This window comes from uncultured Devosia sp. (genome assembly GCF_964244875.1).
In the GTDB taxonomy this organism is placed as follows: domain Bacteria; phylum Pseudomonadota; class Alphaproteobacteria; order Rhizobiales; family Devosiaceae; genus Devosia.
On sequence record NZ_CAXTKA010000004.1, the window covers coordinates 54,821 to 111,033 of the forward strand.

A 56,213-nucleotide genomic window follows, 5' to 3' on the forward strand; every position below is an offset into this window, starting at 1 on the left:
AGCACCATGGCGAGGTCTTCCACGATCAGCCAGCCGACGGCGATGCGCCCACGCTCGGTTTCGATCAGCCGCTTGTCCTGCAGCGCCTTGAGCAAAACCACGGTGGACGCCACCGACAGCGCCAGCCCGAACAGGATGCCCGCGCCTAGGCTCCAGCCCAGGATGCTGGCCAGCCCCATGCCCAGCAGCGTCGCAAACGCGATCTGCACCAGCGCGCCGGGTATCGCCAACGCCCGTACGCTCATCAGGTCCTTGAGCGAAAAATGCAGGCCCACGCCGAACATCAGGAGGATCACCCCCAGTTCAGCCAGCTCGGCGCCCAGCGCCTGGTCCGCCACATAACCCGGCGTATAGGGTCCCACCAAAATGCCGGCAAACAGATAGCCCACCAGCGGCGGCATCCGGAACCGGTTGGCGATCATCCCGAAAATAAATGCCAGCACGAGACCCGCGACGATCGTGGAGATCAGGGGTGTGCCGTGCTGCATCGGGCGCCTCCGGAGCGGTGTGGACCTGCGAAAATCAAAACTCTAGCGCCAAGATGGGGTATTGATCTGCTTCACGCAAGCGCGAGCCGGCGGAAAAGCCAAGCCTGTACGCGTGTTGTCATCCGGCCTTCACATTGCAGGATACATCGGGCTAAGTTCGCCTTTGTTTTGGCGCAGCCGCGCCGGAGGATTCCGCGCCTTGGCAACCGACAGCATTCCAGCCATCCTTCTTGCCCTGCGTGACGCCGTCAATGCGGGCGACACCGACGCTTTCCTGGCGTTTTTTCCGTCGACCGGCAGCGTCGAGGATTGGGGCCGGCGGTTTTCCGGCCACCCCGCCATTCGCGGCTGGAGCGATAAGGAGCTGATCGGCGCCCAAGGCACCATGACCTTCGGGCCCGTCATCGAAAGGTCGCCCGAGCGCATTAGCCTGCAGGTCGATTGGATCAGTACCTTCTTTACCGGGCCCGGCATTTTCACCTTCGTGCTCGCCGACGGCAAGATCGCCGAGATGAAGATTTCGGGCGCCTGAACCGTTCGCGGAACTTGCGCGCCTCTGTCGGATTGTTGCACTGCACGGGCCAGCCTGCCCGCAGGAAAAAGCGTCGTGAAATTCAATCTTGGCTGCGAGATCGGCTACGAAATCGCCGACAGCGCAACGTTGATCTTCAACATTGAGGCGATGCGCGGCGGCTGGCAGACCATCCTGCATGAGCAGTTGACCATCACCCCCCAGTTCGACGCCGACGAGAACACCGCCGCCGATACCGGCAATCGCTATTTGCGCCTCACCGCCCACCAGGGCGTCGTGCAATTGCGCTACGAAGCCCAGGTCGAGCTCGACCCGGTGCACCAGCATCCAGCCCATATCGGGGAAGTGCCGGTCGCCAAGCTGCCGCTCGACACCATGGCCTTCATCAACCCCTCGCGCCATTGCCCCTCGGACCAGCTCGCCCGTTTCGCCAGCCGCCAGTTCGGTAACATCGAGCCCGGCTTCCAGCGCGTTACCGAAATCTGCAACTGGATCAATGGCGAGGTCGACTATATGTTCGGCGCCAGCGACACCAGCACCACGGCCGCCGACACCTTCTCCACCCGCGCCGGCGTGTGCCGCGACTTCGCCCATCTCGGCATCACCTTCTGCCGCGCCCTGGGCATCCCCGCCCGCTTCGTCTCCTGCTACGCCTGGCAACTCGAACCCCAGGACTTCCATGCCGTGTTCGAAGCCTATCTCGGCGACCGCTGGTACCTGTTCGACGCCACCCGCATGGCGGCGCTGGACGGCATGGTGCGCATCGGCTGCGGTCGCGACGCTGCCGACACCGCCTTTGCCACCATCTACGGCGCCGTCATGCCCATGCCCATCCGGGTCTGGAGCGACGCCGTCGACGGCGACAGGTCCGAGCAATGGACCACCGACGCGGTGAGCGTGGCACGGGTCTAGCTTAATGCCTCGGCGTTGCGCCCCAGCATCTGTTCAGAAACGGGTTATGGCGAGTCAGATAGTGCGAGTTTTCGAGCACCGGCGCGGAGCGTACTTCGGTACGTGAGCACCGGAGCACAGAAAACTTGCGCTAGATGACCGCCAGAACACGTTTATGAATAGATGCTTACCCCATCCCATCCTGCGGCGATGTCACTCGCTCCACCCTGACTTCCACATCCATGCCGACATAATCCCCCTTGCTGCCGATAAACGTGCCCGCAATCGGGATTGCCTGCCTTGGCTCCCGCGCCACGCCGACGCGGATCAGATCGCGCGTGCCGATAATGCCATTGGTCGGATCGAACTCTACCCAGCCTGCGCCTGGCAGGTACACCTGGCACCAGGCATGGGTGGCCCCGCCGCCGCGATAATTGCCGTCGCGCGCCGGCGAATAGAGATACCCCGTCACGAACCGCGCCGAAAAGCCCAGCGAGCGGCACGCTTCCATCATCAACCAGGCAAAGTCGCGGCACGTCCCTTGCCGGCTCGACAATGTCACTGCCGGCGTCTGCGTCCCCGGATCGGGCCGGCGCAGATATTTGAAGCCCTCCTTGATGGCGTAGGTCATGGTCATCAACAGGTTTCCGGTATTGGTCTTGCCGCCCCCGCCCAAAAACCGCCGCGCCCAGGCATCGACCTCGGTCTGCTCGGGAAATTGCCGCCGCGCCGTGGGCCCCAGGTCGATCGCATCGGCCGCGGCATATTCAAACGGATAGAACCGAGCCCGCGCGTCGATCTCGAAATTAGGGGTGAATTCGGGCGCATGGTCCAGCACCATCTGCGCCTCGATCCGCAATTCGCACGCTTCCCCTTCGAACGCCGCGATGGCGATGCCATTGCCGAACACGTCGTGAATCCAGCGCACGCTTTCCGGCTCCGGCGAAATCCTGAGGCTGAAGGATTCCAGCGTTTGCTCCATGCTGTCGCGCGGCCGCACCAGCATACGATGCTCGCCGAACCGCACCGGCGTGGCGTAGCTATAGATCGTCTTGTGGCTGACCTGCAGCAGGGTCACGAAACGACCGTGATTTTCTCGGCAGCCCGCGTAATGCCGGTATAAAGCCAGCGCGCCCGCTCCTCGCGGAAGACGAAGCTTTCGTCGAACAGATAGACATTGTCCCACTGGCTACCCTGCGCCTTGTGCACGGTCAGGCAATAGCCGAAGGTGAATTCGTCGAACTGCCGCCGCTCGGGCCAAGCCATGGCGTCCTCCTCGCCCGCAAAGAACGCTTTGTGCGTCATCACCTTGGCCTCGCCCTTGCCCTCGTCGGCCCCCAGCAGCAGTGAATACTTGCCATTGGCTTTGCGCGACACTTCGGTCACGATCCAGATTTGCCCGTTCAACAGGCGCTTGCGCGGATTGTTCCGCAAACACACCATGCGGTCGCCCGCGACGGGCTCATGGAACGGCAACCCGCGCAATTCGCGCAGCCGATCGTTATATTGCAGCCGCGTCTTGTTGCGCCCCACCAGCACCTGGTCGGCCAGGAGCACCGCGTCGCGATCCACATCCTCGCGCGCCACGACCAGGCTTTCGCCGTAGCGGCCGCGCTCCAGGTAGCCGCCCTCGCGCACATCCATCGATAGCCGGATGATCGGATTGTCCGCCGCCTGCCGGTGGATTTCGGTCAGCATGATGTCGGGCTCGTCGGCGGTGAAAAATCCCGCCCCCTGCACCGGCGGCAATTGAAACGGATCGCCCAATACCAAAACCTTGACCCCGAAACTCAAGAGGTCCCGCCCGAGCTGCTCGTCCACCATCGAGACTTCGTCGATGACGATAAGGTCCGCGTCCGCCGCCGCCGATTCCGGATCCAGCACGAAGCGCGGCTCGCCCTCCTTTTCCGAGACCAGCGAATAGATCAGCGAATGGATCGTCTGCGCGCCCTTGCAGCCGCGCTTGCGCATCACCAGCGCCGCCTTGCCGGTGAACGCGGCATATTTGACCGTCTTGACGTCCTGCCCCAGGTGGACGGCCAGCGTCGACTTGCCGGTTCCGGCCCAGCCGAACAGGCGGAACACCTGCGGCCCCGCCTTGTCCTTGATCCATTTGGAGACGGCGACCAGCGCCGCATCCTGTTGGGGCGACCAGTCCACCATCAGACGATACGCGTCCTGACCGTGCCGACGCCCGCGATCGTCCCCTCCAGCACATCCCCGCGCACCACGGCGCCAACGCCCGCCGGCGTGCCGGTCATGATCAGGTCGCCCGCCTTCAGCGCCACGAACCGAGACAATTCGGCAATCGTGGCTGCCACATCCCAGATCTGCTCGGCCAGATCGCCGCGCTGCCGCTCCTGCCCGTTGACATGCAGCGTAATCGCCCCCTGTACGGGATGCCCGATAGCGCTCGCCGGCTCGATCGACCCGATCGGTGCCGAATGGTCGAACCCCTTGGCCATGTCCCAGGGCCGTCCGGCCTTCTTGGCCACTGCCTGCAAGTCGCGCCGCGTCATGTCCAGCCCCGCCGCATAGCCATAGACATGGCTTAGCGCGTCAGCCCCGGCGATATCACGCCCATCCGCCCCGATCGCCACCACCAGTTCCACTTCGTGGTGCAGATCGCTTGTCTGGCTCGGATAAGCCATGTCCGCCCCCCCGATCAGCAGCGCATCGGCCGGCTTGGTGAAAAAGAACGGCGGCTCGCGCGCGTCATTGCCCATCTCGCGGATATGCTCGGCATAATTACGTCCCACGCAATAGATGCGACGGACGGCGAACAGCCCGCCCCGCGCGATCGGAACGCTTGCCGGTGCCTGCGGCTCGAACAGGAAATCAGCCACGCTGGTCTTCTTCCGCATAGGGGGCCAGCAGGTTGAGATCGATCGTGCCAGCGCGATCGACGGCAGTGAAGTTCTGGTGCCAATAGGGATAGAGCAGCGGTGGCTGGCTGACCGCGTCGAGCCTGGCGCGTTCGTCGTCCGTCAGCTTGAGTTCGGCGGCGGCCAGATTGTCCTGGAACTGCGCCTCGCTGCGGCCCCCGATGATAACCGAAGTGACGCCCGGCCGGCCCAAGGTCCAGGCCAGTGCCACCTGTGCGCCCGAAACGCCGCGCGCGTCGGCGATCGCCACGATCACATCGACGATGTCGTAGAGATGGTCCCAATCGTAAACCGGCGGCTCCTTGGATCCACCCACATGGCGTCCCGAATCCGGCCCGCCATCGCGCCGGTACTTGCCCGACAGCAGCCCGCCCGCCAGCGGCGACCACACCAATATGCCCAAGCCCTGGTCCAGCGTGATCGGCACCAGCTCATATTCGGCCTCGCGCGAATGCAGCGTATAATGAATCTGCTGGCTGACGAACCGCTCGCCATGCCGCGCGCCCGCCGCCGCCAGCGCCTTCATGATGTGCCAGCCCGAATAGTTCGAGCAGCCGATATAGCGCACATGGCCATGGCGCACGAGCGTATCCAGCGCCTCCATGGTTTCCTCGATCGGCGTGAGCCCGTCCCATTCGTGGACCTGGTAAAGATCGATATGGTCGGTCTGCAACCGCTTCAGGCTGGCCTTGCATTCCGCGATGATGTGGTGCCGGCTCAGCCCGATCTCATTGGGACCCTGGCCCATCTTGAACCGCACTTTGGTTGCCACCAATGCCTTTTGCCGGCGGCCCGCCTCGCGCAGCGCCACCCCGATCATCTCCTCGGAAACGCCGGCGTTATAAACGTTCGCCGTATCGAGCAGGTTGATCCCGTGGTCCAGGCACAGATCGATCTGCCGATTGGCATTGGCCTGGTCGGTATGGCCCACCTTTTCCGAGCCGCCAAACGTCATGGTGCCCATCGTCAGCACCGAAACCTTGAGACCCGAACGGCCCAGCAAGCGATATTCCATTGTCTTCCCTCTTTGCGTTGGAGACTCACCCTCGTCCGGCACTCTACATAAAGCACGCGAGCAGCCTCGCGAAGGCGCAAATCCCCCTGCCGAACCCCTATCGATCAAAACAGCTGCAACCGCCGCCGGCTTTGGGCATAATCGCTGACCTGACCGCATCAGAGGGACATCCCATGCACTACGCCATCCTTTGCTATAACGACGAGAACGCCGTTGCCGCCTGGACCCGCGAGGAGGACGACGCCTGCATGGCGCGGCTGGCCGAAGTCGAAGCCCGCATGGCCGCCAAAGGCCGGCTCGGCCCGGTCGCGCGCCTCCAGCCGACCACCGCCGCCGCCACCTTGCGCAAGACCCCCACCGGCGCGATGATCGTCGATGGCCCCTTCGCCGAAACCAAGGAACAGTTCCTGGGCTTTTTCGTCGCCGATTGCGACACGCTGGACGATGCCATCGCGTTCGCCAAGGACCTGGCGATCGCCCATCCCGCCGTCGGCGCCTACGAAATCCGTCCGCTCGCCATCTTCAAGCCCAATACCATAACTGCGGGGGCCACATCGCCCAGATTGGCTGCGGTGGGCGCTGCCGAATAAATTGCGCGCGCCGTGTCTGAACGGCCTGCCGCCGCTCGTTGTGGTGGCATGGACCCAACAATGGAGGAACCCACCATGACCGACGCCCCAGTCACCAGCGGCCTGACCCCCTATCTCAGCATCGATGGCGTCACTGCCGCGATTGCCTTTTACGAACGTGCCTTTGCCGCCACTGCCATTGATGTGCGTCAGACCGATTCGGGCGACGGGCGTGTCATCCATGCGCACCTGCAGATTAACGGCGCACCCTTGTTCATGTCCGATTTCTTCCCCGACTATGGCTATCCGGCGGTCGCACCCGCCGCCTTCATGCTGCATCTGCAGGTCGCCGATGCCCAGGCCTGGTGGGATCGCGCCGTCGCCGCCGGCTGCACCGTCAAATCGCCCATCAAGGTCGAGTTCTGGGGCGATATCTATGGCCAGCTGTCCGATCCTCATGGCGTGACCTGGGCCATCGGCCAGACCGTCGCGAAGTAACCCGGGCGCAGGAGAACCATCATGACCACCATCGACACGTCGGCTGCGCTGTCCCCGCCCCGTAACTGGACTGTCCGGCTCGGCTGGGGGCTTTCGGGCCTTTTTATCCTCTTCATGATCTTTGACGGCGGCATCAAGCTGGTGCCGATCGATCCGGTGATCCAGACCATGACCGAGCTGGGCTACCCCGTGCAATATGCCCGCCTGCTCGGCGTACTGAGCCTGGTCGCCACCCTGCTTTATGCCATCCCGCGTACCTCGGTGCTGGGCGCGGTCCTGCTCACCGCCTATCTCGGCGGTGCCGTCTCGACCCATTTGCGGATCGGCTCCCCCCTGTTCAGCCATACCCTGTTCGGTGTCTATATGGGCCTGTTCGCCTGGGGTGGGCTGTGGCTGCGCAATCCGCGCCTGCGCGCCATCTTCCCCGTTCTACGCTGATCCTTACCCGGGAACCCGCCATGTGCCGCAGCATCAAGACCCTGTTCAATTTCGAGCCGCCCGCCACTGGCGACGAAATCCATGCGTCCGCCCTGCAATATGTGCGCAAGCTGTCGGGCTCCACCCATCCTTCGCAAAAGAACCAGGCCGCCTTCGAACATGCCGTGGAGGAAATCGCCGCAACCACCCGCCGCCTGCTCGCCGCGCTGCAAACCGATGCGCCCCCGCATGACCGCGCAGTGGAGGCCGCCAAGGCCCGCGAACGCGCCAGACAACGTTTTGGCTGAACCCGCGACGTATGCCGCACCCTGCTCAATCGCCGCGACCTCTCATCGCTTTTTCCATCCATCCTGGACAGGAAGTCTTAATCGCCGCCGCGCTAGTGTTCACACATTATGCACCACGCCAGCCGCGCCATCCTGCCAGCCGCTTTTTCGATGGTCCCGGCTCCCGCCGCGGACGTCGGCCTTTTCCCTGATTTCAGGGCCGTTCTCGAGCGCCTGCGCCGAAAGCTCGACGTGGATTTTGCCTCGCTCCGGCTGATCGAGGGCGACACGCTCTGCCTGGCTGGCGCCACCGGCGAAGCGTTTCCCCTGCTGGCGGGCGAAACCGCCTTTGCCAGCCGCGCCCTGCGGGCTCTCCATCCCTTCGTCGTGCCCGACGCCGCCAACGACCAGCGGTTCAGCGCTGACTCCAGCGTCACCGGCCCGTCCGGCATGCGTTTTTTTGCCGGCATTCAGCTGATTCTTGCCTCTGGGCAAACCATTGGCCTGCTGAGCCTGTTCGCCGCCAATCCGCGCAGCCCCGCAGCGGCGGCACGCCTAGCTGAACTTGCCGCCGACTTGATGGTCCCCCGATCTGCCTTCGCTACGATTGCCGGCCTCAACGCGCGTCTCGCGGCCCAGGCCGGCGTGATCGAGGCGCAGGCCGCAGCCCTGGCCAACGCGCAAAAAACCTTCGAACGCGCCGCCGCCACAGCACGGATCGGCGTCTGGGAATGTGACCTGCGCACCGAAGCGCTGAGCTGGACCGATGGCGTCTATGACATCTTCGAGTTTCCCCGCGGCGCCTCCATCGATCGCCCGCGCACCTTGCGCTGCTATGCGCCGCAATCGCGTGCCCTGCTGGAAACGCTGCGCCGGCGCGCCGTCGAGCATGGTACCGGCTTCACGCTTGATGCCGAGATCACCACGGTCAAGGGCAACCGGCGCTGGATGCGTCTGACCACCAGCGTCGAGCTCGAAAACGGCGTTGCCGTGCGCATCTTCGGCATGAAGCAGGATATCACCGAGGAAAAAATCCTCGCCGATCGCACCCGTTATCTGGCCGAGTTCGACGTCATGACCGGCCTGGCCAATCGCAGCCAGTTCCAGTCCCGGCTCGCTGCCTTCGAAAGCGGCGGCACGGCTGGCGCCCTGCTGCTGGTCGATCTGGACGGCTTCAAGCAGATCAACGACACTTTCGGGCACGCTCTGGGCGACGAGTGCCTCAAGCAAACTGCCTTGCGCCTCACCGATGTCTGCGACAGCGCCCAACTGGTCGCCCGCATCGGCGGCGACGAGTTCGCCGTACTGCTTGGTCCCCACATCGCTCGCGACGCTATCGAAGCCACCGCCGCAGCCATCGTTGCCGTCCTGTCCCAGCCGGTCACCTGCGGCGATGCCGAACTGCGGTTCGGCGCCTCGGTCGGCATCGCCTTCGGCAATGGCACCCCCGAATTGTTCAAGCAAGCCGACGCCGCCCTCTATGCCGCCAAAGCCGGCGGCCGCAACACCTTCCGCGTCTTTGGCAACCCATAGACCATACGCAAAACCGACGGATAATCACCAGACCTAAGTCCGGCTATTGGTGCTGTCGCGGATGACCAGATCCGGATCGATCATCGTCACCCTTGGCTCCGGCAAGCCATCGCCCGCCGCGATCAGCCCGATCAGCCGGTCTACCGCCAGTTCGGCCACCGTGTGCACAGCGTAATTGACGCTCGACAGCGGCGTTGCCGCGTGCTCGGCAAATTCGATATTGTCAAAGCCGATCAGCGCTACATCCTTGGGCACGCGCAAGCCGTTCTTCTGCGTCCAGCGCAGCGCCCCGATCGCCAGTGAATCATTGGCTGCGAACACCGCCGTGATCCCACTGGCTGCGGTCATCAGCCGGTCCATTGCCCAATAGCCGCGCACCACCGAATGTCCCTGTGGGTCTGCCGATAGCGCCGGCTCGAACGCCAGCCCCGCTTCGCGCAGCGCCTGCCGGTAGCCGTCGCGTTTTTCAGCATTGCCCGAAGGATCGTCACTGTCGATGATGCCGATGCGCCTATGCCCGATATCGATCAGGTGCCGCACCGCCCGATAGGCGCCGCGTCGCTCGTCGATGCACACTGCGTCGATCCCCGCATCGGGATCCGCCACCAGCAGCACCACCGGATACCGGGCTGCCCGCAAGCGCCTGATATGCTCGAGGTTCCGATGGCTGCGCGGATAGATAAGCATCCCGTCCACCTGCCGCGAGCGGAACATCTCGATCACCTTCTTTTCCTCGGCTAGCTCGTTATTGGAGGTGGCGAACAGCGTCGAATAGCCCCGTTCCGCCAAGGCCAGTTCGATCCGCTGCGCCACCTGCGTCAGCATCGGATTGGTGATGTCGGTCAGCACCAGCCCGATCGTCTTGGTTTCGCGGCTGACCAGCGATTTGGCCACCTGATTGGGCGCATAGTTCAGCGCCCCTGCCGCCGCGCGAATGGTAACCTGCGTTTCCTCGGGAATACGCGCGCTCCCGCGCAGCGCCAGCGATACGGTATTGACCGAAAAGCCGGTCCGCTCCGCGATATCCTTGAGCCGGGTGATCGATCTGCCCATGGCCTGCTTCAGAGCCCCTCGGTCAGTCCCAGTCCGGCCCCCAGCTCGGATCGATTTCGCGCTGTCCGCGATCCACTCCCTCGATCATTGCGATCTCGTCGGCAGTCAGTTGCACCTTGAGCGCCGCGAAATTGGAGCGGATCCGTTCCGCCTTGCTCGATGTGGGAATGGCGCAATAGCCCTTGGCCAGCTCGAACGCCAATGCCACCTGCTCCGGGGTTGCCCCATGCTTGTCGGCAATGGCACGGATCACTGGTTCGCCGCCCAATGCCCCCCGTGCGATCGGCAGGTAGCACGTCACCGATATTCCGTTTTGCACGCAATAGTTTGCCAGCGTCTGGTTTTGCATCCACGGGTTCAGCTCGAACTGGTTGTTGGCGATCGGCAAGTCGCCCAACACGGCTTTGGCCTGTTCGAGCAGCGCGATGGTGAAGTTGGAAACCCCCACCAGCCGCGTCAGCCCCAGCGCCTGCGCCTCGGCCAACTGCTCGATATAGACCGGCAGCGCCACCTCCTCGTTCGGGGATGGCCAATGGATCAGCGTCAGGTCCACCCGGTCCAGTTTCATCTCGTCCAGGCTGCGCTGGAGCGATGGCACCAGCGCGCCCTTGCCGAAATTGCCGGGCCTGATCTTGGTGGTGACGAAAACCGTGTCCCGCGCCAATCCCGAGCGCCGCACCGCCTCGCCCACTTCGGCCTCGGTGCCGTAATCCTGCGCCGTGTCCAAATGTCGATAACCAGCCTCCAGCGCCACCAGCATGGCGGCGATTCCCTCCGCCCCCCGGCGGCCATAGGTGCCAAATCCCAAGGGGGGAATACCGTATTGATTTACCATGATTTTTCTCCTCGCATCTGTGCTTGGCCGGGGGTCGGATTGTCCACAGCCGGGACATGTCGCCGCCGGGGTGTCAATTTTTTTATTGACGGATCGTTCCGGATGACCTTAGTTTAACGATAATACAGCTTGCAAGAGCTGTTCTGATCAAGAGCAGAGCAATCTGCCCGCTGGTGTGAACAAGGGAGAGGACTATGGCCTTTCGGTGGAGCCGATGGTCGCCGCAACTGGCTTTGGTGCCGGCGGTGGCCGTGACCGCAGTCGCCTTTGTCGGCGCGATCTGCTGGACCGTCTACCTGTCGCTGACGCGCAGCCGTCGCCTGCCCGAATACGAGATCGACTGGTCCGAGCCGCTGCGGCAATACACCCGCCTGTTCGCCGACGATGCCTGGGGCATCTCGCTACGCAACCTGATCATCCTGGGCCTCGGCAGCGCCCTCTCCATCGTCTTCGGCTTTATCCTCGCCGCCCTGATCGACAAGGAAAAACGCGGCGAATCCCTGTTCCGCACGGTGTTTCTCTACCCTCTTGCCGTGTCCTTGATCGTTACCGGCACTGCGTGGCGCTGGCTGTTCAATCCCGAATATGGCGTGCAGAACGCCCTGCATTCCATCGGGCTGACCTGGGTTAACGCCTCCTGGCTCGCCTCGGGCGAAACCGCCATGTACGGCATCATCCTGGCTTCGGTCTGGCAAAGCTCGGGCTTCTACATGGCCTTGATGCTGGCCGGACTTAAATCCATCAATTCCGAAATCTGGAGTGCGGCGCGCCTTGATGGCGTCAACATGTTCCGCCTCTACACCGAAATCATCATTCCCATGATGAAGTTCACCTTCGTCACCTGCGCCATCCTGCTCTCGCTGGGCGTGATCAAGGCCTATGACGTCATTGTCGCCATGACCAATGGCGGCCCCGGCCAGTCCACCTACGTGCCGGCTTATTTCACCATCCAGGCGCTCTCGGCCAAGGGCAATCTCGGCTTTGCTTCCGCCGCCGCCGTGATGATGCTGGTCATCACGGCCATTATTTTCCTGCCCTTGGTGCTGCTTACCGCTTGGCAGCAACGCCGCACCGGAAGGACCGCCACATGAGCGATCTCACCATTGCCCAACGCACCCTTGGTGCCGAAGTCGCCGTGCGCAGCGCGCCCTATTATCCGCGCAAGGCCAAGACCATCACGCCGCGCTCGATTGCGGTGCTCGTCTTCCTCTCCATCTGCGCCATCTTCTTTTGCGTGCCGCTCTACGTGGTGATCGTCACCTCGTTCAAGTCCATGGACCAGATCCGCGAAGGCGCGATTTTCGCCCTGCCCACTATCTGGACGCTGGAAGCCTGGGACCACGCCTGGAACAGCGCCTGCTCGGGCACCAGTTGCAACGGCCTCAAGGTCGGCTTCTGGAACTCCGTCCAGATTCTCTTTCCCTCGCTGCTGCTGTCGATCGCCATTTCCATGGTCACCGGCTATGCCCTGGCGCTGTGGAACGTGCGCTGGGCCGGTGCCTTCCTCTTCATCTTGTTCATCTGTGCCTTCGTGCCCTTCCAGATCATCATGTTCCCGCTGATCTCGATGACCGCCCAGCTCAAGGTCTATGGCAGCATCTGGGGCGTCGCGATCATTCATGCGGTCCTCGCCATGCCGGTGCTGACTCTGATCTTTCGCAATTACTACAAGGACATTCCCCAGGAGATCATGAGCGCCGCCGTGATGGATTCGGGCTCCTTCTGGAAGATTTTCGTCGAGATCATCCTGCCTATGAGCGGCAATATCCTGATCGTGGTGCTGATCCTGCAGATTACCTCGATCTGGAACGACTATCTGATCGGGGTGACCTTCGGCGGCCTGGGCGGCCAGCCCATGACGGTCAACCTAGCCAATCTCATCACCATCTCGACCGGCACCACCCGCTACAACGACAACATGGCGGCCGCCCTGCAGACCGCCATTCCGCCCCTCGTCATCTATTTCTTCGTCGGCAAGCTCTTTGTTCAGGGCATCACCGCCGGCGCCATCAAGGGTTGATCCATGCCACGCGTAAGCTTCGAGCACATCACCAAGACCTACGGCCAGGTGCCCGTCCTCAAGGATCTCAACCTTGCCATTGATGACGGCGACTTCCTGGTGCTGCTCGGTCCGTCCGGCTGCGGCAAGACCACTCTGCTCAATCTTCTGGCCGGCCTTCTCGATGTCACCGACGGCCGCATCATGATCGGCGAGCGCGACGTCACCGATATCGATCCTAAGGATCGCGGCCTGGCCATGGTGTTCCAGTCCTATGCGCTCTATCCCACCAAGACCGTCTATGGAAACCTCAAGTTCGGCCTTTCGGCCAGCAAGCTGCCCAAGGACGAAGTCGAGCGCCGCATCGCCTGGGCCGCCAAGCTCCTCCAGATCGAGCCGCTGCTCGACCGCAAGCCAGCCCATCTGTCGGGCGGCCAGCGCCAGCGCGTCGCCATCGGCCGCGCCTTGGTGAAAAACGTCGGCGTCTTCCTCTTTGACGAGCCGCTTTCCAACCTCGATGCCAAGCTGCGCACCGAAATGCGGCTCGAGATCAAGAAGCTGCACGATACGCTGAGCACCACCATCGTCTATGTCACCCATGACCAGATCGAAGCCATGACCATGGCCACCAAGATCGCCGTCATGAACGGCGGCGTGATCCAGCAGTTCGGCACCCCCGATGAGATTTACGAACAGCCCGCCAACCTCTTCGTTGCCGGCTTCATCGGCTCCCCGGCCATGAACCTGCGCCAGGCCAGGCTGGCGATCGCCGGCGGCAAGAGCGAAGTGGTCTTTGCCTCAGGCGTGCGGTTCGATGTGTCCGATTACCACTTCATGAGCCCTCCCGCCGATAGCGCTGCGGTCATCCTGGGCCTGCGCCCGGAACATTTCGCCGTCGGTGCCGGCACGCCCGCCGACAGCGCCGGAATGTTCGAGGTGCCGGTGCAATATGCCGAGCGCACCGGCCCCGATGCCAGCGCCTATTTCAAGTTCGAAGACGCTTTTCTTGCCCTCCGGGTCGATCCGGACATCGCGGCCGCTTTAAAGCCCGGCCAGCAGGTGCCCATTCGATACCTTAAGGGCAAGGCCCACCTATTCGACGCCCAGACCGGGCAGCGAATGTAACAATGACATCAACGGGAGAGAGAACGATGTTGCGAAAAACCCTGGCCGGCCTGGTCGCTGGCCTCATGCTGACAACCGCCGGCGGCGCCATGGCGGCCGATCTGGTGATCTACCACACCTGGTCTGCGGGACCCGAAGTGGCCGCGCTCAATGTGCTCAAGGCCGGCCTTGAAGCCAAGGGCGACACCTGGACCGATATCGCCATTCCTCACGATACCGGCTCCAACGTGAACCTGATGAGCATGGTCACCGGCGGCACCCCGCCCAACGTGTTCATGGAAGCCAATCCCGGCGTTTACCGCGATCTGGCCGGCATGGGCGTCGGCTTCCCGCTGACCCAGTGGTACGCCGACAACAATATCCTGCCCAACCTGCCGGCCTCCGTGGCGGCCTCCATCACCGTGGACGGCGAGGTCCTCAAGGTGCCGACCGCGCTCCATATCGACGGCATGGTCTATTACAATATGGAAGTGGCCAAGGCCGCCGGTGTCGATCCGGCCAGCTGGACCTCGCTCGAAGCCATGTTTGCCGACTTCCCCAAGATCCGCGACGCCGGCTATACCCCGCTCGCCGTTGGCAGCCAGCCCTTCCAGGTTGGCTACCTGACCCATGCCCTGGTCGCGGCCGTGGCCGGCACCGATATCTATAACCGCATCTATGGCACCGAGGTCGACCCAACGGCGCTGGACGATCCGGCTTTTGCCAAGGTGCTCGAGGATTTGCGTCTGTTTGCCAATGAAGCCGGTCCCGAGGCGCAGAACCGCCCCTGGAACGAGACCACCAACCAGGTGATCACCGGCAAGGCGCTTATGCAGATTCACGGCGACTGGATGAAGGGCGAATGGCTGGCGGCCGGCAAGGTTGCCGGCACCGATTTCGGCTGCATCGAGATCCCCGGCGCCCAGGCTGTCGTCGCCACCGTCGACGCGTGGGGCCTGCTGGGCGGCGTCTCCGACGAGGTCAAGACTGCCGAGCTCGACTTCGCTTCGGTGGTGCTCGACCCGGCCACCCAGGCCAAGTTCGCCGCCGCCAAGGGCTCGACCCCGGTTCGTCTCGACGCGCCGGCCGAAAGCCTCGATGCCTGCTCCAAGAACGTGCTGACTATCCTCTCGGACCCGGCGCGCCAGGTGCAAAACCCGCATAACACCGCGGACGCGGATTGGGAAAACTCGATCTGGGAAGTGGTGTTCAACTTCTGGAGCGATCCGTCCATGACCGTCGAGGACGCCATCGCCCAGCTGCATGAAAACTACGAAACCATTCTCGGCTAGGTTTCCTCCCCAGGAAGGCGGCCCGGAGTGCATTGCTTCGGGCCGCTCTATTGTCAAACAACTCATGGACGACTGATATGGACAAGCGCTTGCTTGATGAAGACGCGGTGATGCAGATCTGCTTCGTCACCGACGATGTGGTCAAATCCGCCCAATGGTTTTCCGACCTGACCGGCAAGCCGGTTCCCAAGGAAGGCAAGGCCGCCGAACCCGATGAAGCCCAGGCCATCTACATGGGCAAGCCCGCCGAAGTGGGCTGCCGCATCATGATGTTCAAGTTCGGCAATATCGACGTCGAATTCCTCCAGCCCGGCCTCGAAAAAAGCGCCTGGCGCGACCTGCTGGAACAAAAGGGCCCCGGCTGCCACCACATCGCCTTCAAGACCCGCAACCTGACCCAGCGCGACGCCTATCTCGAGGGCAAGGGCCACAAGCTGCTGCAACGCGGCGAATTCGACGGCTCCCACGGCCGCTACGCCTATTACGACACCGTCAAGGACCTCGGCGTCATGATCGAACTCCTCGAGTTCGAAAGCGATAAAGAGCCGCAGAACTAGACACCTTCACTGCTCTCTCGGGTCGGAGACCTTAACCAGCCACCCAGCCAGGCAGGACCCCTCACCAGTCTCGCGCTACGCGCGATCAACCCTCTCCCTCAAGGGGCGAGGGTTGGCTTTCAATTCGATCCAACCACAGAGCCCCCCTTCTCCCCTTGAGGGAGAAGGTGCCCGAAGGGCGGATGAGGGGTCTCTTACCTTTTGAGGCCCAGCCATGACCTACCCCATTGCCTACCAGCTCTATTCCTCCCGCAACTTCCCCCCGCTGGCCGACCAGTTGCCCATACTCAAATCCATGGGCTACGACGCCATCGAGCCCTGGCTGCCCGCCTACGAAGCCGACCCGGCGCTGTTCCGCCGCCAGCTCGATGACGCGGGCCTTCTCTGCTACGGCTTCCACATGCCCCTGGCCGGCCTCGTCGCCGATCCCGACCGCTATATCGACATCGCGCTGACGCTTGGCGCCACCGTCCTGATCCCCCCTTATGTCACCGCCGAAGAGCGCGAAGATACGCCCGCCTATTGGCAGGGTCTTGGCCATAAGCTCGCCAATGGCGCCGCCGCCGCCAAACCGCACGGCCTCAAGGTCGCCTGGCACAACCACGATTTCGAATATCGCCCGCTCCCTGACGGCTCGCGCCCCATTGATCACATTTTCGCAGAAAGCGGCGACGCCTGGTTCGAGATCGACTGCGGCTGGATCGCGCGCGCCGGTGCCGATCCCGCCGCCGAACTCAAGCGCTATGCCGACCGCATCATCGCCATCCAGCTCAAGGACACCGCCCCCCTGGGCACCAGGCAGGATGACGGCTGGACCGCCACCGGCGACGGCATCATTCCCTGGGCCCACCTCGTTCCCCTGTTCCGCGCCACCACCGCCGACCACCTGGTCGCCGAACACGACAATCCCAGCGACTGGCAGGATTTTGCCCGCCGCTCCATCGATCACATGAAGAAAATCGGGCTGTAACAGCGAGCATCGTCGCCGTTGCGCTACGCTATCCCCACCCACGACGTCATTCCCGCATGCGCGGGAATGACGTCGCTATGAAGTAATGGGTTCGCGAACCTGGCAGTCTGACCAGCATGAATTGCTGCCTACTCCGCCGCCACCAATACCTGCCGCCTTGCATCCACCGGCGATATCCCGAACCGCCGCTTGAAGCACGTCGCGAAATACTGGCTCGAGGAAAACCCGCATTCATAAGCCACCGCCGTCACCGCCACATTGCGCTGCTCCACCAGCATCCGGCGCGCCGCATCCAACCGCATCATCTGCAAATAACGCACCGGCGTGATATTGGTCAGCGCCAGGCAATGCTGGGTAAATTGCGTGCGCGACAGATTGCATTCAGCCGCCATGTTCTCCAGCGTCCACCCTTCGTCCAAGGCATGTGCCAGGCGGTTGAGAAAAATTTGCACCGTCCGCTTGGAATGGGCCAAGGCCTGGTCCAGCACCGGCGCCTGCGCCTCGATCTGTTCCATGAAATGCATGAGCATCATCGAAATGGTCAGCCGCAGCCGGATTTCCCCACTCTCGATATCGCCCGTCGCCACGACGTCGGCGATCTGCTCGAAATCGCGCGTGACCTCGCGGGATGCCTGGTAGAACGGCTGCTCGTTGCGCGACAGAAATTCGGTGAGCCGCTGCTGGTCACGCTCCGGCCAGGCCAGCCAGTCCGGCCATAGCCACGGGTCGTGCGGCCGGCGCGTCCCCATGTCGAACAGCACCCAGACGATCTGGCTCGCCACGACATTGGGATCGCCAAAGGCATGCAATTGCCAGGGCCGCACCACGAACATCTGCCCTTCCTGGATTTCGTGCCGTTGCCCGTCCAGCGTCAATGCCAGGCTGCCACGTGCCAGATAGGCGATCTTGACGCCCTCGTTGCAATGCAGCTTGAGCCCCCAGTCCTGCGGCGCCGCGGCATCCCATCCGCCGACCGAGCACACTTGCGGCAAGGCATCGCCGAGCGGCTGTCCCGGATAGCCCCGGCGCGTCCAGGCGCTCAGCGTCACCTTGCCGGCCAGGGATGCGTCGAGCAGGTCCTGGCAATTGCCCGCATAAAGCAGTGCTCCGGGTTCCCGGAACACCGCTGGCCGATCCGGTGCCGCAGCGGTGACTTGCATTGTGCCCTCGTGTTCAAAATTTACCGGTGCGCCATTTCGAACGCCAGCGCCATGCATCTGAATAATGATTGTTCCGGGCAAGACGCTTCACGATCCTAGGGAGGGGACACCGGAAAAGTCAACGCTGCAGGCGGGTTCACCCCCTGTCGCCGACAGCGGGCCAGGTGCCGAACCTTCATCAAAGGTCAGCATCCCTGACGTTCAAAATTGCTGCCAACACTTGCAAGGTTCCATGCCTTGCTCGCAACTATCGGACTTTGGGTCAAACGTGTGCATTGCACGGCATCCCGGGTTCTAAAATACTGAACGCCTAACAAAAGCCCGCAAAAGGGCTTGTGAGGAGAAGCATGCAGGTCGGCATCAATTTGCTGTGCCTTAGCGGGTTTATCGAGGCGCAACACCTGGTCCGGATCAGGCGCTTGAAAGCGCTTGGCTATGACGGCGTCGAGATTCCGGTCCTGCGCGGCGATGTGGAGCATTACACCTGGCTCGGTCGGCAACTTGACGAGATCGGACTGCGTCGCTGTTGCACCGCCGTTATTCCCTCGCCCGACGCCAGCCCCGTCAGCAGCGATCCACAAATCCGGCAGGCTGGTGAAAAACACCTCGATTGGGCCCTCGATTGCGCCATTGCACTCGGCGCCGAAAGCTTGGGCGGACCGCTTCACGCCCCCATCGGCCATTTCACCGGGTCGGGCCCCACCGAGAGCGAACTGAGCTATGGGGCCGAGGCGCATAACCGCCTCGCCACCCGCGCCGAGGCGAACGGAATTTACATCAGCCTGGAACACCTTAACCGCTTCGAGACCTATTTCCTCAACACCATGGACCAGGCCCGCGCCTATGTGGATCGCGTCGATCACCCGGCGCTGCGCATCATGTACGACACCTTCCACGCCAATATCGAAGAGCAGAGCCAGCCCCGCGCCATCGCCACCCTCGGCAAATCCATGGGTGTGCTGCATATTTCGGAAAACGACCGCGGCATTCCCGGCCGCGGCCACATTGATTTCTCCCAGGTCTTCGACGCTGTTCGAACAACCGGCTTCGACGGCTGGGTAACCCTTGAAGCCTTCGGCGCGGGCCTGCCCGAACTCGCTGCCGCCACTCGCGTCTGGCGCCCGCTTTTCCCCGATTTTGAAACCCTGTTCGCCGAGTCCCTCGGCTTCATCCGCGCCGGCTGGCAGGCTGCGGCATGACCGATACGCCCGTCATCGAAATGGCCCATATTTCCAAGGCATTCCCCGGCGTCCGCGCCCTGGGCGATGTGAGCTTTGCCTGCCATGCCGGGCAGGTGCATGCCTTGGTTGGCGAAAATGGCGCCGGCAAATCCACTCTCATCAAGATTCTGTCCGGCGTTTATCGCCCTGATGCAGGCGATATCCTGCTCAACGGGCACAAGGCCAATTTCCGGCATCCCGTTGAGTCCCTGCGTGCCGGCATTTCGGTGATCTACCAGGAGTTCTCGCTCCTGCCCGAACGCACCGTGGCGCAGAACATTTTTCTCGGCCGCGAACCGCGCCAGGGCCTTGTCCTCGATACCGCCGCCATGCGCACCGAAACGCGCCGCGTGCTCGACCTGTTTGGCGCCGGCGCCCGCGTCTCGCCCGATGCCCTGGTCGCCGATCTCGATGTCGCCACCCAGCAGATGGTCGAGATTGCCAAGGCCATCTCGCTCGATGCCCGCGTCGTGGTCATGGACGAGCCCACCGCCGCACTCAACGAAGCCGAGTGCGATGCCCTGTTCACCACCATCGACAAGCTGCGCGAACGCGGTACCGCCATCATCTACATCACCCACCGCATGCGCGAGGTGACGCGCCTGGCCGATCGGGTTACCGTGCTCAAGGATGGCGAAGTGGCAGCCCGCTTCGACACGCCGCCCGCTCCCGACGCCATCGTGCGCGCCATGGTCGGCCGCGATATCGCCGATTATTACGCACCGCCAGCCACGCCAGGGGAGATCGGCCCACCCGTGCTGAGCGTCAGCAATGGCGCTAACGCGGTCCTTCACGACATCAATTTCGAGCTGCGGGCCGGCGAGATCGTCGGCTTCGCCGGCATTCAGGGCGCCGGCCGCGTTGCCCTGGCCATGGCCCTGTTCGGGCAGGTGCCCTTCACCACCGGCACGGTGACCCTCGATGGCGCCAATGGCGCCTTCCGCAGCCCCCGCGATGCCATCCGGGGCGGCCTTGGGCTGTTGCCCGGCGATCGCAAGGCCGAGGGGCTGGTGCTGATGCAATCGGTGCGCGACAACGCCATGCTCACCGCCCGCGCTTTTGCCAATCTGGGCGCCACCCACGCCGCCAATGCCAATGCGACCCTGGCCAGCATGGATGGCCTGCTCGACCAGATGGACGTGCGCGCCGCCTCCTATGATCAGGACATCAAGTTCCTGTCCGGCGGCAACCAGCAAAAGGCCATCGTCGCGCGCTGGCTGGCGCTCAAGCCCAAGGTCTTGATTTTCATCGAGCCCACCCGCGGCATCGACGTCAACGCCAAGGCCGGCATCTACCGCCTGATGCGTGACCTGGCGCGCGCCGGCACCGCCATCGTGATGATTTCATCCGACCTGCCCGAGATCATCGGCGCTGCCGACCGCATCCTGGTCATGCGCGCCGGCACCATCGTTGCCGAATTCGCCCATGCTCCAACCGAAACCGAGATCATGCTGGCCGCGACCGGCGAAACCGAGGTGGCCGCATGAGCGATGTCGCCACCGCCCCGCCCCGCTTCACCTTCCGCTTCGACCGCTGGGCGCCGGCGCTGCTCCTGGCCATTGCCCTCCTGGCCTATGGACTGATCGCTCTTGCCACCGGACAAACCCAATATCTGACTGCCGACAATCTCGTCTCCATCCTGGGCCGTTCCATCGCCTTGGGCATCACCGCCGTCGGGCAGACCTTCGCCATCCTGGTCGCCTCGATCGACTTGTCGGTCGCCAGCCTCATCTCGGCCACCTCCGTTCTGACCTCGGTGATCATGAACGGCGATCCGGGCATGGTCGTCCCCGCCGTAGCCGCCGCCCTGGCCTTGGGTCTCCTCGTCGGCCTGGTCAACGGCCTCATCATCACCCGGCTGGAGGTGAACCCCCTGATCGCCACCCTGGGCATGAGCCTGATCATCCAGGGGTGCCTGTCGGCTTTCGTCTCCAATTTCGCCGGTTCCGTCCCGGCCGAATTCCAGATCTTCGCCTATGGCGGCGTCGGCAACCTGCCCTATAGCCTGCTGTTTTTGCTGGCTCTGGCGATCGCCGCCTGGTTCATCCTGCGCTTTACGCGCTTCGGCTCCGATATCTATGCCGTGGGGGGCAACAAGGATGCCGCCCGGGTCGCCGGCATCAAGACCAGCCGCGTCATCATCGGCGCCCATGTGGCGTGCAGCCTCTGCGCCGCCATGGCCGGGCTTTACCTGGCCAGTCGCCTCCGCTCGGGCGCGCCGTGGATCGGCAGCGACGGCGTCTATGACCTGGAATCCATCGCCGTCGTCGTCATCGGCGGCACCATTCTCGCCGGCGGCCGTGGCGGCATCTGGGGCAGTATGGCCGGCGTCATGATCTTTTCGCTGATCGACTCCATCTTCAACCTGGCCGGCGTCGATGCCTTCGCCAAGCAGGTCCTGCGCGGCATCATCATCGTGGCCGCCGTCGCCTTCTATGCCGCCCGCTCCAAGAGGCTGGTGGCATGAGCGAACAAACCTTGCCCCGCGCCGAAAAACGCCGGCGCCTGCCGCAGATCAACCCGGTCTATGTCGTCCTGGCCGCGCTGATCGTCGCCATCATCGTGCAGAATCCCGCCTTCATCGAGCCCACCGGCTACATGAACTTCCTCAAGCGCGCCGCCCCGCTGGCCATCCTCGCCGCCGGCCAGCTCTACGTCATCGTCTCGGGCGGTTTCGATCTATCGGTGGGTTCGGTCATTACCCTGGTCGTCGTCGGCTCCTCCATGCTGCTCAACAACGACCCCGACGCCACCTGGTGGGTGATCGCCACCATGTTCGCCATTGGCGCTGGTGTCGGAATGATCAATGGGTTGGTGGTTTGCTACCTCAAGGTTCCCTCGTTGATAGCAACCTTGGGCATGATGATAACGCTGAACGGCGTTGCTTTCATGTGGTCCGGCGGCTCGCCGCGCGGCTATCTCACCGACCAGTTCCGCTTTTTCGGGCGCTTCAATATCCCCGACCTGCCCCTGATCCGCATCCTGCCCGTCGCTCTTTTGGTGCTGATTGTGCTCGGTTTCGCCCTTTACTGGCTGATGCACCGCACCAATCTGGGCCGCATGATCCATGCGATTGGCGATAATCCGCGCGCCGCCAATCTCGCCGGCGTGCCGGTCAATCGCGTCCGCATCCTGGCCTTCATGGTCTCCTCGCTCTCGGCCGTGGCGGCCGGCATCATGCTGGGCGGCTTTGCCGGCGTCTCCACCGATGTCGGCCTTGGCTATGAACTGCAGGCGATCACCGCCGCCGTGCTCGGGGGCGCCCAATTGCTGGGCGGCCGCGGCTCGGTGCCGGCCGCCATTGCCGGCGCCTTGACGCTCAACGCCATTTTTACCCTGCTCAATTTCCTCGGACTGCCCCAGCCGGTTCGGCAGGTGGTCCAGGGCCTCATCCTGATCGCCGCCGTGGCTCTGGCCATGTATCGGCGCAAACATACCGGGCGCTAAGCCCAAAGCCTATTCACGCGGACGTGGAACACCCCGCCGCGCGAACGACGACCGCAGCAACCCCAAGGGAGGAACGACTATGAAGAAGATTTTGGCTTTGGCGCTCGCCGCCGGGCTGGCATTGAGCGGGGCCGCTTCTGCGCAAGCCCCCAATTTCGATGATCCGGCCGAATTGGCGCGCCAGAAAGAACTGCTGACCACGACCCCGATGGGCCCCGAGGGCAAGCCCTGGGAACAGTATCTGGTCGATACCATGAAGGACACCACCGCCCTTAAGAAAGAGGGCCCCTATACGGTGTGCTTCTCCAATGCCGGCGTCAACAATCCCTGGCGCGTGGTCGGTTTTACCGACCTGCAGCAGGAAGTGCTCGCCCATCCTGAAATCGGCGAACTCGTCCATGTCGACGCCGAAGGCTCTGACGACAAGCAGATCGCCGATATCGACGACCTGCTCGCCGGCGGCAGATGCTCCATCCTGATCGTGTCGCCCAACACCACCGCCGCCCTGACCCCGGCCGTCGAGAAGGCCTGCGCCGTGCTGCCGGTCATCATCTTCGATCGCGGCGTCAACACCGATTGCCCGGTCACCTTCGTGCATCCGGTGGGCGGCTACGGCTTTGGCGTCCAGGGCGCCGAGTTCATCGCCGCCAATGTGGAAAAGGGCGCCAACGTTTTGATGCTGCGCATCCTGCCCGGCGTCGACGTGCTTGAAACCCGCTATTCGGGCGGCAAGCACGTGCTCGAGGACGCTGGCCTCAACATCGTCGGTGCCGAATTCACTGACGGCGACAATGCCAAGACCAAGTCCATCGTCGAGGACTATCTGCAGCGCGGCACCATCGACGCGGTGTGGATGGATGCCGGCGCCACGGCCGTCGCCGCCATCGAGGCCTTCGAGGACGGCGGCTATGAAGTCCCCGTCTTCGTGGGCGAAGACCAGCAGGATTATCTGCAGAAGTGGAAGGAACTGGGCCTGACCGCCATTGCACCGTCCTACCCCGCCTACCAGTGGCGCACGGCGATCATCGCCGCCGTCAAGGTGCTCAAGGGTGAGCCCGTTCCGAGCCCGGAATGGATCCTGCCCCAGCCCTCCATCACCCAGGACGCGCTGGACAGCTACATCAATACCGCCATGCCCCCGCTGCACTATGCCCTGTGCGGCTGCGAAGACATGGCCAACTACCCCGCCGCCTGGGGCGGCAAGTAGGCTGTACCAGCCCGACGACCAACTTGGGCGCTCCTTGGAGCGCCCTTTTTTTGTTGAAAAAATCGAGACTTGTGAGGGAGCCTCGCTGCCAAAAATATTGACAATCGGGTTGCCGCCTGTCCTTTCCCCGATGTAACCTTTTGCGGTGCAGCCACGTTGCATCCAGTCATCCGGCCCTCGCCAGCCATCTCGTTTTTCGCCGGTCCACCTCGTTTCGCAGGCTTAGTCGCGAGCGCCCGACGCACAGCAAGGAAAATATCCATGAAATACGTTCGGCTCGGCCGCACCGGCCTTGAAGTCAGCCGCATCTGCTTTGGCTGCATGTCATTCGGCAAGATCACCGAGGAGCGCCCTTGGGTGCTGGGGCTGGACGACGCCCGCTCGCTCTATCAGCGCGCCTGGGACCAAGGCATCAATTTCTTTGATACCGCCAATGTCTATGCCCAGGGCAGCAGCGAGGAAATCACCGGCGCCCTGATCAAGGAACTGGCGCCTCGCCAGGAAATCGTGCTGGCCACCAAGGTGTTCGGCCGCATGCGCCCCGGCCCCAACGGGCAGGGCCTGTCGCGTGGCGCGATCATGGCCGAAATCGACAATAGCCTGCGCCGGCTCGGCACCGACTATGTCGATCTCTACCAGATCCATCGCTTCGATCCGGTCACCCCGGTTGAGGAAACCATGGAAGCGCTCAATGATATCGTCCGGGCCGGCAAGGCGCGCTATATCGGCGCCTCGTCCATGTATGCCTGGCAATTTGCCAAGCTGCAGAACGCCGCCGAGCGTCATGGCTGGACCCCGTTTGTGTCCATGCAGGACCAGCTCAGCCTGGTCTATCGCGAGGAAGAGCGCGAAATGCTCCCCTTGTGCCGCGACCAGGGCATTGCCGTCCTGCCATGGAGCCCGCTCGGCGGCGGCAAGCTTGCCCGTTCCTGGGGCACCGCCACCAAGCGCGCGACCACCGACCGCTACAACAAATCGATGTATGAAAAGGACGATACCAAAGCCATCGTCGATGCGGTGGAGGTCGTGGCCAAGGCGCGCAATGTGTCGATGGCGCAGGTCGCCATGGCCTGGGTGCTGGCGCAGCCTGGCGTCACCTCACCCATCGTCGGGGTCAGCAAGATGGGCCATCTCGAAGACGCCGTGGCATCGACCGATCTGGTGCTGAGCCCTGAGGAAATCGCCCAGCTCCAGGCGCCATATCAGCCCTTGGTCGTCACCGGCTTCTAGGCTTTACTGGCCGGATGCGTCCGGCCCACACTCCCATCACGAGGCAGTCTTTCATGTCCACCCTGACCATCCCCGATCTGGCCGGCAAGGCCGTGCTCATCACCGGCGCCTCGACCGGCATCGGCGCTGCCCTGGCGCGCGGTTTCGCCGCCCAGGGTGCGCTCGTTGGCCTGCACTACAATTCCAGCGTGGATGCCGCTTCGGCGCTTGCCGGCGATATCGAGAAGAAAGGCGGCAAGGTCGTGCTGATCAAGGCCGATGCCAACCAGTCCAGCGAAATGGCCGGTGCGGTCGACCAAACTGCCCAGCATTTCGGGCGCTTGGACGGACTGATCAACAATGCCGGCGGCATGGTCGCCCGCGTCAAATACGAGGACATGACCGATGCCCATTACGACGCGGTGATGGACCTCAACGCCAGCTCGGTCCTGGCCGCCTGTACGGCCGCCATTCCCCACCTCAAGCGCCAAACCGACAGCTTTATCATCAACACCACCTCCATCGCCGCCCGCAATGGCGCCGGCGGCGGCGCGGGCATCTACGGCTCGTCCAAGTCATTCGTCGCCAATGTCACCCGGGGCATGGCCAAGGAACTCATCGCTTTCGGCATTCGCGTCAATGCCGTCGCCCCTGGCGTCATCGACACCCCGTTCCACGAGCGCTATTCCACCGCGGCCCAGATGCAGGCCATGCTCGCCAGCATTCCGCAGGGTCGCGTCGGCACACCCGACGACTGCCTGGGCGCCTTTTTGTTCCTCGCCTCCCAAACGCTGTCCGGCTATATCATCGGCCAGACCATTGAGGTCAATGGCGGCCAGTTGATGCCCTGATGCAGCCCGTAGGGTGCAGGGCCGGCCCGCCCTGCTGAACCGATTTGCTGAACCGATCCGCCCCAGGCTTCGTATCGCTGCCAAAGACACGGAGCGTGAAATGGCTGGCAAGAAGATCGCCTGGGTCACTGGGGCCGGAACCGGCATCGGCCGCGAAGTTGCCCTTCGTTTGGCCCAGGATGGCTGGCAGGTCGCCGTCAGTGCCCGCACTGCCGATGATCTGGCAAGCCTTGCGGCCGAGCTCCCCGGCGCCATTCTCGCCTATCCCCTGGACGTGACCGACCGCGCTGCGGTCGCCACCACCGCCAACAGCATTCGCGATGCGCTGGGGCCGTTCGATCTGGTCGTGCTCAGTGCCGGAACCTACGTGCCGATGTCGGCCAAGGATTTCGACATCGATGGCTTCGCAAAAACCATCGATGTCAATCTGATGGGCACCGTCAATTGCCTTGATGCCGTCATGGCGCCGATGATCGCGCGGCGCAATGGCCGCATCGCGGTACTGGCTTCGGTATCGGGGTTTGTCGGCCTGCCCGCCGCCGGCGCCTATGGCGCCAGCAAGGCCGCGCTCATCAACCTGTGCGAAGCGCTCCGGCCCGACCTGGACCGCCATGGCGTGGCCATTTCGATCATCAATCCCGGCTTCGTCGACACGCCCCTGACCAAAAAGAACGACTTCCCCATGCCGTTCCTGATCCCGGTTTCCGAGGCCGGCGACGCCATCATGGCCGGCCTCAAATCGGATCGCTTCGAGATCGTCTTTCCCTGGCAGATGTCCATCGCCATGAAAACCCTAGCGCTGCTGCCCCACCGGCTGCTCTTCGCAATCACCAGGCGCATGCTGCGCTAGGACGTTCCGAAGGTCTCGCCAAGATCGTCCAGTCGACACCTCCCCCTGCCAGGAGGAGGATCAAGGTGGGGGTTGACTGCCGCCGTATCGAAGCTTCCGCGATCTATTTGACGCTAGCTATCCGGTTTCTCGCGCACCACGCTGCTGGCAAACCGGGTGGCCGCGGCCTTGTGCCGGAACAAGGGCACGCCCTTGCGCCAGAGCTTAAGCGCTTCCCAATGGATGGCGCCCATGATCTTGAGCGTCATGAGCGGATAGGCCAGCAGCGCGCGTCCCAGCGCGGCCCCGCTCAATGGCTGCCTCTCTCCGGCAAACGCCGCCCGCAGCAGCAGGCCTTCGCCATCGGTCTCGTCGATCCGGACCAGCACCCGTTCGCCGGGCGGCTCGATGTGAAAATGATAATCGCAATCCATCGGCACGAACGGGGACACATACATCGCCTTGGCGCAGGAGTGTTCCACCGCCCCGCCATCCTGTCCCGCCCGGATGACATAGGTATGGCGTTCACCGAACGTGTTGCAAACCTCGTAGAGGATCGCCCGTAGCCGGCCCTCGGCGTCGCTGCAGAAATAGACCGTCAGCGGGTTGAACACATAGCCGAACATACGCGGATAGCACAGCATGCTGATGCCTGGCCGCCCCATGGCGATGCCGGCGGCCGCCAATTGCGCCTCGACCCAGGCGCGCAAGCCGCCCGCACGGCCATCGCCATGATCCGTCTCCCAAAAGCTGAAAATGCCATGTCGGTTGACGCCGAACAATCGGGACAGCCGTCCCAGCGCAGGCAATTCGTCCAGGTCGAGCAACAGTGAAAACACGCGATAATGCAGGCTGTGTCGGCGCGGCCGCAGCCGCGTATGCACCACATGGCCTGCATAGATCGCCGAGCGCAGCCTCATTCGGCTGCCTCGAGCAGTGGCGCAAGGCTGATCCGGTCCGACTCGCCCTGGACCGACCACGGCCGGCGCACGCCGCCCAGCGCCTCGGCGACCGACAGACCCGATTGCAGGGCGTCCTCGTGAAAGCCATAGCCGAAATAGCTGCCGCAAAACCAGGTATTGCGCTGCCCCTGCAACCGCCAGAACTGTTGCTGCGCCGCAAGCGCCGCCGCGTCGAACAGCGGATGGGAATAGCCGAACCGGCCGATGACCTTGTCGGGCGCGATGTCCCGTGTCGGATTGAGCGTGACCAACAGCGGATGCTTGGTCTCCAACTGCTGCAGACGGTTCATCCAATAGGTGACGCAGAGCGGCCGATCGCCCACTCCGCAGCTTTCCCCGATATAGTTCCAGCTCGACCACACGCGCCGCCGCCGCGGCATCAGGCTGATGTCGCTATGCAGCACCGCCGCGTTGTCGCTGTAGCGCATTGCGCCCAGCAGGCTGCGCTCCGGCCCATCCGCATCCGCCAGCAATTTCAGCGTCTGATCGGCATGGCTGGCAATCACCACGTCGCTGAATTGATCGGTGCGTCCGAACATGTCGGTGATCTGCACCATCCCCGCCTCGCGCCTGATCCCCGTGACCGCGCATCCCAGCCGCGTCTCGCCTTTGAACTGCGCCATCAATCGGCTGACATATTCGCGGCTGCCCCCCGTCACGGTGCGCCACTTTGGCCGCATCGTCAGGTTCAATAGGCTATGGCTGTTGAAGAATCGGATAAACGCCTTGAGCGGATAAAGCCGCATGTCACGCGCCGAGATCGACCAGATGGCCGCGCCCATGGGCAGCAGGTGATCCTCGATGAAGGCGGTGCAGTAATTGTTTGCGTCCAGGTACTCCCCCAGGGTAACCGCATCCAGTTCGCTCCGCTCCAAAAGCCCCGGGGCCTCGCGATAGAACCTGACGATGTCAAGCATCATCAGCCAGAACCGGCCGCGCCCGATATTGCCGCGCTGCCCGATCAGCCCATTGAGCCCGTTGCTGGAATATTCCAGCGCGCCATTGTCCAGCGAGGCGGCGAACGACATGTTGGACGCTTGGCTGGCGGCCCCCAGATGGTCCAGCAAGGCGACCAGGTTGGGATAGTTCTGCTCATTATAAACAATGAACCCGGTATCGACTGCAACGCTGTTGAGACCGACCGGGACTTGGATGGTGTGGGCATGCCCTCCCACCCGCTCGTCGGCCTCGTACAGCGTTACCTTGTGGCGCTGGCTGAGCAGCCACGCGGCGGACAATCCAGCGATCCCGGAGCCCACGACTGCGATAGTGCGCTCGCCAAAAACCTCGCCTGATCTCATCTCGTGCAGCACGGGCATTCCTTTACCTGTTGTACTGCTAGATACGGGCGCCACCGGGAAATGGACTTCGGCTGCGCCAAAAAATCCGCGCGATCAATGATCCAGCCCTCGCGGCCATGCGTAACAGCACCATGAATTCGCTCCCTTTTACCCAAGCTTGTCCGCCCCGCCCGTTGATACCGGCTCTCGGGGCCGTTCTGCGCCTAGTCAGGCCGGAACGTTCTGTTCATAGTGCGCGCATGACCCCACAAAGTGACGGCAGAGACGATCTATCCATGTCCGACCTGCTTGTAACGGTCGGACAAAGCCAGGACGTCGACGCCTTCGAAGCGCTCTTCCGCTATTTCGCACCGCGCATAAAGGCCTACATGTCCCGCGGTGGCGGCAGCGCTTCGGCCGAGGAGCTGATGCAGGAAACCATGGTGGCGGTGTGGAAAAAGGCCGCCCTGTACGACCCCGCGCGCGGCGCCGCATCGACCTGGATTTTTTCGATCGCCCGCAATCAGCGCATCGATGCGTTCCGCCGCGAACGCCGACCCGACTTCGACCGCAACGATCCCGCCTTCGTGCCCGATGCCGATCCTGCCGCCGACAGTCTGATCGAAGCCTTCGAGGATGCGGGACGCCTGCGCGTGGCCCTTGCGGCCTTGCCGGGCGATCAGGCCGAAGTGCTCAAGCTCGCCTTTTTCGAGGATCAGTCGCAAAGCGCCATCGCTACCGCCCTCAACGTGCCCCTGGGCACCGTCAAGTCGCGCATGCGCCTGGCTTTCGTCAAGCTGCGCGCCGCCATCGGCCGGTCGGGAGACCCGGCATGAGCATTGTCCATCACCTCAATGACGATCTCGTGGTCAGCTATGCTGCCGGTGCCTTGAGTGAAGGCTGGAGCATCGCCGTCGCTACCCATCTGGCACTGTGCCCATCCTGTCGCCGGCGCTTGGCGGCCGCCGAGGCCATTGGTGGCTCGCTGCTGGAAAACCTGCCGGCCAAGGTGCCGGCCGCGTCATCCTGGGATGCCGTCCGCGCCCGCCTGTCCACCCCGGACGTCTCCGACGCGCCTCCCGCGTTCCCATCCACGCCCGTCCTGCCGCAACCCTTGCGCGATTATGTCGGGGGCGATCTGGGCTCGGTGCGCTGGCAGGCTCTGGGCAAGGGCGCCTCCCAACTGCGCATCCGCACCCGGGACCGCAGCACCCAGGTGCGCCTGTTGCGCATTCCGGCCGGCAGGCCCGTGCCCGAACATACCCATGGCGGCCGCGAGCTGACGCTGGTGCTCTCGGGCAGTTTCCACGATGGCGACGGCGCAACGATCTTCGCCCGAGGCGACATCGAGGACGCCGATGCTAGCTTGACCCATACCCCCACCGCAACGCCGCAAGGCGATTGCATCTGCCTGGCGGTGACCGACGCGCCGCTGCGCTTCAGCAGCTGGATCGTCCGGCTCGTGCAACCCATTCTTGGCATCTAGGCGAGGACGCCCATGTTGAAATTCGCAATCGCCTACGCCGCCACCGCCGTCATCTTCTTTGCCTGCGATTTCGTCTGGCTCTCGGTCATGGGCAATGGGTTCTACCGCGATCGCATCGGCGCCCTGATGCTGGACAAGCCGAACCTGGCCATCGCCGGCCTGTTCTACCTGGTTTATGTCGGCGGCATCGTTTTCCTTGCGGTTACGCCGGCCTTGGCGAGCGGCAATTGGACCACCGCCCTGCTCGCGGGCCTGGTGCTTGGCCTTGTCGCCTATGGCACCTATGATCTGACCAATCTGTCGACGCTCAGGAACTGGCCCGTATCGGTGGCTATCATCGACCTGGCCTGGGGCACCGTCCTGACCGCTGCTGCGGCGACCGGTGGCCTGCTGGTCACCCGCTGGCTCTCTCCCGGGCAATAGCGAACGCTCCACCAGCACGAGGACCGTAAGCGCATCGCTTGGGAGTTGTCACGGCAGTGACTCCGCGTCTACAACCGACCGACACAATTGGGTTCGGCCAAATTTCCCATCTCATGACCATCCTCGACCACGCCACCGCTGCACGGCTGACCCAGGCCCTCGCCGCCGGTGCGCAGCCGACCATCGCCGTCCTGTCCGACCTGTTTACCAGCCTTCCCGGCATACGCACCGCGACGTTCATTGCCACAGCGCCTGACCGCACCGTCACCCATCGCATCGGCACCTCGGACCCGGTGCATTTCCCCATCGGCAATGTCGACCCCATCGATGACGGCGCCTGGAACCGGCGCATCTTCGGGGATCGCCTTCCGGTCATCGGCAACGATGTTGCGGGCATGGCGCACTTCATTCCCGAAACCGACCAATTGGTCGCCCTGAACTATGGCGCCATCGCCTGCTTTCCCATCCTGATCGCCGGCGACGTTCGCGGCGTCGTCGCTCTTTTGGGCGATGCCGGCATCTTCACGCCGACAACCCTTGCCGACATCGCCTCGCTGCTGCCCACTGCCGCGTTGCTCTTCACCTTCGAGGGGATCAGCGAGCGATGATGAACCGGCCTGCAACCAGCCCCGCGCGCCGGATCGAGAATTCTTCAACCAGGGAGACTGCCATGCGCCTGTACAAGACGCTCGCTGCCGTCGCCTTCGGAGCGGTGATGACCGTTTCGGGAGCGATCGCCGCGACGCCTGCCAATACCCTCGTCATCGCCGACGCGATCGACGATATCATCACCCTTGATCCCGCCGAAGTCAGCGAAGTGGGCGGCGTGCTCGCCAGTCAGCAGATTTACCAGCCGCTGGTGTCGTTCGACCCAGCCGATCCCACCAGGATCACCGGCGTCCTCGCCGAAAGCTGGACCGTGTCGGAGGACGGCAAGACCTTCACCTTCAAGATGAACCCGGCGGCCAAGTTCGCCTCGGGCAATCCGGTGACGGCCCGTGACGCCGAATATTCGCTGCAGCGCGTCATCCTGATCGATAGCCGCATTTCCTTTATCCTGACCCAGTTCGGCCTGACCAAGGACAACGTCGCCGAAAACATCAAGGCCACCGACGACGTCACCCTGGTGCTCCAGGTCGACCAGAAATATGCCCCCAGCTTCGTGCTCTACGTGCTGTCCTCCTATACCGGCGGCATCGTCGACTCCACCATCGTCAAGCAGCATGAAGGCCAGACCGCCGATGGCGCCAATGACTACGGCAATGCTTGGCTCAAGAGCGAGAACTCGGCGGGCTCGGGCCCCTACGTGCTGACCAAGTGGGATCCCAAGGTCTCGATCCTGCTCTCGCGCAACGACAATTTCTGGCAGACCCCTCCGGGTGTCGAACGCATCTTCCTTCAGCACATGCCCGAAAGCGCCACCCAGCGCCTAGCGCTGGAAAAGGGCGACATCGATATCGCCAACAAGCTGGGCCCCGACGATATCGGCGCCGTCTCGGCCAATCCGGACGTCTCGATCCTGGAAGGCAATTCCTCCACCATCTATTATTTCGGCCTCAACGTGCGCAATGCGGCCTTGAGCAATCCCAAAGTGGTCGAGGCGATGAAGTACCTGGTCGATTACCAGGGCATTGCCGACTCGATCGGCCGCGGCACCGTCAAGGTGCACCAGACCATGATTCCCGACGGCTTCCTGGGCGGCGGCATCGACTACCACCCCTATGCGCTCGACATCGAAAAGGCCAAGGCCCTGATCGCCGAAAGTGGCGTCGCCACCCCGATCAAGCTGGCGACCGTGGTCTGGAACGTGCCGCCGTATACCGAATATGCCCAGGCTGTGCAGGCCACCATGGCTCAGGCCGGCATCGAACTCGATCTACAGGTCGTCGATGGCGGCCAGTGGCTCGAGCGCTATCGCAGCCATGATCTGGATATCTGGTTTGGCCTCTGGGGCCCCGACTATCCCGATCCCCATTCCAACGCCAAGGCCTTTACCGTCAACGATCCGGCCGATCCCGATGGCAACAAGGGCAATCTCGCCGACCGCTTCGGCTGGAATTCCGGTCCGTTGTCCGCCGAGGTCCTCGCTGCCGTCCAGGAGCAGGACGTGGAAAAGCGCAAGGTGCTCTACGACACCATCCAGCGCGCCCACACCGACAGCTCGCCCTTCGTCTACATGTTCCAGGACAGCCGCAAGGTTGCCATGCGCTCCACCGTCAAGGGCGTTGTGCTGGGGATCACGTTTTCGGACGACAGGTATGGCGGGGTGATGAAGGAATAGGCGTTACCTGCATTGTCTCAGTCGACTCCCTCCCCCTTGTGGGGAGGGCAATCTTTCCTCTCCCCGTCGGGGAGAGGTCGGATCGGCGCAGCCGAGACGGGTGAGGGGGCTTTGCTCCGCCCACCTGGAACGACGTCGAATCCCCCTCATCCGGCGCTGCGCGCCACCTTCTCCCCGACGGGGAGAAGAAAAGGACTTGCCCTTGAACCCTGCCCTTCCACCCGCTTTGCGCCTCCTCTTCGGCATTGCCTCTTGGCTCCTGACCGTGGTGATCACCCTGCTCGGCCTGGCGGCATTGACCTTTTTCATCGGCCGCGTCCTGCCGATCGATCCGGTGCTCAAGATCGTCGGCGAAAAGGCCAGCCCCGAAGTGTACGAGCGCGTCTTCCTCGAACTGGGCCTCGACAAGCCCGTCTACCAGCAATTCTGGGACTACATCACCAAGCTGCTGCGCGGCGATTTCGGCATCTCTTTTTCCACCACGCGTCCGGTCTTGACCGACCTGCTCAATTTTTTCCCTGCCACCCTGGAGCTCTCGACCATCGGTCTCGCCATCGGCGTTGTTCTGGGTGTTCCCATGGGCGTCGCCTCTGCCTATTGGCACGAAAAGTGGCCCGATCACCTGCTGCGTATCGTTGGCCTCGTCGGCTATTCGGTTCCCATCTTCTGGCTGGGCCTCGTCGGCCTCTTCGTCTTCTACTATCGCCTGGGCTGGGTCGCCGGCCCCGGCCAGCTCGACGTCTTTTACGTCGGCGTCGTTGATCGCTGGACCGGCTCCATCCTCCTCGACAGTGCCCTGCAGCGCGAGTGGGACATCTTTTTCAACGCCATCAGCCACATGATCCTGCCCGCCCTGCTGCTCGGCTATTATAGCCTGGCCTATATCTCGCGCATGACCCGCTCGGTGATGCTCGACCAGCTCACCCGCGAATACGTGCTGACCGCGCGCCTCAAGGGCGCCAGCGAACTTCGCGTTGTCATGGGCCACGCGCTGCGCAACGCTGCCATCCCCCTGGTCACCGTCATCGCCCTGAGCTACGGCGGCCTGCTCGAAGGCTCGGTCCTGATCGAAACCATTTTCTCCTGGCCAGGCATCGGCAACTACCTCTATTCCTCCCTTTTCGCCGCCGACATGAACGCCGTCCTCGGCGGCACGCTGCTGGTTGGCGCAGTCTTCGTCTTCCTCAACATGCTGAGCGATGTGCTCTACCGCACGCTCGACCCGAGGGCGCGATGAGGGGAGATGGGTCGGTGTCAGCAGGTTCATCCATTTCCACGACCGCAGCGCATTCGGCTTCGGCCTCCCCTCGCCCCTCAGGGGAGAGGGCAAGACGATCCGCCGCAGGCGGGTCGTCGCGGGTGAGGGGTGCGATGCCGAGGCATAACGCTTGGTGCAGCATCGCACCCCTCACCCGCCGCTACGCGGCGACCTCTCCCCTGAGGGGCGAGGTGAGCCAGTGCGACACCGATACGTCAAAAGTTACTCGGGGAAGCTCGCCATGACCGTGATTGCCGACCCGATCGATCCCCGCCGCGCCCTGCGCGCCGCCCGCATTGCCGAATTCAGGAGCTTCGCCCGCCGGTTCCTGCGCAATCCGCTTGGCGTCGTCGGGCTGGTCATCGTCATCGCCCTCCTGCTTTGCGCTGCGCTCGCGCCGATCCTTGCCACCCACGATCCCTATCTGCCCGCCCTTGGCGACCGCCTCGCTTCGCCCGGACCCCAATACTGGTTCGGCGCCGATGAACTGGGCCGCGACATCTATTCGCGCATCATCTATGGCTCACGCCTGACCCTCCTCATCGTCGCCCTGGTCATCGTTACCTCGGCCCCGGTCGGGCTCGTCATCGGCGCCGTCTCGGGCACTTATGGCGGCTGGATCGATCGCATCTTCATGCGCATCACCGACGTCTTTCTCGCCATCCCCAAGCTGCTGCTGGCCCTGGCCTTCGTGGCGGCGCTCGGTCCCGGCATCGTTAACGCGGCGCTGGCCATCACGCTGACCGCCTGGCCGCCCTATGCCCGCCTTGCCCGCGCCGAAGCCCTGGTCGTGCGCAATTCCGACTACGTCAACGCCATCCGCCTCGCCGGCGCCTCGGATGTCCACATCATCGTGTTCCACGTCATGCCCATGTGCCTGTCCTCGGTCATCGTCCGCATGACCTTCGACATGGCGGGCATCATCCTGACTGCTGCGGGCCTCGGCTTCATCGGGCTGGGCGCCCAGCCGCCGCTGCCCGAATGGGGCGCCATGATCTCGACCGGCCGCAAGTTCATCTTTGATCAATGGTGGGTGGCAACCGTTCCCGGCTTTGCCATTTTCATCGTCAGCCTCGGCTTCAACCTCCTGGGCGATGCCTTGCGTGACCTGCTCGATCCCCATCTGAGGCAGCGCCGATGATCGACGACCTCGTCAAAATCGAAAACCTACGCGTCGCCTTTCCCGACGGCAACGGCGCCATGCTGGAAGCCGTTCGCGGCGTGTCGTTCACCCTGGGCCGCGAAAAGCTCGGCATTGTCGGCGAAAGTGGCTCCGGCAAGAGCCTGACCGGTCGCGCCCTGCTCGGCGTCTTGCCATCCTATGCCCGCGTCAGCGTCGACCGCCTGGCCTTTGACGGCATCGATCTGACCACCGCGTCTCCTCGCCAGCGGCGCTCCCTGCGCGGCGGCCGCATGGGGATGATCCTGCAGGACCCAAAATTCTCGCTCAATCCGGTCATGCGCGTCGGCCTGCAGATCGTCGAGGCCATTCGTATCGGCGACCGCAAACTCCCCAAGCGCGACGCCATCAGGCAGACCCTTGCCATCCTCGAAGCCGTCCACATCCGCGACCCCGAGCGCGTCTTTTCGCTCTATCCGCACGAACTCTCCGGCGGCATGGGCCAGCGCGTCATGATTGCCATGATGGTCGTGCGCGAGCCCGACTTGCTGATCGCCGACGAGCCCACTTCGGCCCTGGACGTGACCGTGCAAACCCAGGTCCTCTCCATCCTCGACGAACTGGTCACCCGCCGCGGCATCGGGCTGATCTTCATCAGCCACGACCTGCGCCTCGTCTCCCGCTTCTGCGACCGCGTCATCGTCATGTATGCCGGCCAGATCGTCGAAACCATCCGTGCCGATCGCCTCAACGAGGCGACGCATCCCTATACCAGGGGCCTGCTCGCCTGCCTGCCCACCATCGATGGCCCGCTCGACCCGCTGCCCGTCTTGCAGCGCGAGGCGAGCTGGCTGGAGGCGACCCCATGATCGAAGTCGACCATCTGACGGTTAGCTTCGGTCCATCCACCGCCGTCCGCGATGTGAGCTTTGCCGTCGCCCAGGGCGAGAGTTTCGGCCTGGTCGGGGAATCGGGCTCCGGCAAATCCACGATTTTACGCACCATCATGGGCCTCAATGCCGACTGGTCCGGCTCCATCAAGATCGCCGGCCAGGACACCAAATCGACCAGCCGCACCGATCTTGCGCGCCGCGCCCAGATGGTATTCCAGGACCCCTATGCCTCGCTGCATCCGCGCTATGTCATCGGCCAGGCGATCGCCGAACCCATGCGTATCAACAACATGAAGAACGTCGAAGCCCGCACCCTGGAATTGCTCGACCTGATCGGGCTCGGCAGCCAGTTCCGCTTCCGCTTTCCCCACGAACTCTCCGGCGGCCAGCGCCAGCGTGTCGCCATCGCCCGCGCCCTGGCGCTCGATCCGCGCATCCTGCTGCTCGACGAGCCGACCTCGGCGCTCGACGTATCGATCCAGGCCGAGATCCTGAACCTGCTCAACCGGCTGCGGCGGGAACTGGGACTGACGTTCGTCATCGTCAGCCACGATCTGGCAGTGATTTCCTATATGTGCGACCGCTTGATGGTCATGCGCGATGCCCAGGCCGTCGAAACCCTGACCCGCGAGCAACTGCGGGCCCGCGACCTCGCGCACAGCTATACCCGCGAACTGGTGGCCGCCAGCGGATCATAAGGCGAGACGGGTTGTTCAGCCGCGCGACCTGCCCATCAACACCGCCAGACCTCTGTTTAATATGCTTAAAAAACATTTTGCGTTGCGGCAATCTCGTGCTTAAGTGCGATCGCGCGCCGCCGGTCTTGGAGAAGCCGGCATACACCAGGCGTTGCAAGGGAGTTGAACATGAAAATCAATACACTGGGCCGCCGCGCGGTCCTGGGTCTGTCGACGATTGCGCTGGCAGCGGGCATGCTGGGCTCGTCCGTCAGCCTGGCGCAAGACGTAACCATTCCTATCATCGTCAAGGACACCACCTCGTTCTATTGGCAGATCGTGCTCGCCGGCGCCCGCGCCGCCGGCAAGGATCTCGGCGTCACCGTGCCTGAACTCGGCGCACAGGCCGAAACCGACATCAACGGCCAGATCTCGATCCTCGAGAACGCCGTTGCCGGCAATCCCGCGGCCATCGTCATCGCGCCGACCGAACGGACCGCCTTGGGTGCCCCGATTACCGAGGCGGCCAATTCCGTGCCGATCATCGGCATCGACTCGTCCGCCGAATCGACCGCCTTCACCTCGTTTTTGACCACCGACAACGTCCAGGGCGGCCGCATTGCCGCCGACGGTCTCGCCGCTGCCATCACCGCGGCAACCGGCAAGGCCGAGGGCGAAGTGGCCCTGATCACCAATTCGCCCAATGCCGGCTCGCTCGAAGAGCGCAAGCAGGGCTTTATCGAGCAGCTCGCCGCCAAATATCCCGGCCTGACGCTGGTTGCCGATAAGTATGCCGACGGCCAGGCCGCCACCGGTCTCAACATCACCACCGACCTGCTGACCGCCTATCCCAACTTGGTCGGCATCTTCGCGTCCAACCTGATCCAGGCCCAGGGCGCGGGCCAGGCGATCGCCGAAAATGGCGCTGCCGCCAAGGTCGCCCTGATCGGCTTCGACAGTGACGACAAGCTGGTGGGCTTCCTCAAGGACGGCACCATCGATGCGCTGGTGGTGCAGGACCCCTACCGGATGGGCTACGACGGCATCAAGACCGCGCTCGCCGCCTCCAAGGGCGAAACCGTCGAAAAGTTCGTCGATACCGGTGCCAACCTGATCACCACGGCCAACATGAACGACGCCCGTAGCGTTGAACTGCTGAACCCCAAGGTCAACTAAGGCGATGACGGGGCGCAGGACCGAGTGGCCTTGCGCCCCGCTTCAAGCGGGGGAGACCTGATTTGACCGAGCTTTCGAGCGGCGCCGCCTTGCCCGATCCGGCTGTTGCGCTGGCGGCCGACATGCCCATCCTGCAATTGCGCAATCTCGAAAAGCACTACGGCCATGTCCAGGCGCTCAAGCCGAGCTCGCTGAACTTCACCCGCGGCGAAATCCACGCCATCGTCGGCGAGAACGGCGCCGGCAAATCCACCCTGATCAAGCTGCTCACCGGGGTCATCCGTCGCACCGGCGGCACCATCGTCTGGAACGGCACCGAAGTCGATCTGGCCAGTCCCAACGAGGCCATCGCCCACGGCATCAACGCCGTGCATCAGGAAGTCGTGCTGTGCCGCCATCTTTCGGTTGCCGCCAATATTTTCCTTGGCGACGAGACCGTCAAGTTCGGCCTGCTGCAGAAGCGCGCCATGACCCGCGCTGCCCAGACCATCCTCGATGACATGGGCTTCAGCCTGCCTGCCGACGCATTGTTGGGCTCGCTCACCATCGGCCAGCAGCAACTGGTCGCCACCGCCCGCGCGTCCCTGCGCGGCACTAAATTCATCATCTTCGATGAACCCACCGCCTACCTCACCCGCCAGGAAGCCGCCCAGCTGTTCGCGCTGATCCGGCGCCTGCAGGGCGAGGGCGTCACCATCGTTTACATCAGCCACCGCATGGAAGAAGTCTTCGAGATTGCCGATCGGGTTTCGGTGCTGCGCGATGGCCTTCTGGTGGGCACCCGCAATATCGAGGACACCAACGACGCCGAGCTCGTGGCGCTGATGATCAATCGCCGGCTCGACCAGATTTACCACAAGGAAACCATTCCTTTCGGCAAGCTGCTGCTGCAGGCCAGGTCGCTGTCCGGCAAGGGCTTTTCCGATATTTCCATCAGCGTGCGCGCCGGCGAGATCGTCGGCCTTTATGGCCTGATCGGCGCCGGGCGCAGCGAATTTGCGCTCAGCCTTTTCGGCCGCAATCCCAAGACCAGCGGTGACATTGAGTGGCAAGGCAAGCCGGTCGACATTTCCAATGAGCGCACCGCCATCAACCTGGGCATTGCCCTGGCGCCCGAAAGCCGTCGCGACCAGGGCCTTAATCTCAACCTGCCCATCGGGCTCAATATCAACCTGCCGGTCTATGACAAGCTGTCGCGCGGCCTTGTCGTCGATGCCGGCGAGGAAAAGCGCCGGGCCGATCTGCAGATCCGCAATCTGGGCATCAAGACGCCCTCGCGCCGGTCGCTGGCCTCCTCGATGTCGGGCGGCAACCAGCAAAAGATCGTCATCGGCAAATGGCTCAACCATGGCGCTGAACTGTTCATCTTTGACGAGCCGACCGTGGGCGTCGATGTCGGCACCAAGGCCGAAATCTACCGCCTTTTTGCCGAACTGCTCAGGAACGGCGCCGGCATTATCCTGATCTCGTCCTACCTGCCCGAGGTCTATGAGCTGGCCGATACGCTGCATGTCTTCCGCGACGGCAGGCTGACCGGCACGCAGACCTATCGGGAAAAATCGCACGAAGACATTCTGGCAGAGGCCATCGGCGTCTGACGCCGCCATCGGAGAGCGTGATGACCACCGAAGTAACCCCGACGACGACCAAGGCCAGGCGCGATCTCGGCTTCCTGTTCGCACTGACGCTGGTGGGCCTGCTGCTGCTGCTCTGCATCGTCCTGAGCATCGCCACGCCCAACTTCGCCACCCCCAACAATATCTCCAACCTGCTGCGGCAGGGCTCGATGATCGCCATCCTGGCGATCGGGCAGACCTTTGTCATCATCACTGCCGGCATCGATTTGTCGGTCGGCGCCATTGTCGGCTTTTCCACCGTGGTCGTTGCCGGGCTGATCCAGTCCGGCGTGCCGATCTGGCTGGCCATCGTCATCACCCTGGTCATGGGGCTGGCCATCGGCTTTTTTCATGCCTTCGGCATCGTCAAGATGGGCCTGCCCCCCTTCATCATCACGCTGGCCACACTGACCTCGCTGCGCGGCATCGGCCTGTTGATGACCAATGGCTCCACCATCAACATCACCAACGAAGCGTTCACGCAGTTCTCGCGCGAAAGCTTTCTGGGCATTCCCAACCTGTTCTGGATGGTGGTGATCGTCGCCATCCCGGCCTATGTCTTCCTGCACCTGAGCAAATGGGGCCGCTATCTCTACGCCGTCGGCTCCAATCCCGAATCCGCCCGCCTGTCCGGCGTCAGCGTCCCTCGCATGATCTTTATCGCCTATGGCTTGTCGGCCATGTTCGCCGCCTTCGTCGGCATTATGCTGGCTGCCCGCTTGGGCGTCGGCAATGCCACCCAGGGCGAGGGCTGGGAATTGCAGGCCATTGCCTCCACCGTGATCGGCGGCACGTCGCTGTTCGGCGCCGTCGGCTCGGTGCACGGACCCCTGATCGGCGCCTTCATCCTGGCCACGATCAGCAATGGCGCCAACCTGTTGAACGTCAATTCGTTCTGGCAGCGCATCATCACCGGCTTTTTGATCATCGTCATCGTCTTCTTCGACCAGCTCCGTCGCCGCGGCCGCTGATCGGCGGCTCAGTCCCGGCGGACCCGCTGCCCGATCTGCCGCCTGATCGTGCTGGGTGGAAATCCCACGCGGTCCTTGAAAAATCGCGAAAAGCTCGATTGGGCGGCAAAGCCCAGGCTCTTGGCGATATCGTCCAGCGATTGGCGCGAATGCATCATCCGATAGGCCTGTTCCAGCACCAGGGCGTCCATGAACATATGCGGCGCGACCCCGATGCCGCTGCGGAATTGCTCATAGAAGTGCGAGCGCGACAGCCCCGCCGCGCGCGCCACGCCGCCAAGATCGATATGCAGATGGGGATGCGCCTCCAACTGCCGCCGTGCCCGGCGAATGCGAAAATCACACATCTCTTGGGCGCCGCGATTGACCAAGACCGCGCTCGATGCCGCTTCGATCAGGTCCGCGATGACCGCTTCAAACGCCACGGCATCAAGGCCTGACGGCTCGCAAATCGCCCCGGACACCTGCTGCACCAAACCCCGCACCGGCGCGTCGGCCAATCCCAGATTCTGGGCAAAACCGACCGCCGGCCCGAAACGCTTGTCCATCCAGGCTCGCTCGATATAGAGCGCCAGCATGGTCGTCGGCTGCTCGGCCTGGATGGGATCGTCGCTATGGCGCTGCCAGGGATTGATCAACAAGCTCTGCGCATCGCTCAGCACGCGCTCCTGTCCCTCGATCAGCAGGCGCCGGTCGCCGCCGCCGGTCTTGAACAGCAAATGCATGAAGGGATGGGCATGACCGGCCACCGGCTCGCGAATGGCAAAAAACGTCGCCCGCCCAAACGCGCCTTCGCGCGCTCCCATCACCCCGACCATGCTGCTCCTCCACCGCAGCGCCGGCCGTTTTCGGCATCCATGCGCTGCAATCCCCACGCTACCGGCTCCCATCCCCCATCACAACCACGTCGCCATCATGTCTTTACCCAATCCCACCGCATCCCCCAAGCAATCCCCTCTTCTCGAGCAAGAGTCATGGGGATACAAGTAACGCTCCTGCCAAAACCTCCCAGCCGACACCTCCCCCTACCAGGGGGAGGATCAAGGTGGGGGTTTGCCATCCCCGATAACCGGGCTCCCTCCCCACCCATTCTCCCCCTGCCAGGGAACGAGCCGTCCTGCGACACGCGCCGGATCGTGGCCACGCCATGTGCGATAGCCCTAACTCTCCACGCGAGCAGAGCCCCAGACGCATCGCCCTTATCCCCGCCCCACCATCTCCGCCGCGATCTTTTCGGCCATCATGATCGTGGGCGTATTGGTATTGGCGCGCGGGATCGATGGCATCAGCGAGGCATCCACCACCCGCAGATTGTCGATCCCATGCACCAGGCCGGTGTGACCCGTCACCGCCATCGAATCATGCGCCCGGCCCATCTTGAGCGTACCCGAAGCATGCCAGACGCCGCCCACCGAAGCCTTAAGAAAATCCGCCAGCGCCGCGTCGTCGCGCATCAGGCGGTTCAGGTCCAGCCCCAGCGTCACCACATTGTGGATCAGCCACGCCCGCGCCGGTCCCGCCCAATCGAGCATGCCCGAAAAGGCGCCACGTTGCAGCGTGTTGAAAAAACTGGGAACGCCCAGGGCCGCCACCCGTGCCGAGTAACTGGTGGGAAATGCCGGCCCCGCCGACGCCAGCATCCCCTCATGGGTCAGCGCTCCCGCTCCGACGCGGAAGCCGTGCATCAACCGCGACACGTCGCGCGGGTCCGCCAGCAGGTTGAAATCCACCACCGGCTCGACCCGTGGATCGGCGCTTGCCAAGTCCAGCCGCCCGCGCGAAAACGGCTTGTTGAGCCAGATGAACAGCGTGCCCACCCGCTGCCCGATCGAGTGCCAGCCCGACCGCCCGATAAACGCCGCATGCAGATCCCCCGGCGGGGCGTCCGGCAGGTCCGAGGTGAACCGCAAGATGGCATGGTCGTGATGCTCGTTGAGATCGCGCATCCGCATCGATGGCGGCAGGTAGGTGCTGACCGCCGTCGAGGCATGCTCCATCAGATTGCCGCCCACCCCTGGTCTATCCAGTGCCACATCGATGCCCAAGGCCTGCAGCGCCGCGCCCGGCCCGATGCCGCTGCGCATCAGCAGTGCCGGCGAATGAATGGCGCCCGATGCCACGATCACCTCGTCCGCCCTGAGCGTCCGGCCGGCGCCACCGCCAAACGGCGTCACCACCGCGCCGACCGCCTTGCGGCCGTCCAGCACCAGCCGCTCGGCCAGGTGCTCGGTCAGGATGGTCAAGTTCGGTCGTGCCCGTACCGCCGCGCTCAGATAGGCCACCGAGGTCGGCACCCGCTCCCCATCATCGCTCACCGCGACGGCACCCACATAGATGCCGTCGACCCAGTCGGCATTCTGGTCGGGTCGCTGCACGAAACTCTGCTGTTTCAACGACGCGATGACGCCCTTGGCAAACGGCGACATGCGCGCGTCCGAAATGCGCCGGATCGGGATCGGGCCATCCTTGCCATGATAGGCGCCATCGAAATCGACATCGCGTTCCAGCTTGCGAAAATACGGCAGCACCTCGTCGAACGACCAGCCCGGCGCCCCCAGGGCGACCCATTCGTCGTAATCGGCCGGCGCGCCGCGATTGGCCACCATTGCATTGACCGCCGAACCGCCGCCGAGCAGGCGGCCTTGCTCGTATTTTCGGGCACTGCGCGCAGCGCCCGGCGTCACCGGCGCACCCAGATAGGCCTTCAAGTCCGGCCAGATATTGTTGTCGTCGGCATAGGCCAGCCCCGGATAGCGGCTGCGCACATGCGGCGCCATGCTCTGGGCGCTCAAGTTCCGTCCGGCCTCGACCAGCGTCACCCTGTTGGCGGCGATCTCGCTCAGTCGCGCCGCCAGTACGCAGCCTGCCGAGCCGCCCCCCAAAATCAGATAGTCCATGCCCCCTCCGCCGCAATGCCGACCTATTAATAAAAGCCTGCCGTGCCCCCGCCTACAGTGGCGCGCCCCCGAATTTGACGCAGGGTCCGATTATCGCCGCCGGCTCACCCACCGCCCTTTCATTGCCGTGCCCGCAGCGCCACGATAGTGTGCAATCGCAGCGCCAACCCGGTCGACTACGCGACGACCGCCGGGAAAAGGACAAGCCATGGCTTTCACCAGCACCAATCCGGCCACCGGCGCAGTGATTGCGCACTATCCCGAACATTCTCCCGAGCAAATCGAGCATCTCCTCACCCAGGCCGCCGCTGCACATCGCGATTGGGCCGCCCGGCCGGCCTCCGAACGGGTTGCCGTGATGACCCGATTGGGCCAATTGCTCGAGGAGCGCGCGGATCGCTATGGGGCGCTGATCACCGCCGAAATGGGCAAGCCCCTTGCCGAGGCGCGCGGCGAGGTCATCAAGGCCGCCGGTGCGGCCAGGCATTTTGCCGATCATGTCGACCAGTACTTTGCCGACGAGCCGATTGCCGGCACGCCCGCCGTGCTGCACTACGAATCGCTCGGGCTGATCTTTGGCATCATGCCGTGGAACCTGCCGTTCTGGCAGGTGCTGCGCTTTTTCATCCCCACCGCCCTTTCGGGCAATGTCGTGCTGCTCAAGCATGCCGAAACCGTCCAGGGCAGCGCAATCGCCCTCGAGGAGGTCATCCGCGACGCGGGCGCTCCCGCCGGCGTCTACGCCAATATCGCCATAGAGCGCGACGCGGCCGCCGCCATCATCGCCGATCCACGCGTCGCCGCCGTCACCCTGACCGGCAGCGAACGTGCCGGCCGCGCCGTCGCCGAAACCGCCGGCCGCCATGGCAAGAAGGTGGTGCTGGAACTCGGCGGCTCGGACCCCTTCATCGTCTTCGCCGATGCCGATTTCGACAAGGCGGTCCAGCTCGGCATCACCTCGCGCTTTTCCAACAATGCCCAGAGTTGCATCGCGGCCAAGCGCTTCCTGATCGAGCGCCCGATCTTTGATCGCTATGTCGAGGCCTTCGCCAAGGCCGCCGATGCCATCGCCGTGGGCGACCCCATGCAGGCGACAACCCGGCTCGGCCCCCTGGCCAAGCCCGATATTCTAGCCAGCATCGAGCGCCAGGTCGACCAGGCCGTCAAAGCCGGCGGCCGCGTCGTCACCGGCGGTGCGCCCATCGAGGGCGCCGGCTACTTTTACCGCCCCACGGTGCTTGTCGGCGTCGATCCGCAATCGGCCGTGGCCCGCGAGGAATTCTTCGGCCCCGTCGCCTTGATGTTTGCCTTCGACAGCGAGGACGATGCCATCGAGCGAGCCAATGACACCAGCTTCGGCCTCGGCGCCGCCGTCTGGTCGTCCGATCCCGCCAAGGCCCGCCGCGTCGCCGGCCGCCTGCAGGCCGGCGCAGTATTCGTAAACGACTTCGTCCGCTCCGACGCCCGTGCGCCCTTCGGCGGCACCAAGAGCTCCGGCTTCGGCCGCGAACTGGGTGGCCTGGGCGCTCGCGAACTCACCAATCCCAAGTTGATCTGGACTGCCTAGCGTCTCTCCAGCGTGCGCCAGCCGGCATCTTCCCAATACGCCACCGCTTGCCGAAGGCAATCATGGGCCATGTGCATCGTTCCATCGGGTTCAACGATCATGACCCGCTGCACGCTGTTGTCGTTGTACAGGCTGACCATGAAATCCTCGACCGTCAAACCCGGATAATCCACGATCGGCACCGTAACCGTCTCCACCCGCAGCACCGCCTTGCCGGAACCAATCGCGAAAACCTGTGCCAAGGCAGCCGAGCGCTCAGCCAGCACAGCGCGCCACGCCAACACGTCCTCGGCGCCGAGCAAGACGTCCGGCATGCTGGCTCGCGCCTGCTCGAAGACCCGGTCGGCGAAATGGTCGAGCAGCACCGCGACCAGCATCGTCTTGCGCAGCGACAACGGCGCCAGAACGCTCCGGCGCTGCTCGGCGGCAATCAGCGCGAAATGCTGCTCTAATGTCACACCAGATGCTGACCAAAGAACGCCAAAGTCCGCTCATTGGCAAGCTTGCTGCTGGCCGTGTCATGACTGCTGGGCCGGTCGAAATTGCAAAACCCGTGTCCGGCCGGATAGAGATAGACCGGCACGTCCGGATAGGCCTGCCGCAAGGCTTCGATCTGCTCCAGCGGAATGCCGCTGTCATTGTCGCCAAAGTGCATCTCGATCGGAATTTGCGGCGCCAGCCCGATATAGTTGGGCACCCCGCCCCCGTAATACCCTGAGGCGGCCGCCAGACCCAGCCCGGCATGGGCCGATCGCCACGAGATTGCCCCGCCAAAGCAATAGCCGGTGATGCCCACCTTGCCAGCCTCGGTGACCGAAGCCACCGCGGCCTCGACATCGGGCAGCGTGGAGGCGGGATTGAACCCCTGCAACAGCTCGCCGATCTTGGCAAAGCCGGTCGGGCCGTAATCTTCGCTTTCGTAGCCCGGCTCGATCCGGTCCATCAGCGCCGGCGCTACCGTGACATAGCCTTCGCCCGCATAACGATCGACCTCGCTGCGCACGAAATTGTTCAAGCCCCAGACTTCGTGGATCAGCACCACGGCGCCCTTGGCCTTGCCAGCCGGCTCCGCACGATACGCATTGAAAGTGAACCCGTCGCCCGACGTCAGTTTGATCCGTTCGCCCATGGTCAGGCTCCTGTGCTGGTTGCGTGTCGGCTGTCTGCCGGCCATCCGTCATAGCCGACCAAACCGTCACACGCCACTGCAGCCCCGCGTCGCAATGCCGAAATTGCCGCGCCAGGAAAGGCATGCGGTGGAATGCCCAGGCATTCCACCGCAGTGAGATCGATCGGTTACTGGCAGATCGGCCAGCCTTGCATGCCCGGCACGCAAGGCGCCGGATCATTGGCAATGCCAGGACGCGCAATGGGGCCGCCATTGCCCTGGCGCGGAATCTCGCCATTGCCGGGCCGGCCGTCACTGTTATTGCCCTGATCGCCAGGACGGCCCTGGCCATTGTCCGACCACTCGGGACGATCGTCGTCGCCGCGCCAGTCGGGGCGGTCGCGATCATTGCCGCGCCAATCCGGGCGGTCCCGATCATTGCCGCGCCAATCTGGACGATCATATCCATTGTTCCAATCAGGGCGGTTATTGCCCGGGCGACGCGGGGGATTAAACGATGGGGGACGGCCGAAGTTGAACTGGAACTCGACCGATGGCCGTGTTGGCCGGCCCAGATCGGCCAGATACTGCCAAGACACCCAGCCGTTCAGGCCACGTTTTTCCACATAGCACCAACCGCCCCGGCAGCCCTCGACATCCACGCGCTCGCCGCGCTGCAAGACGTCGACGGCATCATATCCCGAACTGGGTCCCGAGCGAACATTGACGTTCGCCGTGGCCACTGCCGGAGCCGCAAGCGCAGCTCCAGCCATGGCGACCAAGACGGTGCCACTGATGGCGGCTTTGAGAATGCCCCGATGAATTTGCATTCCGATCTCCTGAAGTGTTACGGACGGTTAGCGCCCGGTACTTCACAAGGCGCCATGGCGCCTGAACATCGGATGAACACAGCCGCACCGACTGCGCTAATTTTCAGCACGCTCGGGCGCCGGTCGGTCGTAAAGCCCGACGACCTCTCCTGCCGCCAGCACATGCCCTTTCAATGCCGCCAGCACGTCGGCGCGCTTGGCGCCGGGGTCCAATCCCAGGCTGGCAATATCCAGGGCGAACACCTGGAAGTGGTAGTGATGCGCGGGATCGTCCAGCGGTGGCTTGGGACCGGTATAGCCGGTCGATCCCATCGAATTGGTGCCTTGCTTGACGTCTTCGGGCTCGACCAGCACCGGATCGGTTGCAAGTCCCTCCGGCAATTGCGTGATCTGTGCGCCGATATCGAAGGCAATCCAGTGCACGAAGGGCTTGGGCATCTTGGCGTTCGGGTCCTCGGCCAGCACCACATAAGATTTGGCGTCTGCCGGCGCACCGGTCCATGACAATTTGGGTGAGGCGTTATGGCCCATCGCCGCATGCGCGATCGGGATCGTCTCGCCATCCGCAAAGCTGGCCGTCACCGAAAGTTTATCGTCGCTCGATGGTTCGACCAGGTCGATCGCGATATCGCTGGGCGCAGGCTTGCCCGTCACATCGGGCGGGCTTGTCGATATGGCATCGGCCAGGGTATCGGCCCCCGTATAGGAGATGCGGTACAGCACGCCATTGGTATCGTCGGAAAACAGTAGCGCGCCCTCGGGCGTTACCGCCAATCCAGCCGGGCGGCCCAAAAACCCGTAGCCTCCATCCTCCGCCTCGATCAGCAGGCCCTCGGCAAACCGCTCCCAGGCCACGGGCTTGCCATCCTCGAAATGAATGCGCGTGATTTCATACCCGCTCGGCGGCCGGCGGTTCCAGGACCCACGCATCGCCACGAACGCGTCTCCCGAATAGTCCGCCGGAAACGCCGTGCCAGTGTAGAACGCCATCTGCATCGGCGCGCTATGGGGCGTGTAGCCGACCACAGGCTCAACACTCATCTCGGCCAACTGCTCCAGCGGGATATCCGCAGTTGGATTGAGGCGCGGATTGGAATTGGAGAAGTCATAGGTATAGGGCCAACCATAGTCCTTGCCTTGCTCGATATGGTTGAATTCCTCCTGCTGTGCCTCGTCGCCCAGCCAGTCGATGCCGTGATCGGCGCCATAAAGCTCGCCCGTTTCGGGCTGCCAGCCGAACCCGATGGTGTTGCGCAGTCCGGTCGCAAAGATTGTGCGGCTCTTGCCGTCCTTGCCGGCGCGCAGCACGGTGGCGTTTTCCGGATTGGGGTCCTCGCATTCGTTGCAGGTCGATCCCACGGTGATGTAGAGCATGCCGTCCGGCCCGATTGCGATGGTGCGATTGGCGTGCTGGCCGGCATCGGGCAGATCGTCGATGATCCGGGTCAATTCGCCCAAGGTCCCATCCGCTTGGATGGGGGCCGTATAGACATCGTTGACGCTGACCAGGTACGCCGTATCGCCGTCGATCGCCATGCCGTGCATGCCCGGGCGGCCCGCAACCACGGTGAAATCCTCATATTTGCCGTCGCCATCCGCGTCGTTCAGCCGAATGACATCGCCGACGCTGCGTCGCGTAACATAAACGGTTCCGTCGTCGGCCACCGCGATCATGCGCGGATTGACCAGATCGCGCGCCACCACTTCCACCTCGAACCCGTCCGGCACCTTGATATGGCTGGCCAGTTCCGCGTCGTCGGAGATCTCGATGGGCCGAGGCTCCAGAATACTGCCCTTCACGGTGGAATCGGAATAAAGCCCGTTTTCTCCCTGGGGCTGGGCGACAGCGGAAGATGCTGCGCTGGAAAGCAAAAGCACGCAAAACAGGGCTGTCGTGGTACGGTATCTGGTCATTGTCCGGCCTCGGGTGGGGAATGCAGAAGCCCAAACGTCACCCGCCGCTATTGGTTCAAGCAAGCTCATGGATCATCCGGCCTGAGCACCCGCACACGATCCCACAAAATCGCTGGTGCGCCACTGATCCTATGGGCGGCCTGACTCGTATCGTTAAAGCCGCTGCGGCGGGGTCGGAGAGGTGGTGGTAACGCTGCCTCTCCGGTCGACTGCGCCCATTGCCGATTTGAACTGCGCCGGCAAGGTCGTATAGTCCTTTGCCAGCACGGATCTATCCTCGCCCACGCTTGCGCAGCCTGTGGCCCCGGCATGCTGCTCTCGGTCGGCCAGGCAAGGTTGCCTCGCCTCGAACGCGGTCTGGATGGCACTCCGCAGCCAGCAGGGCTCGGCTCAGTCCAGTTCGATGACGGCTTTGATCAACCCGGACTTGTCCTGCGCCCAACGCGGCAGGTCCTGCACTGCCGCCGCCATATTGGTGCGATGCGTGATCAACCGCTCGACCGGCACCTGGCCGTTGCGCATCGCCGCGATGACCCGCGCAAAATCTGGCGACAAGGCGTTGCGGCTGCCTATCACGGTCATTTCCTTGCGGTGGAAATCCCCGTCGGCGAACTTGATATCGCTCTTGACCACGCTGACCAGCGTATAGCGCCCCCCATGCGCCACGAAATCGAAGCCTTTTTCGATGGATGCCGGATTGCCGGTAGCGTCCAGCACCACGTCGAACCCGTCCCCACCGGTCAGCGCGGCCACCGCAGCCTCGGCGCCTTCACTGGCCACGATTGTTCCGGCGATGGCGAACAGGTCGCGCGCTGCCGCAAGACGCCCCTCGTCACGGTCCATCACCGTGACCACCCCTCCCGACAACGTGGCGAACAGCGCAACGCCCAGCCCGATCGGTCCCGCCCCGATCACCAGCACGCGTTCGCCCGTGGCGATGCCGGTGCGCGCCACCGCATGGGCGCCGATGGCCAGAAACTCCACAGCCGCGCAGGCATCCATGCTCAGCCCTTCGGCGTGCAACAGGTTTTGCGGCGGCAGCGACAACAGCCCCGTCATGCCGCCATCGCGATGCACCCCCAGCACGGCAATCTTGGTGCAGCAATTGGGCTTGCCTCGCCGGCAGGCAATGCAGGTGCCGCACGACAGATAGGGATTGACCACCAGCACTTCGCCTGCGACAAAATCGCTCGTCCCTGGATCGACGACTTCCACGGCAAGCTCGTGGCCCATGACCCGCGGATAGGCCAGATAGGGGTGCTTGCCCTCGTAGATATGATAATCCGTGCCGCAAATGCCCACGCGCCGCGGCTTGACCAAGACCTCGCCGGCGCCCCGCTCGATCGGTGAGCGCTCGACCAGCGCCAGCTCGCCCGGGCCATTGCATACCAATGTTTCCATAATGCCATCGACCAATCTGTTGCGCGCAAGTTTCGGGTCATTGCCCGGCTCGGATCGACCGCGCCCGGGCCACCGGGTGCCTAGGGGGCGGACCGACATATCAAAACTGCGGAAATGTTCGTTATGGATAAAAGCCAGCCACTGCCACGTCAAATTGTTTATTCTGGATATAAACCAGACCCTCGTGGCATGGTCGGCATTGCCTCTTGGCTATTGCGTGAGCCGGTAGAGCGCCGATCCATGCGCCGGCAGGATCGCTGCAACCACGTTCGACACCGTCCCAAGATCGGCTCCCGACCATAAATCGACAACCCGCACCACGCCCGCAACGCCGATCCGTCCGAGCTTGAACGACACGTGTTTGTCCCCGGCACTGGTATTGAACAAAGCGAGGTAAAAATCCTCGGACCCTTCCGCCCTGGCGCTCCAGATACGCGTGCCGTCCGCCTCGAAATGCGGCTGGTTGTCATGGCTGGCCTGGTTGACCTGCAAAACCTGCCGATTGGTCAGCAGCGCCAGCGTAGCACCATCGAGATGGCGCAGGTCGCCCCCCATGATCAGCGGCGAACGGGCGATGGCCCATAGCGTCATCAGCGTCTGCTGCTCGTCCGGCGTGAAGCGGCTGTCGCGCTTGCCCAAGGCCAGGCGTCCCAGGGGCAGCATGTCGGCATCGGGCCAGGCACCCGGCCGGCGATGGCTGTTCCAATTTTCCAGGCGGGTGAACTGGGCCTCCAGCATCGCCCATTCGTCCCAGAAGTCGTCGCTGATGCGCCACATCTGCGCGAACCGGGCGACATGATCACCCCGCAGCACCGGCGTTTCGCCCGGCGACAGCGACAACACCATGGCCCTGCCACTGGCTTTGATCGCCCGGTGCGCCGCTTCGATTTCTGCTGCATGGGCGTCATAGGGCCGGCTCATGTCGTCCATCTTGATGAAATCGACGCCCCAGGCGGCGTAGAGGGCAAAGATGCTGTCGTAATAGGCCTGCGCGCCCGGCTTGCTCATGTCGATGCCATACATGTCCGGGTTCCAGCTGCAGATGCTGGCGGTATCGGCAATGTCGCTTGCATGCACGTTCGTGCCCAGGACCGGCAGGTTCAACGCCACGGCATGGCGCGGAATGCCCCGCATGATGTGAATGCCGAACTTCAGGCCCAGGGCATGGACCTGATCGGCGATTGCACTGAAGCCCTTGCCGTCAGCCGCGGACGGAAACCGGTTGAGCGCCGGCATCACCCGGCCATGACCGTCCATCGTCGGGACAGGATTGGGATTGTAATTATAGCTGGCGGCCTCCGGCTCGTACCACTGGATATCGATGGTGAACACGTCATAGCCAAACGGCAACAACCGCTCCGCCATGATCCCCGCGGTCTCGAGCGCCTGCGCTTCGGTGATCGTCGTGGCAAAGCTGTTCCAGCTGTTCCAGCCCATCGGCGGCCGTGGCGCCAGAACCTCGTCTGATCCGATACTGTTTTGGTCTGCCATCATTGTCTCCAGTTCGGCCAGGCCGGCAATGGCTCGCTCGCATCAGGCTTGTGGCCTTATAGCCAGCCAATGGGCCAAGGCAAACGCCATCGTCTCTGGGCGCCTCTTTCGTGCGATCCCTATTGCGCTGCCTTGCGTCTTGCGCGACTGAGATATGTCGCCTTTCCGCAAGCGCAGTGGCAGATGAAGACCGACACCGTCTATAAGCTCGCCTTCAATCAAATGCTCGACCTGGTCGTTGCGGCAGGCCGAGGTTCGCCGCTGGCCTCCGAAAACGAACTCAGCCGCCAACTCGGCGTCAGCCGCACCACCGTGCGCAAGGTGCTGGCCGAGCTCGGCGAGCGTGGCGTCGTGGCCCTGCACAAGCGCGGCGAGCGGGTGGTCGAACTGGTCCCCAGGGATGGGCGCTTTCCCGTGGACCAAACGGTCCCCAACTCCACCCAGGTGGAAAAGCGCTTCCTCGAATGGATGCTGCGCGGCGATGCCAAGCCGGGCTCGATGATCAACGAGCTGGACCTCGCGCGCCAGTTCAGCGTCGGCACCACCGGCATCCGCGAATTTCTCAATCGCTTCAGCCGCTTTGGCCTGATCGAAAAGCGGCCCAATGCCGGCTGGCTATTCAAGGGCTTCAACGACACGTTTGCGCTCGAGCTTTTTGAAATCCGCGAACTGTTCGAGATGCGCTCGGCGCTTGGCTTCGCGCGCATCGACCCTCGAGCCAAGCTGTGGACCAGCCTTGCCGCACTGCGGCAGGAGCATCTGGACCTGCTCACCACCTTCGACGACCGCTTCCACGATTTTTCGGACCTCGACAACCGCTTTCACCGGCTGATCAACACGGCGGTCCCCAACCGCTTCATCGACGATTTCTACGATATCATCACCTTCATCTTCCACTACCATTACCAGTGGAACAAGCGCGACGAACGCCAGCGCAACCGCGTCGCCATCCAGGAACACCTGGACTATATCGACGCCCTGTTCAGCCGCGACGAAAGCCAGGTCCAGGCCGCCTGTGCCCGCCACCTGCAGTCGGCCCGCATCACCTTGCTCGCTGCGGTCTCCGCCAACTGAAGTCGGAAACCTCATCCGGCATGATCGAAAATTGAAACGATAACCTTTTTTCTCGATAAAGAACATTGACCTTTCGTGGCGCTCGCCCTACCCCTTTGGCCACCAGAAACCGGCATGCTGGCATCAAGCCACCTTGGCCGCGCTGCACATTGGTGAGTCATGACCGACCTCGAACTCTGGTACAAGCAGCCCGCGGCCGCATGGACGCAGGCCCTGCCCTTGGGCAATGGACGCCTGGGGGCAATGGTCTTTGGCGATGTGTCCCGCGAACGCCTGCAGATCAACGAAAGCACTTTTTTCACCGGCGGGCCCTATAGGCCGCTCAACCCGGAAGCCCTCGAGTACCTGCCCGAGGTGCGCCGCCTGATCTTTGCCGGCGAATATCGCGCCGCCGAAGCCCTGGCGCATGGCCACATGATGGCCAAGCCTTACCTGCAGATGTCCTATCAGCCCATCGGCGACGTGCTGATCAATTTCCATCACAACATGAACGCCAAGGACTACCGGCGGTCGCTGGACCTGCAGACCGCCATTGCCACCACCGCCTATACCGCCGGCGGGATGCGCTACACCCGCGAGGCGTTTGTTTCTCCGGTCGCCGGCGTGCTGGTCTATCGCGTGTCCGCAAGCGAGCCGGGCAAAGTCAATATCGATGTCGGCATGAGCAGCCCGCAACCTGGCGACATGCAGCCCTCAACCACCGATACCGTGTCCTATGCCGGCCGCAACCGGCGTGAGCAGGGCGTCGACGGCGCGTTGCGCTTCGGCTTTGCGGCCCGCATCGTGGCCAATGGCGGGCTGGTCACCACCAGCCCCGAAACGGTGCGGGTGCAGCGGGCGGACAGTGCGATCGTTCTGGTCGACGCTGCCACCAGCTTTTGCCGCTACGACGATGTCTCGGGCGACCCGGATGCCCTGGTCACCACCCGCCTCGACGCCGCCGCCGCACAGACCTTCGAGCATCTGCGTGGCGCGCACGTGGCCGAACACCGCCGCCTGTTCGCTTGCCTCTCGATCGATCTGGGGCACACGCCGGCCGTGCAATTGCCGACCGATGAGCGCATCGTCAACGCCGGTAAACAGCCCGACCCCGCCTTGGCCGCGCTGTTTACCCAATATGGCCGTTACCTGATGATTTCAAGTTCGCGCCCCGGCACCCAGCCGGCCAATCTGCAAGGGCTGTGGAACGAGGAAATCAAGCCCAGCTGGGGCAGCAAATACACCACCAATATCAATCTGGAGATGAACTACTGGCTGCCCGATCCGGCCAATCTGGCCGAGTGCTTCGAGCCGCTGATCGCCCTGGTGGAAGATATCGCCCAGACCGGTCGCGAGACCGCCCGCATCCATTATGGCGCGCGCGGCTGGGTGCTGCACCACAATACCGATCTGTGGCGCGCCACCGGCCCGGTCGATGGTCCCCAATGGGGCCTGTGGCCGATGGGTGGCGCCTGGCTCTGCGCCCAGTTGTGGGATCACTACCAGTTTTCGCCCGATCCTGCGCTGCTGGCGCGCATCTATCCCCTGCTGCGCGGCGCCACCGAATTCCTGCTCGACTATCTGGTCGAAGCCCCGTCCGGCGTCCTGGTGACGGTGCCCAGCCTGTCCCCCGAAAACGGGCATCCTTTCGGCGCCGCTCTCTGCGCGGGACCGGCCATGGACAACCAGATCATGCGCGACCTGTTTGGCGCCGTGATCACTGCCACGAGCGAACTGGGCGTTGATGCCGCCCTGTCCGACCAGGTTTCGGCAAGCCTTGCCCGGCTCGGTCCCGATCGGATCGGCAAGGCCGGGCAGTTGCAGGAATGGGCCGACGATTGGGATCTCGACGTTCCCGAACCTCTGCACCGCCACGTTTCCCATCTTTATGGGCTCTATCCCAGCTGGCAGATCGATCGAACTACGACGCCGGAGCTGGCTGCGGCCGCCCGCCGCTCGCTGGAATTGCGCGGCGACGATGCCACCGGCTGGGGCATTGGCTGGCGGCTGAACCTGTGGGCCCGCCTGGGTGAGGGCGAGCGCGCTGCGGCCGTCCTGGCCAAATTGCTCAGTCCCGACCGCTCCTATCCCAATCTGTTCGATGCCCATCCGCCCTTCCAGATCGATGGCAATTTTGGCGGCGCCGCCGGCGTCCTCGAAATGCTGGTCCAGTCGCGCACCGGACATATCGACATCTTGCCCGCCCTGCCCGCGCAATGGCTTTCGGGCAATGTAGCGGGCGTCCGCGCCCGTGGCGGCGTCGTGGTCGACGTCCATTGGCATGACGGCAGGCCGACGCAAGTCAAGCTGCACGGACAACCGCAAAAGGCATTCCGGCTGCATTTCGGCGCGATCACCATCGACATCGTCATTCCCCAGGACGGCGTCGCGGTAGTGCGGTTTGCGGCGGGGCGCTTCGAAGTGGCCCCCTAGCCCGACGCCTTGGGTGGCCGCGTGCTCTGGCGCAGGATGATCGTGCAGTCGAGCATCAACGTGCGCGGCAGGGTTCGCTGGGCCCCGTTGACATGGCCCATCACCACCTCGCCGATGGCCAGCCCCATCTCGGCGCTCGGCTGGGCGATCGCGGTGATGCCCGGCGACATCTGCCGGAACAGCTCGACATCGTCGAAGCTGATCAGCGAAACATCACGCCCCACGGTGATGTCGTGGGTCCGGAAATAGTCGATCACCGCAAAAGCCAGGACGTAGTTGGCGGTGAAAATCGCCGTTGGCGGCACCTCCAGCTGCATCAAGCGCTCGATGCCGATGGCGGCATCCGGCCGGTTCCAGCTGCCCCCCACGATGTAGCGGGGGTCCGCCGCAATCCCCGCTTCGGCCAGCGCCTCGCAATAGCCCGCCTGCCGCTCGCGCGCGGTCATCTCGCGCATGTCGCCCCCGATATGGGCAATATGGCGATGACCCATGTCAATCAAGTGCCGTACCCCCTGCCGGGCGAATTCG

54 protein-coding genes and 1 pseudogene (2 of these 55 running past the window's edge) are annotated in these 56,213 nt (G+C 63.6%); 36 read left to right on the forward strand and 19 right to left on the reverse strand.

Annotated features, from left to right (window positions below; genetic code table 11):
• Positions 1-488, reverse strand: a pseudogene (locus ACFE8X_RS06545) (cation:proton antiporter) (its annotated part extends 1,270 nt beyond the left edge of the window); the annotation flags it as partial.
• A 199-nt stretch (positions 489-687) separates the two neighbouring features.
• Between ACFE8X_RS06545 and ACFE8X_RS06550 the strand changes: the two are divergent.
• Positions 688-1,020, forward strand: a complete 333-nt coding sequence (locus ACFE8X_RS06550) for a hypothetical protein (protein ID WP_375450648.1) — start codon at positions 688-690, stop codon at positions 1,018-1,020.
• A gap of 75 nt (positions 1,021-1,095) precedes the next feature.
• Complete coding sequence (locus ACFE8X_RS06555) at positions 1,096-1,932, forward strand: transglutaminase family protein (protein WP_375450649.1); 837 nt, start codon at positions 1,096-1,098, stop codon at positions 1,930-1,932.
• A 166-nt stretch (positions 1,933-2,098) separates the two neighbouring features.
• On the opposite strand, the gene ACFE8X_RS06560 is transcribed toward ACFE8X_RS06555, so the two are convergent.
• The 4 genes from ACFE8X_RS06560 to ACFE8X_RS06575 are packed head-to-tail and all read right to left on the reverse strand — an operon-like array spanning position 2,099 to position 5,811.
• Complete coding sequence (locus ACFE8X_RS06560) at positions 2,099-2,989, reverse strand: transglutaminase N-terminal domain-containing protein (protein WP_375450650.1); 891 nt, start codon at positions 2,987-2,989, stop codon at positions 2,099-2,101.
• Entirely contained in the window at positions 2,986-4,074 is a 1,089-nt protein-coding gene (locus ACFE8X_RS06565) for an ATP-dependent RecD-like DNA helicase (RefSeq protein WP_375450651.1), read from the reverse strand. The genes ACFE8X_RS06560 and ACFE8X_RS06565 overlap by 4 nt, the downstream gene beginning before the upstream one ends.
• Positions 4,074-4,757, reverse strand: coding sequence for a fumarylacetoacetate hydrolase family protein (locus ACFE8X_RS06570; RefSeq protein WP_375450652.1), 684 nt, complete (start codon positions 4,755-4,757; stop codon positions 4,074-4,076). The genes ACFE8X_RS06565 and ACFE8X_RS06570 overlap by 1 nt, the downstream gene beginning before the upstream one ends.
• Positions 4,750-5,811, reverse strand: a complete 1,062-nt coding sequence (locus ACFE8X_RS06575; protein ID WP_375450653.1) for an aldo/keto reductase — start codon at positions 5,809-5,811, stop codon at positions 4,750-4,752. Before ACFE8X_RS06575 ends, ACFE8X_RS06570 begins: the two co-directional genes overlap by 8 nt.
• A 173-nt stretch (positions 5,812-5,984) precedes the next feature.
• Here ACFE8X_RS06575 and ACFE8X_RS06580 point away from each other — a divergent pair, with 173 nt between their 5' ends.
• The 5 genes from ACFE8X_RS06580 (at position 5,985) to ACFE8X_RS06600 (ending at position 9,115) form a co-directional block, all read left to right on the forward strand.
• Positions 5,985-6,401 carry a YciI family protein gene (locus ACFE8X_RS06580; protein WP_375450654.1) on the forward strand — a complete coding sequence of 139 codons (417 nt, stop codon included), beginning with the start codon at positions 5,985-5,987 and terminating at the stop codon, positions 6,399-6,401.
• A 75-nt stretch (positions 6,402-6,476) separates the two neighbouring features.
• Positions 6,477-6,878, forward strand: a complete 402-nt coding sequence (locus ACFE8X_RS06585; protein WP_375450655.1) for a VOC family protein — start codon at positions 6,477-6,479, stop codon at positions 6,876-6,878.
• Positions 6,879-6,899: 21 nt separating this feature from the next.
• Positions 6,900-7,316, forward strand: coding sequence for a DoxX family protein (locus ACFE8X_RS06590; protein ID WP_375450656.1), 417 nt, complete (start codon positions 6,900-6,902; stop codon positions 7,314-7,316).
• A 20-nt stretch (positions 7,317-7,336) separates the two neighbouring features.
• Positions 7,337-7,603 (forward strand): DUF2277 domain-containing protein, encoded by a 267-nt coding sequence (locus tag ACFE8X_RS06595; RefSeq protein WP_375450657.1) that lies wholly within the window; start codon positions 7,337-7,339, stop codon positions 7,601-7,603.
• Between the two features lie 108 nt (positions 7,604-7,711).
• Complete coding sequence (locus tag ACFE8X_RS06600) at positions 7,712-9,115, forward strand: diguanylate cyclase domain-containing protein (RefSeq protein ID WP_375450658.1); 1,404 nt, start codon at positions 7,712-7,714, stop codon at positions 9,113-9,115.
• A gap of 33 nt (positions 9,116-9,148) precedes the next feature.
• Here the strand turns inward: ACFE8X_RS06600 and ACFE8X_RS06605 are convergent, their stop codons facing one another.
• Both ACFE8X_RS06605 and ACFE8X_RS06610 read right to left on the reverse strand, forming a co-directional pair.
• Positions 9,149-10,168 (reverse strand): LacI family DNA-binding transcriptional regulator, encoded by a 1,020-nt coding sequence (locus ACFE8X_RS06605; protein WP_375450659.1) that lies wholly within the window; start codon positions 10,166-10,168, stop codon positions 9,149-9,151.
• A 22-nt stretch (positions 10,169-10,190) separates the two neighbouring features.
• Positions 10,191-11,003 carry an aldo/keto reductase gene (locus ACFE8X_RS06610; protein WP_375450660.1) on the reverse strand — a complete coding sequence of 271 codons (813 nt, stop codon included), beginning with the start codon at positions 11,001-11,003 and terminating at the stop codon, positions 10,191-10,193.
• 194 nt (positions 11,004-11,197) lie between these two features.
• Between ACFE8X_RS06610 and ACFE8X_RS06615 the strand changes: the two genes are divergently transcribed.
• The 6 genes from ACFE8X_RS06615 (at position 11,198) to ACFE8X_RS06640 (ending at position 16,925) form a co-directional block, all read left to right on the forward strand.
• The gene (locus tag ACFE8X_RS06615; RefSeq protein WP_375450661.1) at positions 11,198-12,094 is read left to right on the forward strand and encodes a carbohydrate ABC transporter permease; all 897 of its coding nucleotides are present in this window, start codon (positions 11,198-11,200) and stop codon (positions 12,092-12,094) included.
• Complete coding sequence (locus ACFE8X_RS06620) at positions 12,091-13,023, forward strand: carbohydrate ABC transporter permease (RefSeq protein WP_375450662.1); 933 nt, start codon at positions 12,091-12,093, stop codon at positions 13,021-13,023. Before ACFE8X_RS06615 ends, ACFE8X_RS06620 begins: the two co-directional genes overlap by 4 nt.
• 3 nt (positions 13,024-13,026) lie before the next feature.
• The gene (locus tag ACFE8X_RS06625; protein ID WP_375450663.1) at positions 13,027-14,127 is read left to right on the forward strand and encodes an ABC transporter ATP-binding protein; all 1,101 of its coding nucleotides are present in this window, start codon (positions 13,027-13,029) and stop codon (positions 14,125-14,127) included.
• A 26-nt stretch (positions 14,128-14,153) separates the two neighbouring features.
• Entirely contained in the window at positions 14,154-15,398 is a 1,245-nt protein-coding gene (locus ACFE8X_RS06630) for an ABC transporter substrate-binding protein (protein ID WP_375450664.1), read from the forward strand.
• A gap of 77 nt (positions 15,399-15,475) precedes the next feature.
• Positions 15,476-15,955: a VOC family protein gene (locus ACFE8X_RS06635; protein WP_375450665.1), complete on the forward strand. Its 480-nt coding sequence runs from the start codon at positions 15,476-15,478 to the stop codon at positions 15,953-15,955.
• Positions 15,956-16,169: 214 nt separating this feature from the next.
• On the forward strand, positions 16,170-16,925 hold the full coding sequence (locus ACFE8X_RS06640; protein WP_375450666.1) for a sugar phosphate isomerase/epimerase family protein: 756 nt from the start codon (positions 16,170-16,172) through the stop codon (positions 16,923-16,925).
• Between the two features lie 128 nt (positions 16,926-17,053).
• Here ACFE8X_RS06640 and ACFE8X_RS06645 read toward each other — a convergent pair whose 3' ends face one another.
• Positions 17,054-18,085: a helix-turn-helix domain-containing protein gene (locus ACFE8X_RS06645; protein WP_375450667.1), complete on the reverse strand. Its 1,032-nt coding sequence runs from the start codon at positions 18,083-18,085 to the stop codon at positions 17,054-17,056.
• Between the two features lie 347 nt (positions 18,086-18,432).
• Here ACFE8X_RS06645 and ACFE8X_RS06650 point away from each other — a divergent pair, with 347 nt between their 5' ends.
• From ACFE8X_RS06650 to ACFE8X_RS06685, 8 genes are all read left to right on the forward strand, one after another.
• A complete protein-coding gene (locus ACFE8X_RS06650) occupies positions 18,433-19,284 on the forward strand; it encodes a sugar phosphate isomerase/epimerase family protein (protein WP_375450668.1) in 852 nt (283 codons plus the stop codon).
• Entirely contained in the window at positions 19,281-20,792 is a 1,512-nt protein-coding gene (locus ACFE8X_RS06655) for a sugar ABC transporter ATP-binding protein (RefSeq protein ID WP_375450669.1), read from the forward strand. The genes ACFE8X_RS06650 and ACFE8X_RS06655 overlap by 4 nt, the downstream gene beginning before the upstream one ends.
• Positions 20,789-21,772: an ABC transporter permease gene (locus ACFE8X_RS06660; RefSeq protein WP_375450670.1), complete on the forward strand. Its 984-nt coding sequence runs from the start codon at positions 20,789-20,791 to the stop codon at positions 21,770-21,772. Before ACFE8X_RS06655 ends, ACFE8X_RS06660 begins: the two co-directional genes overlap by 4 nt.
• Positions 21,769-22,752 (forward strand): ABC transporter permease, encoded by a 984-nt coding sequence (locus ACFE8X_RS06665; RefSeq protein ID WP_375450671.1) that lies wholly within the window; start codon positions 21,769-21,771, stop codon positions 22,750-22,752. The genes ACFE8X_RS06660 and ACFE8X_RS06665 overlap by 4 nt, the downstream gene beginning before the upstream one ends.
• Before the next feature lie 79 nt (positions 22,753-22,831).
• On the forward strand, positions 22,832-23,959 hold the full coding sequence (locus ACFE8X_RS06670) for a substrate-binding domain-containing protein (protein WP_375450672.1): 1,128 nt from the start codon (positions 22,832-22,834) through the stop codon (positions 23,957-23,959).
• A gap of 261 nt (positions 23,960-24,220) precedes the next feature.
• Positions 24,221-25,189 (forward strand): aldo/keto reductase, encoded by a 969-nt coding sequence (locus ACFE8X_RS06675; RefSeq protein WP_375450673.1) that lies wholly within the window; start codon positions 24,221-24,223, stop codon positions 25,187-25,189.
• Positions 25,190-25,242: 53 nt separating this feature from the next.
• Positions 25,243-26,019, forward strand: a complete 777-nt coding sequence (locus ACFE8X_RS06680) for an SDR family NAD(P)-dependent oxidoreductase (RefSeq protein WP_375450674.1) — start codon at positions 25,243-25,245, stop codon at positions 26,017-26,019.
• Positions 26,020-26,119: 100 nt separating this feature from the next.
• Positions 26,120-26,869 (forward strand): SDR family NAD(P)-dependent oxidoreductase, encoded by a 750-nt coding sequence (locus ACFE8X_RS06685; RefSeq protein ID WP_375450675.1) that lies wholly within the window; start codon positions 26,120-26,122, stop codon positions 26,867-26,869.
• Between the two features lie 113 nt (positions 26,870-26,982).
• On the opposite strand, the gene ACFE8X_RS06690 is transcribed toward ACFE8X_RS06685, so the two are convergent.
• Complete coding sequence (locus ACFE8X_RS06690) at positions 26,983-27,768, reverse strand: DUF1365 domain-containing protein (protein ID WP_375450676.1); 786 nt, start codon at positions 27,766-27,768, stop codon at positions 26,983-26,985.
• Positions 27,765-29,129, reverse strand: a complete 1,365-nt coding sequence (locus ACFE8X_RS06695; protein WP_375450677.1) for an NAD(P)/FAD-dependent oxidoreductase — start codon at positions 29,127-29,129, stop codon at positions 27,765-27,767. The genes ACFE8X_RS06690 and ACFE8X_RS06695 overlap by 4 nt, the downstream gene beginning before the upstream one ends.
• Positions 29,130-29,386: 257 nt before the next feature.
• On the opposite strand from ACFE8X_RS06695, the gene ACFE8X_RS06700 reads away from it, so the two are divergent.
• The 12 genes from ACFE8X_RS06700 (at position 29,387) to ACFE8X_RS06755 (ending at position 40,991) form a co-directional block, all read left to right on the forward strand.
• A complete protein-coding gene (locus ACFE8X_RS06700; RefSeq protein ID WP_375450678.1) occupies positions 29,387-29,926 on the forward strand; it encodes a sigma-70 family RNA polymerase sigma factor in 540 nt (179 codons plus the stop codon).
• Positions 29,923-30,576 (forward strand): ChrR family anti-sigma-E factor, encoded by a 654-nt coding sequence (locus ACFE8X_RS06705; protein WP_375450679.1) that lies wholly within the window; start codon positions 29,923-29,925, stop codon positions 30,574-30,576. Before ACFE8X_RS06700 ends, ACFE8X_RS06705 begins: the two co-directional genes overlap by 4 nt.
• Positions 30,577-30,588: 12 nt before the next feature.
• Positions 30,589-30,999, forward strand: coding sequence for a DUF2177 family protein (locus ACFE8X_RS06710; protein ID WP_375450680.1), 411 nt, complete (start codon positions 30,589-30,591; stop codon positions 30,997-30,999).
• A 113-nt stretch (positions 31,000-31,112) separates the two neighbouring features.
• The gene (locus tag ACFE8X_RS06715; RefSeq protein WP_375450681.1) at positions 31,113-31,607 is read left to right on the forward strand and encodes a hypothetical protein; all 495 of its coding nucleotides are present in this window, start codon (positions 31,113-31,115) and stop codon (positions 31,605-31,607) included.
• Between the two features lie 62 nt (positions 31,608-31,669).
• Positions 31,670-33,280: an ABC transporter substrate-binding protein gene (locus tag ACFE8X_RS06720; RefSeq protein WP_375450682.1), complete on the forward strand. Its 1,611-nt coding sequence runs from the start codon at positions 31,670-31,672 to the stop codon at positions 33,278-33,280.
• Positions 33,281-33,482: 202 nt separating this feature from the next.
• Entirely contained in the window at positions 33,483-34,517 is a 1,035-nt protein-coding gene (locus tag ACFE8X_RS06725) for an ABC transporter permease (RefSeq protein ID WP_375450683.1), read from the forward strand.
• A 262-nt stretch (positions 34,518-34,779) separates the two neighbouring features.
• On the forward strand, positions 34,780-35,679 hold the full coding sequence (locus tag ACFE8X_RS06730; RefSeq protein WP_375450684.1) for an ABC transporter permease: 900 nt from the start codon (positions 34,780-34,782) through the stop codon (positions 35,677-35,679).
• Entirely contained in the window at positions 35,676-36,527 is an 852-nt protein-coding gene (locus ACFE8X_RS06735; RefSeq protein WP_375450685.1) for an ABC transporter ATP-binding protein, read from the forward strand. Before ACFE8X_RS06730 ends, ACFE8X_RS06735 begins: the two co-directional genes overlap by 4 nt.
• The gene (locus ACFE8X_RS06740) at positions 36,524-37,249 is read left to right on the forward strand and encodes an ABC transporter ATP-binding protein (protein ID WP_375450686.1); all 726 of its coding nucleotides are present in this window, start codon (positions 36,524-36,526) and stop codon (positions 37,247-37,249) included. Before ACFE8X_RS06735 ends, ACFE8X_RS06740 begins: the two co-directional genes overlap by 4 nt.
• Before the next feature lie 168 nt (positions 37,250-37,417).
• Complete coding sequence (locus ACFE8X_RS06745; RefSeq protein ID WP_375450687.1) at positions 37,418-38,404, forward strand: ABC transporter substrate-binding protein; 987 nt, start codon at positions 37,418-37,420, stop codon at positions 38,402-38,404.
• A 122-nt stretch (positions 38,405-38,526) separates the two neighbouring features.
• Positions 38,527-40,002, forward strand: coding sequence for a sugar ABC transporter ATP-binding protein (locus ACFE8X_RS06750; protein WP_375450848.1), 1,476 nt, complete (start codon positions 38,527-38,529; stop codon positions 40,000-40,002).
• A 20-nt stretch (positions 40,003-40,022) separates the two neighbouring features.
• On the forward strand, positions 40,023-40,991 hold the full coding sequence (locus ACFE8X_RS06755) for an ABC transporter permease (RefSeq protein WP_375450688.1): 969 nt from the start codon (positions 40,023-40,025) through the stop codon (positions 40,989-40,991).
• Between the two features lie 8 nt (positions 40,992-40,999).
• On the opposite strand, the gene ACFE8X_RS06760 is transcribed toward ACFE8X_RS06755, so the two are convergent.
• On the reverse strand, positions 41,000-41,809 hold the full coding sequence (locus ACFE8X_RS06760) for a helix-turn-helix domain-containing protein (protein ID WP_375450689.1): 810 nt from the start codon (positions 41,807-41,809) through the stop codon (positions 41,000-41,002).
• Positions 41,810-42,190: 381 nt separating this feature from the next.
• Positions 42,191-43,888: a GMC family oxidoreductase gene (locus ACFE8X_RS06765; protein ID WP_375450690.1), complete on the reverse strand. Its 1,698-nt coding sequence runs from the start codon at positions 43,886-43,888 to the stop codon at positions 42,191-42,193.
• Between the two features lie 208 nt (positions 43,889-44,096).
• On the opposite strand from ACFE8X_RS06765, the gene ACFE8X_RS06770 reads away from it, so the two are divergent.
• Entirely contained in the window at positions 44,097-45,455 is a 1,359-nt protein-coding gene (locus ACFE8X_RS06770) for an aldehyde dehydrogenase family protein (RefSeq protein ID WP_375450691.1), read from the forward strand.
• On the opposite strand, the gene ACFE8X_RS06775 is transcribed toward ACFE8X_RS06770, so the two are convergent.
• The 6 genes from ACFE8X_RS06775 to ACFE8X_RS06800 form a co-directional block, all read right to left on the reverse strand.
• The gene (locus tag ACFE8X_RS06775; RefSeq protein WP_375450692.1) at positions 45,452-45,913 is read right to left on the reverse strand and encodes a hypothetical protein; all 462 of its coding nucleotides are present in this window, start codon (positions 45,911-45,913) and stop codon (positions 45,452-45,454) included. The genes ACFE8X_RS06770 and ACFE8X_RS06775 overlap by 4 nt on opposite strands.
• Positions 45,910-46,584, reverse strand: coding sequence for a dienelactone hydrolase family protein (locus tag ACFE8X_RS06780; RefSeq protein WP_375450693.1), 675 nt, complete (start codon positions 46,582-46,584; stop codon positions 45,910-45,912). Before ACFE8X_RS06780 ends, ACFE8X_RS06775 begins: the two co-directional genes overlap by 4 nt.
• A 167-nt stretch (positions 46,585-46,751) precedes the next feature.
• Positions 46,752-47,393 (reverse strand): SH3 domain-containing protein, encoded by a 642-nt coding sequence (locus ACFE8X_RS06785; RefSeq protein WP_375450694.1) that lies wholly within the window; start codon positions 47,391-47,393, stop codon positions 46,752-46,754.
• Positions 47,394-47,489: 96 nt separating this feature from the next.
• Entirely contained in the window at positions 47,490-49,307 is a 1,818-nt protein-coding gene (locus ACFE8X_RS06790; protein WP_375450695.1) for a YbhB/YbcL family Raf kinase inhibitor-like protein, read from the reverse strand.
• A 390-nt stretch (positions 49,308-49,697) separates the two neighbouring features.
• A complete protein-coding gene (locus ACFE8X_RS06795) occupies positions 49,698-50,708 on the reverse strand; it encodes a zinc-binding alcohol dehydrogenase family protein (protein WP_375450696.1) in 1,011 nt (336 codons plus the stop codon).
• A 210-nt stretch (positions 50,709-50,918) separates the two neighbouring features.
• Positions 50,919-52,199, reverse strand: a complete 1,281-nt coding sequence (locus ACFE8X_RS06800) for a glycoside hydrolase family 27 protein (protein WP_375450697.1) — start codon at positions 52,197-52,199, stop codon at positions 50,919-50,921.
• A gap of 183 nt (positions 52,200-52,382) precedes the next feature.
• Between ACFE8X_RS06800 and ACFE8X_RS06805 the strand changes: the two genes are divergently transcribed.
• Both ACFE8X_RS06805 and ACFE8X_RS06810 read left to right on the forward strand, forming a co-directional pair.
• Entirely contained in the window at positions 52,383-53,273 is an 891-nt protein-coding gene (locus tag ACFE8X_RS06805; RefSeq protein ID WP_375450698.1) for a GntR family transcriptional regulator, read from the forward strand.
• A 159-nt stretch (positions 53,274-53,432) separates the two neighbouring features.
• Positions 53,433-55,685, forward strand: a complete 2,253-nt coding sequence (locus ACFE8X_RS06810; RefSeq protein WP_375450699.1) for a glycoside hydrolase N-terminal domain-containing protein — start codon at positions 53,433-53,435, stop codon at positions 55,683-55,685.
• Here ACFE8X_RS06810 and ACFE8X_RS06815 read toward each other — a convergent pair.
• Positions 55,682-56,213 carry the 3' portion of a LacI family DNA-binding transcriptional regulator gene (locus ACFE8X_RS06815; RefSeq protein WP_375450700.1) on the reverse strand. The gene runs 500 nt beyond the window's last position, so the window shows 532 of its 1,032 coding nt (coding positions 501-1,032); its start codon lies beyond the right edge, outside the window; the stop codon is at positions 55,682-55,684. The two genes, ACFE8X_RS06810 and ACFE8X_RS06815, sit on opposite strands and share 4 nt — an antisense overlap.

Coding starts and splice junctions, on each gene's coding strand:
- ACFE8X_RS06590 (WP_375450656.1), top strand. CDS start 6,900: ATGACCACCATCGACACGTCGGCTGCGCTGTCCCCGCCCCGTAACTGG.
- ACFE8X_RS06575 (WP_375450653.1), bottom strand. CDS start 5,811: ATGGAATATCGCTTGCTGGGCCGTTCGGGTCTCAAGGTTTCGGTGCTG.
- ACFE8X_RS06635 (WP_375450665.1), top strand. CDS start 15,476: ATGGACAAGCGCTTGCTTGATGAAGACGCGGTGATGCAGATCTGCTTC.
- ACFE8X_RS06720 (WP_375450682.1), top strand. CDS start 31,670: ATGCGCCTGTACAAGACGCTCGCTGCCGTCGCCTTCGGAGCGGTGATG.
- ACFE8X_RS06765 (WP_375450690.1), bottom strand. CDS start 43,888: ATGGACTATCTGATTTTGGGGGGCGGCTCGGCAGGCTGCGTACTGGCG.
- ACFE8X_RS06785 (WP_375450694.1), bottom strand. CDS start 47,393: ATGCAAATTCATCGGGGCATTCTCAAAGCCGCCATCAGTGGCACCGTC.
- ACFE8X_RS06705 (WP_375450679.1), top strand. CDS start 29,923: ATGAGCATTGTCCATCACCTCAATGACGATCTCGTGGTCAGCTATGCT.
- ACFE8X_RS06810 (WP_375450699.1), top strand. CDS start 53,433: ATGACCGACCTCGAACTCTGGTACAAGCAGCCCGCGGCCGCATGGACG.
- ACFE8X_RS06605 (WP_375450659.1), bottom strand. CDS start 10,168: ATGGGCAGATCGATCACCCGGCTCAAGGATATCGCGGAGCGGACCGGC.
- ACFE8X_RS06615 (WP_375450661.1), top strand. CDS start 11,198: ATGGCCTTTCGGTGGAGCCGATGGTCGCCGCAACTGGCTTTGGTGCCG.
- ACFE8X_RS06625 (WP_375450663.1), top strand. CDS start 13,027: ATGCCACGCGTAAGCTTCGAGCACATCACCAAGACCTACGGCCAGGTG.
- ACFE8X_RS06750 (WP_375450848.1), top strand. CDS start 38,527: ATGCCCATCCTGCAATTGCGCAATCTCGAAAAGCACTACGGCCATGTC.
- ACFE8X_RS06770 (WP_375450691.1), top strand. CDS start 44,097: ATGGCTTTCACCAGCACCAATCCGGCCACCGGCGCAGTGATTGCGCAC.
- ACFE8X_RS06660 (WP_375450670.1), top strand. CDS start 20,789: ATGAGCGATGTCGCCACCGCCCCGCCCCGCTTCACCTTCCGCTTCGAC.
- ACFE8X_RS06745 (WP_375450687.1), top strand. CDS start 37,418: ATGAAAATCAATACACTGGGCCGCCGCGCGGTCCTGGGTCTGTCGACG.
- ACFE8X_RS06675 (WP_375450673.1), top strand. CDS start 24,221: ATGAAATACGTTCGGCTCGGCCGCACCGGCCTTGAAGTCAGCCGCATC.
- ACFE8X_RS06685 (WP_375450675.1), top strand. CDS start 26,120: ATGGCTGGCAAGAAGATCGCCTGGGTCACTGGGGCCGGAACCGGCATC.
- ACFE8X_RS06795 (WP_375450696.1), bottom strand. CDS start 50,708: ATGGAAACATTGGTATGCAATGGCCCGGGCGAGCTGGCGCTGGTCGAG.
- ACFE8X_RS06710 (WP_375450680.1), top strand. CDS start 30,589: ATGTTGAAATTCGCAATCGCCTACGCCGCCACCGCCGTCATCTTCTTT.
- ACFE8X_RS06565 (WP_375450651.1), bottom strand. CDS start 4,074: ATGGTGGACTGGTCGCCCCAACAGGATGCGGCGCTGGTCGCCGTCTCC.
- ACFE8X_RS06800 (WP_375450697.1), bottom strand. CDS start 52,199: ATGGCAGACCAAAACAGTATCGGATCAGACGAGGTTCTGGCGCCACGG.
- ACFE8X_RS06735 (WP_375450685.1), top strand. CDS start 35,676: ATGATCGACGACCTCGTCAAAATCGAAAACCTACGCGTCGCCTTTCCC.
- ACFE8X_RS06640 (WP_375450666.1), top strand. CDS start 16,170: ATGACCTACCCCATTGCCTACCAGCTCTATTCCTCCCGCAACTTCCCC.
- ACFE8X_RS06760 (WP_375450689.1), bottom strand. CDS start 41,809: ATGGTCGGGGTGATGGGAGCGCGCGAAGGCGCGTTTGGGCGGGCGACG.
- ACFE8X_RS06665 (WP_375450671.1), top strand. CDS start 21,769: ATGAGCGAACAAACCTTGCCCCGCGCCGAAAAACGCCGGCGCCTGCCG.
- ACFE8X_RS06595 (WP_375450657.1), top strand. CDS start 7,337: ATGTGCCGCAGCATCAAGACCCTGTTCAATTTCGAGCCGCCCGCCACT.
- ACFE8X_RS06585 (WP_375450655.1), top strand. CDS start 6,477: ATGACCGACGCCCCAGTCACCAGCGGCCTGACCCCCTATCTCAGCATC.
- ACFE8X_RS06695 (WP_375450677.1), bottom strand. CDS start 29,129: ATGCCCGTGCTGCACGAGATGAGATCAGGCGAGGTTTTTGGCGAGCGC.
- ACFE8X_RS06655 (WP_375450669.1), top strand. CDS start 19,281: ATGACCGATACGCCCGTCATCGAAATGGCCCATATTTCCAAGGCATTC.
- ACFE8X_RS06700 (WP_375450678.1), top strand. CDS start 29,387: ATGTCCGACCTGCTTGTAACGGTCGGACAAAGCCAGGACGTCGACGCC.
- ACFE8X_RS06630 (WP_375450664.1), top strand. CDS start 14,154: ATGTTGCGAAAAACCCTGGCCGGCCTGGTCGCTGGCCTCATGCTGACA.
- ACFE8X_RS06620 (WP_375450662.1), top strand. CDS start 12,091: ATGAGCGATCTCACCATTGCCCAACGCACCCTTGGTGCCGAAGTCGCC.
- ACFE8X_RS06600 (WP_375450658.1), top strand. CDS start 7,712: ATGCACCACGCCAGCCGCGCCATCCTGCCAGCCGCTTTTTCGATGGTC.
- ACFE8X_RS06805 (WP_375450698.1), top strand. CDS start 52,383: ATGAAGACCGACACCGTCTATAAGCTCGCCTTCAATCAAATGCTCGAC.
- ACFE8X_RS06740 (WP_375450686.1), top strand. CDS start 36,524: ATGATCGAAGTCGACCATCTGACGGTTAGCTTCGGTCCATCCACCGCC.
- ACFE8X_RS06670 (WP_375450672.1), top strand. CDS start 22,832: ATGAAGAAGATTTTGGCTTTGGCGCTCGCCGCCGGGCTGGCATTGAGC.
- ACFE8X_RS06645 (WP_375450667.1), bottom strand. CDS start 18,085: ATGCAAGTCACCGCTGCGGCACCGGATCGGCCAGCGGTGTTCCGGGAA.
- ACFE8X_RS06730 (WP_375450684.1), top strand. CDS start 34,780: ATGACCGTGATTGCCGACCCGATCGATCCCCGCCGCGCCCTGCGCGCC.
- ACFE8X_RS06715 (WP_375450681.1), top strand. CDS start 31,113: ATGACCATCCTCGACCACGCCACCGCTGCACGGCTGACCCAGGCCCTC.
- ACFE8X_RS06790 (WP_375450695.1), bottom strand. CDS start 49,307: ATGACCAGATACCGTACCACGACAGCCCTGTTTTGCGTGCTTTTGCTT.
- ACFE8X_RS06780 (WP_375450693.1), bottom strand. CDS start 46,584: ATGGGCGAACGGATCAAACTGACGTCGGGCGACGGGTTCACTTTCAAT.
- ACFE8X_RS06680 (WP_375450674.1), top strand. CDS start 25,243: ATGTCCACCCTGACCATCCCCGATCTGGCCGGCAAGGCCGTGCTCATC.
- ACFE8X_RS06755 (WP_375450688.1), top strand. CDS start 40,023: ATGACCACCGAAGTAACCCCGACGACGACCAAGGCCAGGCGCGATCTC.
- ACFE8X_RS06610 (WP_375450660.1), bottom strand. CDS start 11,003: ATGGTAAATCAATACGGTATTCCCCCCTTGGGATTTGGCACCTATGGC.
- ACFE8X_RS06650 (WP_375450668.1), top strand. CDS start 18,433: ATGCAGGTCGGCATCAATTTGCTGTGCCTTAGCGGGTTTATCGAGGCG.
- ACFE8X_RS06690 (WP_375450676.1), bottom strand. CDS start 27,768: ATGAGGCTGCGCTCGGCGATCTATGCAGGCCATGTGGTGCATACGCGG.
- ACFE8X_RS06580 (WP_375450654.1), top strand. CDS start 5,985: ATGCACTACGCCATCCTTTGCTATAACGACGAGAACGCCGTTGCCGCC.